Here is a 56701-nt window from a genome sequence, read left to right as displayed (position 1 = left end):
GAATAAAGGTAACTTGACGATCCGGCTGCGTGGTTGTAAGTACGTGGAGCATACTCACCATAGGGGTGAGCCCAACCCCGCCGCTGATAAGCGTAATGGGTCGCGTATCGGCTGGATCAAATGTAAAGTCACCTGCAGGTGCGGAAAGCCAGACAACATCACCCTCTTGAACCTGGTTGTGCAAATAGACGGAAACCTTGCCCGCAGGCATGGTAGGGTTGGGGTCTTCGCGTTTAACCGTGATCCGATAGAACGGCTTTCCAGGTGCATGTGAGAGGCTATATTGCCGAATATGCGTGTGCTCTTCACCTGGTATTTGAATACGAATGCTGACATATTGTCCAGGTTCAAATGCAGCTATAGGGCCCTTATCCTGCGGAGTCAGGTAGAAGGACGTAATGACGTCGCTTTCTCTTTTTTTGCTTGCGATAATGAACGGTCTGAAATCAGTCCATCCCCCAGGCTGCTGAGCCGAATTCGTATACATGTCTGCTTCAACGCCTATGAAAGCACTCGCAATGACCCCGTAAGCTTCAGCCCAAGCTCCAAGAATCTCATCCGTCGTCGCATCACCTAACACATCTTTGATCGCTCCTAGCAAATTTTCGCCTACGATGGGATATTGCTCTGCTTTGACGCCTAGGCTGCGATGTTTATGCGCAATCTGTTTGACCGCGGGCAGGATGGCTTCTAACCGATCAATATGTACAGCAGCTGCGTATACGGCGTTGGCAAGTGCTGATTGCTGACGGCCTTGTTTTTGATTGGCATGATTAAATAGATTTAACAGCTCTGGGTGAGTCGTGAAGAGCCTCTCGTAGAAGCGTTTGGTTATGGCTACACCATGAACTTCGAGTACAGGCACGGTGGATTTAATCACTCGAATGGTTTGTTCGCTTAGCATGTGGGATCATCTCATTTCGGGTAGAATGGCTTGATGTCCTCAGTATAGCGAACAAAAGGTGGGGAACTCTGTGATTACAATCACAGGAAATGGTAACAAAGTGTGTCTATGGGCAGGTGGACGGTTACGCTGTATACTGGATATATCATCCAAAAGAGGAGGCGGCCTATGCCCGATTGGTCGTATCATACGTTATTTAAACCGCTGCTTTTCCGGTTTAGTGCGCGGAAGGCAAGAGATCTCACGCTGCATGCGATAGGCGGGCTAAGCCGCATTCCTGGCGGTACCTTCGTGATCCGGACGATGGGTCACATGGAAATGTCGCCTCAACTTGCGAGCGAGCTTGCAGGCGTGCCGATTGCCTGCCCTGTAGGGCTTAGCGGCGGGCTTGATCCGCAAGGCACTGCACACAAGGCCCTCGCCCAGTTCGGGCTCGGCTTCATCGAGCTCGGACCCGTGACGGTCCGAGCTGTTAGTAGCGCCGCGCCCATTGAGCGCGTCTCTGTGGAGGAAGCCATCGTCTACCCCGATGGCTATGTCAACGACGGCGCGGACGCGATCGCAGCGCGCCTGCGCAAGGGCACGGGGCATCGCCTGCCGCACTTCGTGCGGCTGCGGTCGATGCCGGGCAGCTCGCCGCGCGAAGCGCTTGAAGAGCAGCGTGAGCTGCTCGCCAAGCTGGCGCCGTACGCGGCGGGGCTCGTGCTTGATGGCCTTGCCGAAGGCTGGCCATCCGACAAGGCCTTGGCGTACCTCGCGGAGGTACGCCAGCTTGCACAAGCGGCAGCCCCGGGCAAGCCGGTGCTGCTGTATGTGCCGCAGCAAGTCCCCGAGGGGGAGCTGCGGGACATCGTGGACACCGCGCGAAGCTTCAGCGGTGTCGTCCTCGGCGACGCGCAGCGAGAGCCGGGCACTCGTCGCGAGCGCGTAGGCGGCGGCGATGCTTTGCTCAGCGCGGAGCTGAGCAAGGTCCGGCTGCTGCGCGAGTCGCTGGGCGAGCGTAGTGCGATTGTGGCGGCTGGCGGCGTGCATCAGCCGGAGGATGCGCTCGCGCTGCTGGCAGCTGGAGCAAATAGCGTCATGCTGCACAGCGGGCTCGTCTACGCGGGGCCAGGGTTGCCCAAGCGAATCAATGAAGCGGTTCTTTATCATCGCATGACATCTCCTGTGACCTCCGCTGTCGTAGTACCTTCCGACCCTTCGATCACTCCTCAACAAGGGGAGATCCCAGCCTTCCTGCCTTCACTAGCCTCTCCGCCCACCCCATCCTTTTGGGCGAATTGGGGGTGGATGAGCCTGCTGGGGTTAGGTATGATGATTGGCGGTGTTCTGGCATGGTTGATCGCAGCAACGACGGTGCTTCTGCCATATGATGAAGAGTTTTTGGGCAGATCCCGCAGTGAAATTATTCGTTTCAATACCCACCTTCTTCATTTCATGTCACATGATCGCATCACCTTAGCGGGGACGATGATCTCCATTGGTATTTTCTATTATCAGCTAGCGCATCACGGCTTACGCTACGGGCTGCATTGGGCACGTACCGCAGTCCTATCTTCCTGTGTTGTCGGCTTTAGCAGTTTCTTTCTCTATCTCGGTTACGGATATTTCGATCCGCTTCATGCTGCTGCAGCGGTTGTTCTGCTGCCTATGCTGCTGCTTACGTTGCGTGGTTTGAGGGATCATCCGTCTCGCAAGCCGCCAGGTCTTCGAAATGATCGGGTTTGGCTAAGAGCCCAGTGGGGGCAATGCTGCTTCGTGGTACTTGGCTTCGGCTTAGGGATCGGGGGACTCACCATATCAATCGTCGGGATCACGAACGTATTCGTCCCGAGTGATTTGGCCTATTTGGGGCTAACCACTTCACAGCTGTCTGCTTGGAGTGATGCCATCATCCCCCTTATCGCCCATGATCGTGCGGGCTTAGGCGGAGCACTATTTTCACTGGCAGTGGCGATAACCGCTTCGGCGCTTTGGGGTATCAATCAAGGTGAAGGCTGGTTGTGGTGGACATTCCTATGGGGTGGGCTGCCGGGCTTTGTGGCAGGACTGTTCGTTCATGCGCATATTGGTTACACGGATTTTGTGCATTTGCTGCCTGTTTACATAGCCGTCCTTCTTTATATAGCTGGCTTATATTTGACGTATCCGTATTTGACAGTTCGAATAAATCGTGGGTAGGGATAGTCAGCGCGAGGCACGAGGTCACCCTTAAACAGGGTGGCCTCGCTTTGATTTCCGCATCAATATGCGGCACTTGGACACGATACAAGTCAATAGGAATCATTTTGTCATGGGAAATATGCAGACAGGGTACTAATTACATTGAGCCTAGGCTCCTTTTGAGTTATGATGAGAGACGATGTTTTTATTCGATTTTCATTACCAATTTAAGATAAAGTGAGATGACTGATGATGACGAAACCTAAAGATTTAAACTATAGCATGCCAGCAGAGTGGACAGAGCACGAGCGGACTTTCATTTCTTGGCCTGTACAAGCATCCATGGTTTACCCAGAGGATCACGCGGTTGTATCTCAAGGCTACGCAGATTTGGCAAAGGCAATTGCTGAATTCGAGCCTGTTACCGTGATCGTTAACCCTTCCGATGCGGAGCAAGTGAAAGCGATGTTTACGGAGTCAAATGTAGATTTCCTAGAAATCCCGCACAATGACGCATGGTTCCGCGACAATGGTCCGACGTTCGTGTTGAACGCTCAGCAAGAAATCGCAGCTGTAAATTGGAAATTCAATGCATGGGGCGGCAAATACGCGCCTTGGGATCTCGATGATAACGTAGCCCCGCAAATCGCGGAGCACCATGGTGTAAAGCGTTTTGACGCTCCGCTCGTCATGGAGGGCGGTTCCATCCACGTGGATGGGGAGGGTACTCTTTTGACTACCGAAGAATGTTTACTGAACACGAACCGCAACCCAGATCTAAGCCGTGAGGAGATTGAGGAGCATGTCCGCAATTTCGTGAACGTGGAGAAAATTATCTGGCTGAACAAAGGGCTGGACGGGGACGAGACCGATGGTCACGTGGATAACATTGCATGCTTCGCAGCTCCAGGCAAAATCATTCTGCAAGTCTGCAATGATCCTTCGGATGCCAACTATGCAATTACGCAGGAGAATTTAGAGATTCTCCGCAGCGCGACAGATGCTAAAGGCCGTTCATTTGAGATTATCCAAATCGAGCAGCCACCGCTTACGTTCTTTGAAGAGCAGCGCTTGACGCTTAGCTATTTGAACTTTTATTTCGTGAACGGCGGCATTATTTTGCCGGTGTTTGGCGGGACATCCGAGGAGACGGATCGCAAGGCGATTGAGGTGCTCGCAGCGGCATTCCCAGACCGTAAAATCCGTACGATTAACGGCATGTCCATCATTAAAGAAGGCGGCAATGTACACTGTACGACGCAGCAAATGCCAGCCAGCAAGAAAGGATGATTCCATTGAGAAAAGTGACTGTAGCAGCCACACAAATGAGCTGTTCTGACAACATAGAAGAAAACATCGCCAAAGCGGAGAAATTGGTTCGCGAAGCCGCGGCCAAAGGTGCACAAATTATTTTGATTCAAGAGCTGTTCGAGACGCCGTATTTCTGCCAAAAAGAGAAATCCGACTACTACCGCTTCGCAACGGAGTTGGAAACGAACAAAGCGATTAATCATTTCCGTGAAATCGCGAAGGAACTCGCGGTCGTATTGCCGATCAGCTTTTATGAGAAAAAGAACTACGCACGCTACAACTCGCTAGCGGTGATTGATGCCGACGGCACTGTGATGGGGACGTACCGCAAAAGTCACATCCCCGACGGTCCGGGGTATGAGGAGAAGTTTTATTTTAACCCAGGCGATACGGGCTTCAAGGTTTGGAAAACACGCTACGCCAAAATTGGCGTAGGCGTCTGCTGGGATCAATGGTACCCAGAGGCTGCGCGCGTAATGGCATTGATGGGTGCGGAGCTGCTATTCTACCCAACGGCAATCGGCTCAGAACCGCAGGATGGCTCGATCGATTCCAAGGATCACTGGCAAATGTGCATGCGCGGTCACGCGGCTTGTAATTTGATGCCGGTTATCGCATCGAATCGGATTGGTAAAGAAGAAGATGAAGACTCCAGCATTAACTTCTATGGTTCGTCCTTCATTGCAGGGCCGCAGGGCAATCTAGTTCAAGAAGCTGGACGTGGTGAGGAAACGGTTCTCGTTGCCGAGTTTGACCTGGATCAGCTGGAAATCCAGCGGATCGAATGGGGTATTTTCCGCGATCGTCGTCCGGATCTATATAAGAAAATCGCTACTTACGATGGTGAGCAGGTGTTCTAATTGCTGATCCCGTTGTTAAAAGGACTACTGCTTGGCTTTTCGATTGCAGCACCAGTGGGGCCTATCGGGATCTTGTGTATGCGCAGAACCCTGACGTTGGGACGCTTGCATGGCTTTCTGTCAGGGTTGGGCGCAGCTACGGCTGATGCCATCTATGGCTTTATTGCTGGGTTCGGATTGACACTGATTACCAGCTTCCTGTTGGATCAAAAGCTGATCCTGCAGCTAGTCGGCGGTCTGTTCCTCATCTATTTGGGCGTGCAAACCTTTCGCTCCAAGCCTGCAGTAGAGGCAGCAAAGGCAACAGGTGACACGTTGTTCAAATCGTATGCGTCCACCTTGCTGCTCACGATTACGAACCCGATGACCATCATGTCATTCGTTGGTGCCTTCGCGGGACTTGGGCTGGGGGATAGCGCGGATGCAGGCTTCGCGCCAGCGATTGCTCTCGTAATTGGCGTCTTCACAGGCTCCGCGCTGTGGTGGTTGCTGTTGAGTTTGCTGGTTGGATTGCTGCGAGATCGGATCAAAGGCACGGCGTTCCTCTGGATCAATCGCATCTCAGGTGCGATGTTAACGGTGTTTGGATTGTTTGCAGTGATGGGGCTACTCTTTCGGGGGTAGTCTTTTTTTTGTGACCACTCGAACAGAATGAGCCTCAGAAACACCTTTATGATATATTGGGACAATATGGTAAAAGCCGCACACCCAACAATTTTTACAGTTATTCCTTGCTAGTAGTCAGTGGTACATAACTTAGGCCGGGAATCGCGTTAACCAAGGAGGATCATAAATGAGTGTCTTTCAATTTCTCGCCGCTGAGCAGCCGCTACCGGTTCTTGATCTCAGTGGGCTTGTTACTATGAAGGTTAAGGAGATCAAGAAGCTGGATCCACTACCGCAGGGTCCGGTTCCTTGGGACGAACTGGACGATGAGCTCGAGGTACGATATACAGCCAACAAATTTGATATGGATGGGCTGCAAATTGCTGTTTGCAAATACCCGCCTCATGGGCTAGATGCTTATATTAGCAAACCTTATATTTATTGGGTTGGCGGGAACTTCGATGCGAAATGCAGGGAGCAGCTTTACGAGTATCTCAAAGATCAGCTCCCACATGTCAGCCCAGTTGAATTATGGTCGATTCCTTTTGGCCAAGGCATCCAAGAGTTTGAAACGACAGAGATCGAACACACAAAGATCACAGCCTCTGAATTGGTATGGATCGAACAAGGACCATGCAGATGTATGGTACTTATTTGATGGAAAAAGGAGGCCGGCTGCGCGCATGCGGAGTGAACAAGAAATGATGACCTTAATTCTAGATACAGCAAGACATGACGAGCGAATCCGCGCGGTTATGATGAATGGATCGCGCACGAATCCGAATGTGCCACGGGATGATTTTCAGGATTACGATATCGTCTACTTCGTGCAGGAAACGGAATCTTTCCGCGCTGATCTTGGCTGGATCGATCGGTTCGGAGAGCGGCTTATCCTGCAGATGCCAGATGATAATGAAATGTATCCATCGGAGCCTACGGATCGCATCGTATATCTTATGCAATTCCAAGATGGGAATCGAATCGATCTCACAGTAATCCCTATGGCCCAGCGTCAGCAGTTGATGAAGCCTGATAGCTTAAGCGTACTGCTTTTGGATAAAGACGGAACAGTGGGGTCAATTCCTACATCGAGCGACAGAGACTACCATATCCGCAGGCCTTCGGAGAAGCAATTTCAAGGGGCTTGCAATGAGTTCTGGTGGATCTGCTTGAATATAGCCAAGGGACTTTGGCGCGAAGAGTTGACCTATGTCATGTTTATGTACGAGCAAATAAACCGCAATGTTCTCATCCAGATGATCGAGTGGAAAATCGGGATGCGATCTGATTTTACGATGAGTGCGGGCAAATGCGGCAAATACATCTCAAATCACCTGACTACTGCCGAATGGCAAGCGTTTAAAGCGACCTATTCGAATGCGGATTACGATAGCATTTGGAATGCCTTGTTTGTGATGTGTGACCTGTTTGGTGAAACGGCTCAAGAGGTGGCTTCTCAGTTGGAAATTGAATACGTTCACTCGGAAGAACGGAACGTGCGGGCTTATCTGCATGAAGTGCGAAGTCGGGAGAAAAAGAGGTGATAAAATTACTCTTGAGAGTAATGAAAATAAATTAAAGAGTAATTTATATTGCATTTAAGCGTAACTTATATTACTCTTAGAAGTAATGAGGGGTTGAACCTATTGGATGATATTCGATTGAATGTACCTTTGCTTCGTGGGCGTGTTCCTAATTTAACGAGTGCTGCCAGGGCGGTTGGTTTACGTTCTGCGACGGTTTCAAATTTGTGTACGGGCAAAATCCCTGTGGGCCGCGCAGAGGTCCGAACACTTGTCGCATTGGCTTCTTTGGCGAATTGCAGCTTGGATGAACTTATTCTAGTTGGGGAGAGATTCGAGATGATCGAAACCGGAATTAAGACCTTAGATCTATTCGCACCATTAGCCAAAGGAGGCACAACGGGCCTAGTTGCCCGTCCGAAAATGGGTCAGTTAGTCATTCTCGCCGAGCTGTTACATGTGTTGAGAAAGCAAGGCTATGCGACCATTCTTCTAAAGCCTGAAGGGGAGCATCCCGAAATCGAAGATGTAACGGGGGATGTGGACGTCATTTGCGGCAGTGTGGAAGAAGCGTTCCAGCAGATTAGTAAAATTGGTGCTGCGCGTGATGTCATTCTTGCTGCAGACCGTTCGCATGTGCTCAGTAACCAGCTCTATTCCTTGCAGGATCGACTTCAGGATGCAGGTGTGCAATCCTTAACTACGTTGCTCGTGGATTTAAAAGGTGAAGCCGTTGATGAGGAAATGCCATATGGGCCACTGGAAACACTGTGGCAATTTGATGCGGACTTAGCGGCTCGTCACATTTACCCATCGGTAAATCCAGTGCTGTCTACCTCCGAAATTATCGAGGGGTCCTACACAGATGCACTTCACCTATCCGTAGCTCAAAAGGCAAAGAAATTATTACGCCGTTACAAGGAATTGCGCTTCTTGGTGCACGCACATGGTCTGGCAGGACTGCCAGCCTCTGAAGTACAAACCTTCGGGCGCGGCGAACGTCTAGAAGCCTATCTCACGCAGCCTTTGTACGTGGCTGAAGCGATGACAGGCGCAGCTGGTGTGAGTGTTTCCTTGCAGGAAACACTACAGGATGTGCAACGGATTATCGAAGGAGCCGAGGATCAAACCGAAACGAAAGAATTGATGTATATTGGCCGATTAGCCTAGTTGCTAATAGTGAGTAGCTAGGAGCGTGGAAGGCCTGCAGCGATGTTGCTGCGGGTCTTTTTTTGTAATCAACGGAGGCCTTATTTATTTATTAGGAGAAAAAGGAAAAGCCTAGATTTTTGCCGAATTGAAATAGCAAATAAGTTAGAGGAGGCCATCGCTACATGATTAACGACATATTTACAGCAGCTCGCACGGGCGACGCAAATCGAGTAAAGGATATGCTGGATACGGATTTATCGCTTGCGAATGCTGAAAACAGTGATGGGCTTACCCTTTTGGGCTTTGCGGCACATTTCGGTCAGGGAGAAGTGGTCAAGCTGCTTTTGGAAAATGGAGCCGATGTGAATGCCGTATCGCACTCTAAAGTTAGCTACATCCCTTCAAATACGGCACTACACGCAGCTATAGCTGGTGAGCGGAACCTAGAGGTCATTCAATTGCTGCTCGCTCACCGTGCGAAGCCGACGATGATGGATAGTAATGGGCATACGAGTTTACATGTGGCAGCTTTCCATAAGGATAGTACACAGATCATTGGGCTATTGCTCGATAATGGTGCAGAAGTAAATGCGAAGTCGGAAGACGGCGTGTATGCGATTGATCTGGCGAAAGAGCAGGGACATACTGCGGTGATTGACGTGTTGAGGGCGCATGGAGCAGTAGGGTAATATTGGGCGCCAAACGATGATAGTTGGTGAAAAAGGGACATTTCAGCTAGCACCAGCTAGCGGGTTAAAGAATGTCCTTTTTGGCTTGGAACCGGTCCCCTGCTAAACTGCACCTCATCAATTCCGTGCTTTTATGTTAGAATTTGGATATATTATCAATAAACGAAGCAGTAGAAGGAGCAAATTCACGATGAGAAAAATCGTTGCAGGACTCTTCATGACATTAGATGGCGTCATCGATTCGCCAGAGAACTCGCCGAAGAAATGGGGCAACGCAGAAATTATGGAGCGCATCGCGGAAGGTGTGGCGAAAGCGGATGCGGTACTCTTGGGACCGCAAACGTATCAGTTTTTGGCGCAATTTTGGCAGCACCAAAGTAACGATGTGCCGATGGCGAATTTTTTGAATAATTCGCCGAAATATGTGGTTTCCGGGACGCTCGACACACTGGATTGGCAGCCAGCGACACTGCTGAGAGGTAATTTCGTCGAGGAAATTACGAAGCTCAAACAGCAGCCAGGCCTGAACATTCAGGTGCCGGGCAGCCCTACACTAGTGAGATCACTGTTGCGCGAAGGGCTGCTGGATGAACTGAATCTCAACATCTGTCCAGTGGTAGCTGGCTCAGGTACGCGGCTTTTTGATGGGCTCGAGGAGCCTATGAATCTCACGCTGATCGACTCTAAAGGCTACAGTAACGGCGTTCTGGCCGTAACCTACCAAATCAATAGGGCTGGCGAATAAACAGCCTGCTCTTTCCCTTGATCATAGGAATTACCTAAGCATCCGTAAACTGCTTGACGTAGATGAACTGTCGGTGAGTTGGCGGGCAACTTTATTGAAGCGCCTCGAAGGCAAGGAAACAGATATGCGAGAAAGACTGACAGGTGGTACGAGCTAGGTGCCTGAACATTCAGATGGCGCTGTGAATTGAGCCTGCTCTAGCCGTCGTCGTTCTTTGCTCTTTTTGCATAAACACAATATTCAAAAATCCAAACCCTAAGAAACAAACCCATGGAAGACCCTGCCAGCCAAGCACATTCCCTAGATCATACAAATACCCGCCGCCTACGTTTCCGATGATGGCCCCAATGGAGAGGGCAAAGCTGTTAAAGCCAAAATAGCTGGCTATTGGCTCATTTCCGGCATAGTCGGAGACCATGGTATTCATCATTGGCTGTAGAAATACTTGCCCAATCATGAAGGCGATAACCCCCGCATAGATTCCCCACATGGAGCCCATCATGCCGATTGTAAATAAGCCCCCTGCGAGCAGTAGTGTGCCTAGCGACATCACGCCAAAAGGCTGTAGCTTGTTGTTGCCAAATTTGGACAAGGGCACCTGCAGAAGGACCATAACAACGGCGCCACAGCTGTAAATGAGCCCGATATTCGCATCAGAAGCAAGCTGATGGACACGAAACGGAACGGCAATATATAACTGAGTAACAAGGGACCATGAAATCATCGTGAAGATCATAAAACGTCGAAAAGGACGATTGCTCAGCACGGTTTTCATTTGTGACCAGATGCCAGAATAAGCCTTGCGAGATTGTTCACTCTGGATAGCCGGCAAGAAGAAGAGACTAAAGAAAAAGGAAAATGCAAATATAAGGGTAGCGACCAAACTGACGTATTTGAAATGAAACCCCATGAGTAAGGCGCCTAAAACAGGACCTACGACGAAGCCCATATTACTTAGCATTTCACGAATCGAATAGATGGTAATGCGGTTACTCGAAGTAGACAGCGCCGCATAATAGGCATAACTTGCTGGGTTGAACAGAGACCCGCCTAAACCGGAGAAGAAACAAGCAACGATGAAACCTGGGATGCTGTCGACAAAGCCGAACATACCGAAACCGAAGGTACGGATCAACAAGCCGATAAGAATCGTACGCTTATACCCGAGCTTGTCAGCCAACGTGCCGCAAAGAACGGAAAGTCCTTGCTGACTGAAGCTGCGAATCGCTGAGATGATCCCAACCATGCTGACTGTCAGCAGAATGTCGTTCAATAAATAGGAAGCAAGCAGGGGAATCATCATATAGAATCCGACGGCCATACTGAACGTATTCATGAACATGACCCAGAAGGGCAGCCGAATGGACTTAAGTTTATTTAAAATTGAATTCATAAGTAGGCCTCGTTTCATGCTGGAAGATGTTAATTTCAACACCATACAGGACGAGCAGCCATTTGTATAGGGACATTCTTTGGATGGACTTGGGTATATTTTGCGTTGGGGCTCTATACATGGAAAAGGGTTGTTTCCCAAGTAGATGAATCTACCTGAGAACAACCCTTTGTGGTATTGCTTTCTTGTGGTAATTTGGTGTGGGTTAGGCGCGAACCTGACTTTCAAATTTGCCTTTATGAGCACCGTTGCAATAGGGTTTATTAGACGAGAGTCCGCAACGACACAGGTGAATCTGTTCTTTCGTTTCCATGGGTTTTCCTTCGCCATCCAGTAACGTAACGCCACTTACGAGCAGGGGACCATTATCAAGAATTTTAATTTCTGCCACAACCACACGCCTCCATTTTTTACCATATTAGAAAGAATGAGTTTTTGGTTCCCGCAATCATCTTTCTATTTGGCATTGTTGCCCGATGCGATTAACTATAATCAATTTGAGCATAACAATAAGAGATATGTGGAAAGCGAGACTTCATGCGTGAGATAGGTGTAAAATAGTAGGCATATACATGGTAAATGTGATGAATGGAGTGATCGCCAAATGAATGCGTCCAAATATGAAAAATATTTCTCTATTGATGGCTTCTGGTCCAAGCTCAAAAAAGGTGCCAAAAAAGCCGGCAGTAAAGTGATCTATAGCGGGTTGCTGCTTTTTTACGCGTTGGAAAGTCCGAAGACGCCGCTCCGTGCGAAGGTGCAAATCTATGGTGCGTTGGGGTATCTCATCTTGCCGATAGATCTAATGCCAGATTTACTGCCGATTGTTGGTTATGTGGATGATCTTAGTGCGCTGGGCTTTGCCTTGGCGGCCGTGTCGAAGAGCATTGATGACGAGGTCAGACGGAAAGCGAAGAACAAGCTGAGAGATTTTCTCGGGGCTGATGTTGTCAGCAGCAAGGATATTATCGATATTGATGGTCACGTGGTGGAGGAGCAGGGGAAAGCGAAGGACGAGGACGGGCAAGTGGAAAAATGATGGGTGGACGCGAGCCGCTTAAACAAAAAAGACACCTCGATGGGTGTCTTTTCGCATGTTCGAGCGCTTATTGATCAGCGCCGTGGGATTTAAACCTTTTGTAACCAGCCAAATGTGTCTGGCAGCTTTCCGCTTTGAATACCTGTGATCGTTGTGTACAGCCGTTCCACCAATTCACCTGTGTTCCCTTGGTTAATCACCATCGGTGTACCGTTCCACAACAGGCTGCCGATTGGCGAGACAACCGCAGCGGTACCGGTTCCGAAGGCCTCCTCCAGCGTCCCATCTTCATGGGCCTGCACGATGTCATCGATTGAAATTTTCTGCTCTGACACCGGAATACCCCATTCTTTGAGCAGGTGGATAATGCTTCCACGCGTGATACCCTCCAGAATGCTGCCGCTAAGGCTAGGCGTGACAACTTCTCCGTTGATTTTGAAAAAGACGTTCATACTGCCGACTTCTTCTAAATATTTCTTCTCTATGGCATCCAACCAGAGAACCTGCGCGCAGTTATGCTCTTTGGCTAGCGTCTGCGCTTTTAGACTGCCCGCGTAATTACCGGCTGCTTTGGCAACGCCAGTTCCACCTTGAACAGATCGCGCATAATGGCTCTCGACAAGGATGTTAACCGGTTGCAGTCCTTCTTCATAGTAAGCATCAACCGGCGACATAATGATAAGGAAGGAATAATGCGTAGCTGGACGCACACCTAATGCAGCTTCCGTGGCAATGATGAAAGGACGGATGTACAAGGATGAACCTTTCTTCTTCGGCACCCATGCGGCATCGACACGAACCAGCTCTTGAATGGCACGAACAACGAATGCCTCATCCATTTGCGGGATGCTCAGTCGCTCACTGGAGCGGTTCAAGCGCTTCGCATTTTGATCAGGTCGGAACAACACAATCTCATCGCTCTCGGTGCGGAAGGCCTTCATCCCCTCGAAAACCGCTTGCCCATAGTGGAAAACCATCGCTGCGGGATCATGCGAGATCGGACCATAAGGAACGATGCGTGGATCGTGCCAGCCGAGGCCTTCTTCATAATCCATCATAAACATATGACTCGTAAAATGCTTCCCAAACCCGAGATTCTCCTCTAAATTGGGTATGGTTTTGAAGCTAGGATTAGGTTCAATGCGAATGGTTCCGTACATGTCATAGGCCACCTTTCATGTGGAGAGTTCCGTAAATCTATTACCCTTAACTATAGAAAAATCGCAATCATTGATCAATTGCTATTTATCAATTACTATCATAGTTATTAGCTATGATCGGAGGGTGTCAGATGGATTATCGGTTGTTGGTGTACTTTTTGGCGGTGTGTGAGGAACTGCACTTCACCAAAGCAGCAGAAAAGCTGGGAATCAGCCAGCCGACACTCAGTCAACAGATCCGATTGTTGGAGGATCGGGTGGGATCACCTCTTTTTCAACGCATCGGCAAAAAGATCTATGTAACGGAAGCGGGTGAGATTTTGCGCAAGCATAGTCGAAACATTTTTCACGAGTTGGAGCAAGCGCAAATGGCGATGAATGAGCTCCAAGGGATGCAGCGCGGACGATTGCGGATCGGTTGTTCCGGGAATCATTTGCTGACGGCGACGATCATGACGTTTCATGCGAAATATCCCAAAATCGAGCTTTCCGTGATGGAGCTGGCCACCGAGGAGACCAAAGAGAAGCTGCTGAGCAATGAGTTGGATGTCGGTGTTGTATTTTTGCCGGAGGAGGACGAGCAGCTGAGGTGTATGCCTTTGTACCAAGAGAAGCTTCAGCTTGTGGTTTCGGCTCAGCATCCCTTCGCTCAAGATCAAGTGAAGGAAATACGATTGGCAGAGCTCACAGAGATTCCGATTGCGATGCTGCAGCAAAAGTTCTACGTTCGCCAAATGATGGATGATTGCTGCGCGCAAATTGGCCTTGCTTGGAAGCCGATTGTGGAGCTGTCCACATTGGAGTCTCTCCTGCAAATGGCGAAGAATCATGTGTGCGGGGCCATTGTGCCTGGGTCCTACGTGGAAGGCATGGGCGTTCAGATGCGTGAGCAGAAGCTGTGCGCGATCCCGATTATCGATCCCGTTCCACAGAAGGAAGTGGGGATCGTGTATCGGAAGGATATGTTTTTGTGTAAAACGATGGATACATTCGTGAAGCAGGTTATTCAGGAATTTGCATAGTGTTAAGGGAAGAGTGAGGGATATGGGTATGGTGCAAAAAAGTATATATGTATTCGCCTGTCATGAGAATGAGCAGGCGTTGTGTGAGCTGGAGCTGCGCACGTTGTTGGGCGCAGAGGCCGTTATTGGTGCGCGCTACGCCGTCAGCGCGCGTAAGGTAGAGCCGAGTCGCAGCCCGTTCCTGAAGTTGCGGATGGATGTTGCTTATGAGGCCGACAGCCTGCCTGCGCTGGCCTCGCAGTTGGAGACGTTGACCGTGCGCGGCGCAACGTTCAAGGTCGTGTTCGCGGAGACGGACACGGCGGTCAGCTATGACCGCCAGCGAAACGTCGAGCGCGAACTAGGTCTGGGGCTGCGCGGCAAGGCCGAGATGCGCAGGCCGGAGCAATGGTTCGCCGTGACGGAGCTGGGAGGCCGGTGGTTGTTCGGCGACTGCAGCTACGGCGAAGCCGTGTGGCTTCAGCATCAGCAGAAGCCGCAGAACTACTCCACCGCCCTAGGTACGCGCCTCGCGCGGGCGGTGGTGAACATTGCCGTGCCCGAGGTGGCGGGCACGCGGGTCATTGACCCGTGCTGCGGCATCGGCACGGTGCTGGTGGAGGCGATGTCGATGGGCATCGACATCGTGGGGTATGATCTGAACCCGCTAGCCGTGCGCGGCGCGCGGGTGAATCTGGACCACTTCGGCATGCCGGATGTGGCCCAGGTTGCAGACATGCGGACGCTCGTTCCGCATCCTACAGCCTCGCAAGGCAGTCCACAGCCCATCTACGATGCGCTGATCCTGGACATGCCGTACAATCTTTGCTCTGTGCTGCCAGAAGCAGAGAAGCTGGAAATGCTGCAAACCGCCCGCCAATTGGCGCGGCGCGCGGTTATTGTCACGACAGAGCAGATTGACCCACTTTTGACCAAAGCGGGTTTTCATATCGATTCACGCTGTACCGTGAACAAAGGCAATTTCAGCCGACACATTATCGTCTGTGTCTAGCCATTTTTAATACATCATTTTCCCAAGCGGGCCGTCCTCTGCAATGATGTCCTGGAGTGCGTAACCGGAAATCGGGAAGTAAAGGAACCCATACACATAAGCGGCTAGCTCATAGACCTGAAAATAGACAACGAGTGATTTATCCGCGATATAGAAATCTTGATCAGGGCGAATGCCTTTGAACTCGACTAACAAAGGAATCTCGCGCCGTTTGATTTCGGCGGCAATCATGTCACTTAGCACAGTGACATAATCGCTGCCAGGCTTAAATAACTCGCTCAGCGAATAGCTTTTACCGGTTTCGGTGCTGAAGGTCAACGAATGTTGGATCGTGTTTCCATGAGCTCCGCCTGAGAAGGCATAATTGATCAATGACAAACTAAGTACGCGACGTTCATTCGTTTTGAGTTCGTAATAAGCGGTGACGTCTGTCATCGGGTTGTGCGGATAACCCTGATAATGAAGCTGCTTATTCACGGCATCCACAATCGTTGTGTTGATGGTGTGCTGCACCATGGGAGGGTTCAGGTGGATTACAGCGGGGTACATCAAATTTAATTTGTCGCGCAGCACCTGAAAGGTTTGTATACTAACCGGTTGGTGTTCCAAATCTAAATCATTCATGTGTAATCATCCCTACGTTTTTGCTACACCATATTCGCAAGCTGGGCGTTTGGTTAATGATTCAGCACGATTTAACATAGTGTACAAAAAAAAGAGCTCTCCCTTCGCGTTTAAATACGAGAGGAAAGCTCTTTTTTAGTCATTATTCTGCTTAACTGAAGCGGATTATTCCTATGAGGAGGTTTCCTCGTTCTCGCTGTCATTCGTTGTTGCACTTTGCAGCTGAGAAGATAATGCCTCTACCTGTTGCTTCGATTGGCTGTCTTCGGCATTCGCCTCAGCAGCATTAATCGCATGGCTCACTACGTCGTCGTTACTGCCATTCGTTGACATGGTACAATCACCTCCTTTAAGTTTTCGCCAGAAAACTGGCATCGTAAGCATAAGCTTAGATTCAACTAACTAAGTATCCCTCGGCTCGTCGAAAACTATGCAGGGTATGGAAAATTACTTAAGAATAGTTTATTTATAGGAATTTCCTATCATGAGCGCATGAAATATATATTTCACAAATAAAGTGATGGAGAACATAATAGAAGAAAATGGAATTGGAGTGATTATGAATGGGGAAATCATTCGAAGCCATGCTACCGGAGCACGAGGCGTTTATCGCCAAGCAGCATATTTTTTTCGTTGGATCGGCACCGTTATCTGCGGAAGGACATGTCAATATTTCACCAAAGGGGCATGATGTACTGCGGATTTTATCGGCAAATGCAGTGGCTTATTTGGATCTCACGGGGAGTGGAAATGAGACCAGCGCGCATCTAGCGGAAAATGGCCGCATCACGATTATGTTCATGGCCATCGAAGGGCCGCCTCAAATTATAAGGCTGTATGGCAAAGGCCGCGTTGTCCTGCCTGGGTCAGTTGAGTGGGATCGACTGGCACCCAAGTTCGAGCTGCTGCCAGGTGCGCGACAAATCATAGTCGTAGATATCCATGAGGTGAAGTCGTCCTGCGGCTTTAGCGTTCCTTTTTACACCTATGAGGGTGAGCGGAATACGCTGCAGAATTGGGCGACCAAGCAAGGTGAGGAAGGACTTCTCAACTACTGGCAAGCGAAAAATATGACGAGTATGGACGGACTCCCGACGCCTATCGGTCAGAAGTTATCCACAGATAATGTGTGAGATGACTGCGAATACATGTCCAACAGTTTTACCGTGGGATGCATAATTACATCCAAGTCGGAGGAAACTACTACCAAAAAGGAAGTCCAGTATATGGAATTGACGCAATGGATCAGCGAGAGATTACAAGATCGCGTAGATATTGTGCCTGCGAGATTAGCAGAAGATTAGGCAAAATACTTCCTTAATTCCGCCGGGGCCTCTCGGCTTGTGCGTGTTATGCTGTCCATCGTTACACTCGTGACGAGCGCATCAGCACACAGTTCACCCTGCTGGTTGCGGATCTCTTGTTGCAGCACATAGCTGGAACGGCCCATTCGCTCAGGTCGGCAGCTGACGGTTAGATGTTCCCCTTGCTTGCACTCTTTGCGATAATTAATGTTGATATTAACCGTCACGGTTTGAATACCAAGCTCACCGAAAGTTTCGTAGGATAGCGCACACGCTTCATACCATTCTTCACGCCCCCATTCGAGGTACTCCAAATATTTCGCATTATTCACATGCCCATTCACATCAATCTCCGTGGAGCGGACGATGATCGCTAGCTTTGTTTCCATAAGTGAATCTCCTCCAATTTCTATTATTATAGCTCGTCCTTTGGCAAGATAACCAGTTGCAGCTCATAACTCGCCAATAATGGGGAAAACTATCCCATGCATGTTTATGCTTACCAACGAGTGAGTTATTCGTAGGTAAATGAAGTAAAGATGAAGTAGTTTGGACTGACCATGGAGGGCATGTATGACGCAAGAATATCGGATAGAACGTGATACCATGGGGGAAATCAGAGTGCCTGTGGATAAGTTATGGGGGGCTCAGACCCAACGCAGCTTCGAAAATTTCAAAATCGGCACCGAACGGATGCCGACAAGATTAATAAGTGCTTTCGCACTGCTCAAGAAAGCAGCCGCTCACGTCAACCGCGACCTTGGCGACTTGCCGCCTGAGAAAGCGGAGGCGATCTCGCAAGCGGCCGATGAAATCGTGCAGGGCCGCTGGAACGACGAGTTCCCGCTTGTCGTCTGGCAGACGGGCAGCGGGACGCAGTCGAACATGAACGTCAACGAGGTGATCGCTCGCCGAGGCAGCGAACTGCTAGGGGATGGCGCTCAGCGCATCCATCCCAACGATGATGTGAATCGTTCGCAAAGCTCGAACGATACGTTCCCGACCGCGATGCACGTGGCCGGTGTCATCGCGGTGGAGCAAGAGCTTCTGCCTGCGCTTGAGCTGCTGCAGGCGACGCTGTACACCAAGATGTCGGCCTTCGCCGACATCGTTAAGATCGGCCGCACCCACCTGCAGGATGCTACCCCGCTTACGCTGGGGCAGGAGATCAGCGGGTGGTGGGCGATGCTGGACATGACGGCGCGCATGGTGCGCAGCGCCGTGGATACGATGCGCGAGCTCGCGATCGGCGGCACCGCCGTCGGTACAGGGCTCAACGCGCATCCCGAATTCGGCGCCCGCGTCGCCGAATCACTGGCTCGCGAGACGGGCACGCGCTTCGTCTCGGCCGAGAACAAATATCATGCGCTGACCAGCCATGATCAGATTGTTTACGCCCACGGCGCGCTCAAGGCGCTGGCGGCGAACTTAATGAAGATAGCCAACGATGTTCGCTGGCTATCCAGCGGTCCCCGCTGCGGAATCGGTGAAATCACGATTCCAGAGAACGAGCCCGGCAGCTCGATCATGCCGGGCAAGGTCAACCCCACGCAGAGCGAAGCGATGACGATGGTCGTATGCCAGGTAATGGGCAACGATGCGTCCATCGGCTTCGCCGCCAGCCAAGGCAATTTCGAGCTGAACGTGTTCAAGCCCGTTATCATCCACAATTTCCTGCAGTCCGTACGGCTGCTGGCCGATAGCATGCGCTCGTTTGGCGGCCATTGCCTCGCAGGCATGGAGCCGAATCGCGCGGTGATTCAGCGCAATTTGGAGCAATCGCTCATGTTGGTTACTTCCCTCAACCCGCATATCGGGTATGAGAAGGCAGCCAGCATTGCGAAGCAAGCCCATAAGGAAGGGCTAACGCTGAAGGAGTCAGCTGTGCGCAGCGGCTACTTAACAGCTGAGCAATTCGACAGCTACGTCCGGCCGGAAGAGATGGTCCATCCGAAGGCCGATTAGATTTGGCGTACAGCAAAAAAGCTCTCAACAACTCCTAGTGGAGTCGGTGAGAGCTTTTTCTAGCCTTGATACTCACAAACGATCACGTATTCATCGCCTGCTGCTTGTGTTCGATAAGGTGGGGAGCATCTTTAAATCCTTGACCATGGATGAATTGCAAATCGGACATGCGGGACTATCGGCGAAAGAAAAGTTATCTCTCATCCAGCAAGAGCACTGATCGGTGCTGCAGGTCCAGATGCTGGTTTGTTCTTCCGGTACTGGTTCCAATGATTTTTTTGAAAAATACAATCGAACTCCTCCTTGTCATAATTGACTCTGACGCGCAAGCAGTTAAAGCAATATGTGATGAAGGACTACAGCTTGACTACATTTTCAGCTTGCGGTCCGCGGTTACCTTGAACAACTTCAAATTGCACACGTTGGCCTTCATCCAAGCTTTTGAAACCTTCCCCTGTAATGGCGCTGAAATGAACGAATACGTCATTACCGCCTTCCATTTCGATAAAACCAAATCCTTTTTCTGCGTTAAACCATTTAACCGTACCAGTTTCCATGTGTTCATAAACCTCCAACAATAATTTGTGCCTGCGCTTCTCATCGGCGGAATCAACTCGTTCCGAAGAGGTTGCAAATCATTAACGCAGCTTTGATAATATATCCATTATTAGGGAAGCTTATTCCACTTTTCAGAAAAAACATCAAAGTTATTTTCAGGCGGCTCCTACCAACGCTCCATACAGCAATGACCAAATACAAAAGCTCGCTCCACTTGGCCCTGAGGACCTTGAGGAGCGAGCTTTTGCTTCTTAAGCAAGTAGAAGAATGACCAAAAGTTCAAAGAGCACGAGCGTTATAATCTGGTTATATTGCGCTGGTGTATAGATCGGTCTGTTATGACCCTGATGGTGTCCATGATGAGGGTCGACATGAAGATACACGTGATGACCATCTGCATTAATCAGAACACCTTCATGTGTATGCCCATCGATCGTAGTGATACGGACCTTACGGCCCAAATGCGGATGGATTGCATGCATGAGTCCATCTCTTTTTTGTTTCATCATGTGCTGCCAATTGGGTTCTGCTTGGTACAAAACATGGTGTCCATGATGACCTTGCGGCCCATGGGGTTGCATAGGGTTTGTATACATAAACGGTCACTCCTTCTCGTACGACTGCGCCTCCGCAGCAGGCTTTTTGCCTAGGTTCAATACTAGACTATTCAGCCGTTCGAAAAGGGTGATTGCCCATGCGCTTCTTTTACGCTTTAGTCTCGGTGGATGGTGACGACACGCGTGTCATCATTGAAGGAGACGATACAGCCAAGCTGTTCAGCGATGAAGCGAATAGGTACGAAAGTAGAATTGTTAGAAAGTGTCGCTGCGCTTTCTAGCTCAGGAGCATCAACGCCGTTTACTGTGGCAAGCTTACTGTCCAGCGTTAGCAAAATCGTCCGACCCGTGATGAAGTCTGTAATCGTAACTTGGCGAAGCTCGCCGTTCCAACCTACTTCAGCACCAAGTTGCTCGGAGACGAAGCGTACAGGAACCATCGTTTTGCCATTCGCATCAATAAATGGTTGTGGCGCATCTTCCGTAGCTCCAGATCCATCGGTAGCCATATTGACATCTTTTTTCGTTACTTTCAAATCGTCTTTAAGCATTTTGTACAACGTAGATTGCTTTTCTTGGTTAGCTAGCAGCTTAAAGACCGCTGTAGCATCTAAACTTAATTGTAGTGCACCAGATGTGTTAATCGTGCTAGCCGTTACAGGTTTATTTAAATTCCAAGTTTCATTTACAAAGGAAATCTTCACCGCTGAAGCACCAATCTTCGAGTCTGTGAGCGGGAGGTTCAACGCTAGGCTTTGCTTGCGAACTTGTTTATCTCCATCGATGTAGACATCTGCCTGAAGGGAAGCGTTAGGATCGAACACGCCAGTTGTTTTGGTTAAGGAGTCGGATAAACCCGCTAAAAGATTGTGAATAGGGTCGTACACCACGCTAAGAGCAAGTTCTTTGTTGGTCATAATTTGCAGCGTAAGACTCGTATCTCCTGCATTAATTTGTTCTTTGATTACGGGCTCAAGTGCATCATATAACTGACTTAGCACGTCTTTAAAGCCTTTTTCGTCGGCAAGAACATTAGCGAGCAGCTTTTGCAGCAGGGCAGCCAATTCAGTGCCGCTAAGCTCGATGTGAGCTTTTTGCAAGGAAAGCGGCGCGCCGTTTACTGTATCCGTTACAGGTGAAATGGTAAGAGAATCTGGATCAGGGGTATTTCCTAAAATAAGTCCGATAAGACCAGGTTTAATCTCAAGAAGTTTATTGCCGAATTGTTCTTGAATGGCCTTAGGTAATATTTTAAAGAAAGAAATATTTGCGCCGCCTAGAAGATCAATAACAATCGGCTTTTTCGCGCCTTCAATGCTTAGGTTTATCTTTGTTCCTTCCGTGGCAATGTTGAAAGGAATCTTACCTTTACTGTAAATAATTGTGCCGTCTACAGATGCATGTTGGTTATCTTGCGTTTTGACAGCAAGCTCAACTTTGACATTTTGCAGGGCAGCAAGCGCTGCTTTTTCTTCTGCTGTCAGCTTAGAAGTATCGCCAGGAACGAGATCAAGCTGCAGTGTACCTTTTGACTCGGACGACTTCACAAGTGCGCCTTTTTGGACGGCTTCCGCCAGTTCCAAGCCTGGTATTGATTGACAACCCGTTAGCGTCAACATCATGATTACCATTGCTGCCGAAATTAACCAAGTCCATTTTTTTGAGTGCATGGGATAATCTACTCCTTAGTTTTAATAGATTTAACGATAAGCCATCGAAAGATTATACGCAAGAAGTATCGGAAGGATGCGCTGTGCAGTGAATTTCCCTTGAGGTTTGTTGGTGAGAATTAACGCGTACGATCCCATTTCTCAAGTTCCGTTTGAATGTCTGTCCGGAATGGAAGCCGCTGATGTAACTGCCGAAGTTCTTGCTTCGCTTCTACGTGATGTCCTTGGGCATAGGTGATTTGGCAACGAAGCAACAAAGCATGAACATCTTGCGGGTTTGCAGATAATGCGTAATTGATCTCGCTAGCAGCACGATTCAGATTGGAAGCTTGGTTTGTTTCAAGGTAGTCCTTTAATAAGAAATAGGCCATGCTAGTATGTTGCGCAGCTGCAACCACAGATAGCGAGGCACTGCGTTCAAGCAACTCAATGGTTTGCTGAACATTCTTTTCACCATGAGGTGCTTGCTCGGCTTGCTTGAATAAGGATTCAGAAGCCCCAAGGCGGAAGGAGAGAACAGATGCAAGGAGCAATGCGACGCTCAAAAGGATTCGGCCTGGCCATCTCGTAGGATGACCTTTTGAGGGCGCAGGTTCATTGTTGGGCCAAGAGGCCATGATTCCTAAAAGCAGCCAAAGGCCAAGGAGCACCGGATAGTTAAACGTAAAATCTACGGTACTATGAACCAATAGACAGCCGAAACCTGTTAGGCAGCTGACGGTCCAGATTTTCGCAGATCCAGTAGATCTTCTGTAGATCGATACGCCACTCCAAATAACTAGTCCGACCAAGGTTGAAAATAAACTGAGGCCAATAATGCCAGTTTCAATCCACGTTTCTAGCCAGTGATTATGTAAGTAACGGACTGTGTAGGCTGCGGTTTGATACTGGTACTGCAAAATGTTCCAAGCGCCCCCGCCGTATCCGAACAGTGGAGCATCCATAATCATATGCCAAGCATCCTGATAGTAACCCAGACGAGTTGTCCATTCAGCGGCGTGCGTGTTAATTTGCAGCAACCGATGTGAAGCGATGGAATGATTGGATGAAAGAAGTACGCTTGAAAGCACGAGACAAACAGAAATGGCAGCTGTGGCTAAAGTGTTAGTTCGTATTTTATGGATCAAAAAAGTAGAAAGCTTCTTCCTATTCTCTTTGCCAAAAGCTACATATTGAAAAGGTACAGCCATAATGAAAAGAACGAATACAGTACGAGAACCGGTGAGTAAGATACCTAACGCTAATAGGGCACATAGCCAGATGTACTGAAGCCTGGTTTCTAACGCAGCCAACATCAAGCACATCACGAAAGCCGTCAGTAGCGCGATTCCCCACGCATTCGCATAGTCCAAAGTTCCCTCGAAGCGCCCATCTCGAAATTGATTAAAGATTACACCGCAAATAACTAGCCCAGAACATAGATAGACGAATGCCTTGACTAAAGCCAATCTGTGTACCAGACTCAGTTGAAACCCGAGGACTGCTAGTGGCAAAAGAAGGATCATCCGAAAAGCAGTTGTTATCGCCTCTTGTTGATTAATGGCATAAATAGCAGCTACGAAGTAGTAGCAGACAAAGGCTACTAGGGCGTAGAAGGTAGGATGAGTGGGGATTTTTCCACGACTTAAAATAATTACCGCTACAGTGACGTAAAGTCCTCCACTCACGGTCAAATATTGGTGCTTAAACAACAAGCCCTGCATGAAGAAAGACAATGTGAAAAATAGGATAAGCACGATAAGGGAAACGAGCGAAATCCAATTCCGTGTGGTTGTTGGTAAAGCTTGTTTTTGTATGTGTTTTACAGGGCGCACAGTAGGTATATTCACTCCATTGCAAAATTTAGCGGAATTTGATGCTATGTTCCTACTATTTATTATAATACATTGGTTGTTAGTATTGTTGGATTTTCCATTTCCCCTTATAATTAGTAGGTACTTATAAGATGTGGCTTTATAGAACAAGGGGGAACTTTTATTTTGCAATCACAACGAAACATAACTAAAAGGCTTACACAAAGGATCTCGGCAGCAGTTGTATGTTTATTTTTGTTGAACATCTTTATCCCGATCGTGGCGTCGGCAGCAAGTTTGTTTTATTTACAGTATGATTCAGTGTCAGGTAAAGTTTACGGATATATTTACTCGGACAAGCCATCGTTATCGGTGAGTGTAAACGATGCGACGTATGGGACGAAGAAAGTTGTTACTGATTTACCATTTGAGAATATAATTGATAATTCTTATTATTATAGTTTGGATGGTGAAGGGAATAGTTGGCTAGGCCTCAAACCTGTTACAACTGCTGTTTATGAAGGTAGCACACCTGTATACTCAACCAAGAATAATGTTAGTGGAGTTGTGTATACTTACGAAAATGAGTTTAAGTTGAACGCTCCGACGGGACTGTCAGGCATATATCGAAAAGGAAATTGGCTGGTTTCCTGGGATGTCTCTCCCCAGCCCCTACAATCAAATAGGTACGCCATTTATGTCAATAATCAGAAATGGTCAGAAATCTATGGAAACCACTTCGAGTTTCCGTACACAATCGGTGGTTTAACTAATAATGTACAAGTTCGGGCTATTGATGTCGTTGGGAATGAGTCTGAACCGAGCGAAACGCTGCAATTAACGCCTTCCTCGGAGTATAATGGATTTAAGTATAGGGGGGTCATTCAATTACATGGACTCGCTCAAAAAGGCACGATAGTAACAGTCAAAGATGTGACAGGAGCAAGTGTTTATACACTTTCGTATGATAACACAGACCTTAGTGGAAACACATCAGTAGGACACTATCTGCTCTCAAATGATGTTTATGGGTATGGGAATAGGGTTGACTATGCTCTGGGGTATTACTTCGATCTCCCATTGAACAACTATACAATAACGATTACGACGCCTGACAATCGAAGCTATACTACAAACTCATATGTGTCTAGCACGACAGCATTTGACGATTATAATGGAAAATATTTTGATATGTATCAATATAGTAGCATTCAGGCAGGAATTTTTGCCGAAACGCCGAGTTTACTGTTCGATAAGAAAGATCAAGGACACTGGATGCAACCCTCCGAAGATATTGCACGCTTTACACCTTCAAGAGGACAGGCAAAGTTCCTTTCAATCGAATTCCCATACGATCCATGGAGAAACGGAGAGTTCACACCCAATAATTCAACAACCATCTATAATGATGTCACTGCCGCATCAGATTTCCGATTAATTAAAGTGTCTGATCAAAGTGAGGTTGTAATTAAGGGTGTGACCCGATTCGCTGCGTGGAAACCAAGTGAAGTGGTTTTAAATCTAGATACCGCGTTAGAGGCTAATCAGTCCTATGTACTTCAAATGTCATCTACAAGTGGTGGCAATGAGATTCAGTTACCTAAATGGTCTGGTAGCAAATTTACTGCAGCAATTACTTCTTTACTTGAAGATTATAGTAGTTACTATGATGTTTTTGTGGATACTTATAGTGCTGAACGGCTAGTTAGTGTTAAAGAATCATCGAGTGTTGATGCCAATGCAGCCGCTGCAGTAACAGCCAAAATTACAGCTCTGCCGGCAGTTAAGGACGTAGTATTAGCAAATGAAGCAGCTGTAAACGCGGCTAAAGCAGCGTTCGATCTACTGACACCTGCTCAGAAGACCCTGATAAGTACAGCAGATCAAACCAAATTAACAGATGCCCTAGCGAAGATAGCGGCATTGAAAACTCCTCCACCGATGTTTTTCTTTCCTATGAATAACTCGCCTCAGGCTTCAGACGAGGGAGTTAACGTGGATACAAGCAAGTTCACGACGAAGGAAAAAGACTCCGACGGTAAAGAGGTTTCCCGCGTGAAGCTGGATGCGGACGTCATCACAAAAGCGATCGATGTCATTAAAGAGAACGATAACGATCATCAAATCATCACATTGGATGCGACAGGCACAGAAGCTGGGACCAAAATCGAAATTCCCGCAGCGTCTTTGCTCGAAGCGATGAAATCCAATGAAAATATCTTGCTCGCTATTCAATCGGACGCAGGTGCCTATCAGGTGCCAGTTAGCATTTTCAAAGACATTGCAAAGCAATTAAACAAGGATCTCAAAGATGTGACTGTGACGATTTCCGTGACGAAGGCTTCGGAGAAATCCTACGAAGTGCTTCAACAAGCGAATCCAGGCATGAAAACGCTACTGGCCAATCCGATCGAGTTTACCATTACAGCAGAATCGGGTTCTACGAAGGTAGAAATCAATGATTTCTCAGGCACATATGTGGAGCGGACAATTGTTGTTCCATCAACAGTAGACGGTGACAAAACAACAGTCGTTTCATTTGACCCGGTAACAGGTAAGATGACATTCATTCCTGCTATTGTGTCACATGTGAATGGCAAGACGGAGATCACGATTAAATCACCGCATAATAGCATGTACACACTTGTTGAAGTAAACAAAACGTTTAAAGATATTAGCACACACTGGGCAAAAGCTGACATCGAATTGCTGGCGTCCAAGTTCATTGTTCAGGGATTGGACGAAACGAACTTCGCACCTGAGCAACACGTAACTCGTGCACAATTTGCTTCCATGCTCGTTTCTGCGCTAGCCTTACAATCAGATGCGAGTTCCTCCACTTTTGTAGATGTGAAGAAGGATGATTGGTTTGCAGGCGCAGTAGGTACTGCTGCCAAGCTAGGACTTGTTGAAGGCAACAGCGCGGGAGAATTCACTCCGAATGCGGACATTACCAGAGAACAAATGGCTGTGATGATATCGCGTGCTCTGAAGCTTGCGGGTAAAGAGGCACAGTCATTGTCGCAAGAGAAGCTTTCCAGCTTCACAGATAGCGGTACAATGAGTGAATGGGCTAAATCAGCCATAGCTCAATCCCTTGCAGCTAACATTGTAAATGGTTTGACGGAGCAATCGTTTGGACCTCAAGAAAGTGCAACCAGAGCCCAAGCGACGGTTATGCTCAAACGATTCTTGCAATATGTAGATTTCATTAATTAAAGCTCTCATCGGAGATCCTCCTACTTGTGTAGGGGGATTTTTTTGTACAAGTTTGAAACGAAACCTTTTATTCCCAATTTCGTCTATATTTATGTGGGAGGTAAAGCCGATGATGACGTTGTTTATTGTTTGTTTTTTTGTAGGCCTCGTACTGACGTTGCTCATCACACTCTTCGGTGTGGATAGCTTCGAGCTGCATGGGGATGCTGGCGGTGCACATGGGCATGGTGGACCCTCGATGTTCAACATGTCTTCGCTGCTTGCGGGTTTGACCGTGTTCGGCGGCATGGGGTACATCCTTAACAAGGTTGGTATGACGAGTGGTTTACTCATTCTAGTCCTTGCCATTACTGCTGGTTTTGTGATGGCGTGGCTCTTCTTCCTTTTGTATGCCAAGGTCATTTATAAGCATGATGACAGCATGAAGGAGAGCGATTTTGAGCTTAGCGGTCAGTTAGGCAAGCTGACAGTTCCGATTATCGGGAAAAACATGGGTGAAATGGTGTATGTGCTCAAAGGAACCACGCGCTCCATCAGTGTTCGTTCCGAGAACGGTGAGTCCCTAGCGAAAGGGACGAAGGTTGTTATTTTGAACATAAGCAAAGGTGTTGCTACGGTGACGGAATTTAGTGAATTTGAATGATGGGGAGGTAAGGCAGATATGATGTATTCCGTACTTATTATGGTAGTTGCAATTGTAGTTGTTGTTTTCATCTTACTAGCTTCAATTGTTAAAGCGTATAAGAAAGTGCCGCCGAATGAAGCAATGATCGTGTATGGTTTAGGTGGCAAAAGGGTCGTGCAAGGCGGCGGGACGTTCGTGATCCCCGGCTTTCAGAGCTACAAAACAATCTCCATGATGCTCACGAGCTTTGATGTGAAGCCCGACCAGCCGATGTTCTCGCTGCAAGGTATTCGTCTCAAAATCGAAGCTGTCGCTCAAATCAAAATCCAAAGTGATCCCATCGCGATTGCAACCGCTTCTGAGCAGTTCCTCGATCACTCAATGGCGGAGCGGGAGGCGATGATTTTACATTCCGTAGAAGGACATTTACGGGGGTTAGTCGGGCAATTGACGGTAGAATCGATTCTCAAGAACCCGGATGAACTCAACAGCAAGATGAGGGAAACGTGTTCAGAGGATTTGGATAAAATGGGGCTCAACCTCATTTCCTTCGTGCTGAAGCGGGTAGCGGACGATCAGGGCTACATCGAGAACTTGGGTGTACCTGAGGTGGAGCGGATTCGCAAAAGCGCGAGCATTGCCAAAGCGGAAGTCGAGCGAGATATTCAAATTCGGCAGGCGGATACGGAGAAGGAATCGGCCATTCGCAAGGCGGAAGCGCACCAATTGACGATTGAAGCGGAGAGCGCCGCGTCGGCGAAGGAGGCCCAGTACCGCAAGGAGCTCAGCATGAAGGAAGCCGAGTTCAAGCAGGAGACGACGAGTCGTCAGGCGGAAGCGGATTTGGCCTATGAATTGAAGCAAAAGCAAATTCAACAGTTGCTCGTGACGGAACAGGTACGTATCCGTCAGATGGAAGCGGAGGCGAACAAAACCGTTCGCCAGATCGAGGTCGAGCTGAAGCAGAAGGAGCTCGAGGCCTCTGTCATTAAGCCAGCCGAGGCGGAGAAGCTGGCGGCTATTATGCGCGCTGAGGTGAGCAAGCAGCGGCAAATTCTTGAAGCCGAGGCGGACGCGGAATCGACGAGAAAGCGCGGCGAAGCCACGGCGGAAGCGGAGCTCGCCAAAGGGAAGGCGAACGCGGAGGTTGTGCGCCTAGCGGGGCTTGCGGAAGCAGAGGCGCTGGAGAAAAAAGCCGAAGCTTATAAGCAGTACACGCAGGCGGCGGTTACGGTGGAAATTCTCCGCATCCTGCCGGAGCTAGCGGAGAAAATTGCGGCGCCGCTGAGCAATGTGGATAAAATCACCGTGATCTCTCAGGACGGTTCGACGTCAGGAGTGAATCGCATAACCGGCGATATCGCCAAAATGATCGCCCAGGTGCCGGAGATCACCCAGACGCTCACGGGCAAAAGCGTGACCGACTTGGCACGCGCGTTCTTAGGGACGGACGCCGACCCGACGTTGAAGCGGGAAGGGTAAGGATGGGGGGCGGGCGCACACGCACCCAACAATCAAGGTCATACTCTCAATTGTAGAGTATGGCCTATTTCTTTGGATCAAAATGGTAGAATACCTGCCCAAAATCATAGAGATAGCAAGCGGAATTTATCAGATTACGCTACAATGGAGGTGTGCGAGTCTATTTCGCAGTGAGGCTAGTTTTTAATAGAGGCGGGTGTTCTATGCTCATATATAGGAAATTTCTACGTGATCTTTTACGAAATTATATGCTGGGTTCGGGTATTGCTGTTCTAGTTGTAGGTGGTGTCATTATTTCGACAACACTCTCGATTTCGAATGTTGAACTGTATCGTGTTTTTATCATCATGATTTCCTCGTTATGTGTGATGATGCTTGCCGAGTTTCTGGTGTTTCGGAGGCACATGAGACCTATTCGTGAAATGATGGGTCAAGAGACGCCGTCGCTGGCGACAATTCGAGCGGCGTACTTACAGACACATCGATTTCCTGCCTTGTCAGTGATGCGGATCATGGGGCCGCACTTTTTGGGGTTATCTATTCCTGCTATGACCATGGCAAGCATAGGGATTGCGTGGGGTTGGTTGACATTGCCTGCTTTTTATATCGGGCTAGCGGGCATAGGTGCCATACTGGTAGCCAGTATGCATGCGTTGCTTGAGTTTTTTACGACGGCGCAAGCCATTCGGCCCATGCTGATACATATACGCGAGTTAGGGCAGCGAATTTATGGCGAAGACGTCTCGTTGGATGGACGCGTGATCGTGTCGATTGGGCGGAAGTTTCAGCTGAGTGCGTTTCTCATCGGCACGATGCCGCTATTTCTTTTTAGCTTAGCAACGCAAATTCGGTTGAGCACAAGTGTGGATTCCTCCCAGCTGATCGCTGATTATTGGAAGTGGGCGGCGATTATTCTTTTGCTGGGCGTCGGCTTCTCCTCCTTAGGTGCACACATGCTGGCCAGTGATATTCAACAGCCGATCGAAGATTTACATCGCGTGATGAAGCAAGTTCAATCCGGTGATCTCAAAGTAAGGGCCTCTGACTTATACTCGGATGAGTTCTCGCGGTTGTTTGCGGGCTTTAACCATATGGTGAAGGGCCTCGATGCCCGTGAAAAAACGAACAATCAGCTCCTGCAGAGCTATTACGCTACACTTGCAGCAGCTCTCGATGCTCGAGATGCGTATACGGCAGGGCATTCAACTCGCGTTGCCGAGTACTCTTTGCTGATTGGACGAGCGGTGAGCCTGAGCGAGCAGGAGCTCGATTGGTTGAACAAGACAGCGCTGCTGCACGATATCGGCAAAATCGGCGTGCGCGATGCAGTTCTCTTGAAGGATGGCCGATTAACGGAAGAGGAATTCGAGCAAATCAAGCGTCACCCTGATCTGGGTGAGTCGATTCTGAAGCAGATTGAGCCTGCTGAGGCGATGGCTCCCTTGCTTCCGGGCGTGCGCTCACATCATGAGCGCTATGATGGTGCCGGATATCCGGATGGCCTGAAGGGCCAGGATATCCCGGTTTTCGGTCGCATCATTGCGGTAGCCGATGCGTTCGATGCGATGACGTCCGATCGTCCATATCGGAAGGGAATGCCTTCCCGGAAGGCGATGGCCATTCTCGAGGAGGGGAAGGGGACCCAGTGGGATCCCCGCTTTGTTCAGGGCTTTATGGATGCGTACAAAGCGTAGTTGCAGGAGTGGTAGGATAGACTTTTTAGCGGGGGAGTAGGGCTACTTCTCGCCAGCCCAATCACCCTCAGTTATAATAGGAGCAAAGGAGGTTGGTCATATGGATACATTGCGTTTCCCGATCGGATTGTTTGAGCACGAAGGTGAGATCTCGGAGTCACAGCTCCATCAGTGGATGACTGACATTGAGCTTACGCCAAGCAGACTGCGTGAGGCTGTCGCTGGGCTCTCGGACGAGCAGTTAGACACGCCGTATCGCCCTGGAGGGTGGACTCTGCGTCAGGTGGTGCATCACGTCGCAGACAGCCATATGAACAGCTACACACGGTTCAAATTAGCACTGACAGAAGACGAGCCGACGATTCGGCCGTATTACGAGGATCGCTGGGCTGAGCTTAGCGACGGGAAGTCCGCGCCAGTCGAGCTGTCGCTTGCGCTGCTAGACGCTTTGCACAGCCGCTGGATGATCCTTCTTCGCGATATGCAGCATGAGCAGTTTGCGCGCGCTTTCGTCCATCCAGAGTCGGGGAATACGATTCGACTGGATTGGAATGTTGGCAACTATGCTTGGCACGGTAATCATCATAGTGCTCATATCACGAGTTTGCGTGATCGCAATGGCTGGTAATCACCAGCGTAGCTGCAATCGCAATAAAACCCGCTACGTCCAAGAGACATAGCGGGTTTTTGCATCATGCTGTTGTGTATTTATGTTTCAGCGAGTGGCAGCACTCTCTTTGGCTGCCGCCGTCGAGGGGCTCCTTCTCACCATCCCAGTCTCAACCGACAAATAGCGACCGACTTTCTCAATCCATTCCTGGACATAGTGATCGGTGGCCCATTGCGCCATGACAAGCTGTTCGCCAGGCTGCAAATCCAAGGTAAGCTGAGGTATACTGCCAGGTGCCTGCCCGTAGGAGTAGAATTTGAGCTTATCCCCCTCGAAAATGACAAGCATATCGTCCATCGGCGAGGTTAACACATCCGTGGCTTGCGGCCACGAGGACTTGATATTGCTCCATGAGCAGCAGATGTCGTCGTGATTGACGACTTTATCCGGCAGCTCGCGTGGGAAATCGCGAAGCACGTAAGAATCAGGTCGTGATGAACCAGCTTTCGTTGTTTCTGCAACTAAGCCAACCCACTGGCCTGGCTTACGCTGCACCGTCCAGCTTTGCCCAGAAACCTCACTAAACGCATTATCTCCGACGCTCGACATCGAGGCAAGCTCATTGCTCATGCTTGCACCAAAGACATCCATAATGGACACATGGTTCTTGTCCACTGGCTTTTTGTTGAACTGCATGGTACGCGCTTCCTTCAATTGCGGTAGCGTGCGCGTCCAGATACGATCGGCACGGTAGGGCGCATTCCCATTCCGAGCTTCCTCAGTCTCGGCAACAGAGACATATTGGTTGCCTGCAAACAACAGTGTTTCAACGCGATTAAACTCTTGATCCGCGAAGCGTTCAGACTTAGCAGGCTGATCAGCCAAATGAGCAGATAAATAGTGGGACTCACCGGTACGAGTTGTATGTGTGAGGGAGTCGATTTTCCAGAAATTTTGCTTATACGGCATCAAAATCCCCGTGCCTTCAGAGGTTTTCTGCAATTGCCCGCGAACGGGTGCTATGAGCATCGTCCGATAGGTGCTGTAACGAAGCGGCGGCAGAACGCTTCCTGGATCGCTTGTGGAAGGCTCGTGCTCCGTCCGTAGTCCAATTAGCAACGCTGTGTTGATGGGAGCAGGAGGGGGAGTGGAGACCGTTACTTCCGCCGTCATCAGCTTCCCTTCGAGAGCAGCAGCCTCGCTTTGCGTATGCAGGGTGTGCCATGGGAAAAGAAGGACGACAGCCAAGACAGTACCCAAACCAGCGACGCAGAGAAGAGGCTTTACCTTGGACTTGTTTCGCTCCTTGTGTCGAATCTTTTCCTCAATGTCATGCTGAAGCTTGGAGGTGAACCCCTTCTGCTGAAGGGGCCCATCTTCCAATTGCTTCTGGAGGTCATCTGGTTCAGGAGTTTTCAAGCGCTTCACGCTCCTTCAGACTAAGAACCTTAAGTCTGGCGTGGTGAAGCCTGGATTTAACCGTTCCTTCCGAGATGGCCAGAATAGCTGCCATTTCCTTGGTGGTCATCTGATAATGCGCGTGAAGAATTAAAATTTCTCTATATTTTGCGGATAAAGACATGACCTTTTGCCAAATCTCACTTGCATATAAATTTTCGACTGCTTCTGTTTCTGCAGAGCTTGAGGTCCCACCCGATTGGACGAAGCCTACAAGGGTCACCTTGCGCCAAAATGCTTTGCGCATATAATCATAAGCAGTGTTGCGGGTTATTGTAAGCAACCAAGTTTTTACCGCAGCTTCACCACGGAAAGTCGTCAGATTGCGATATACTTTTAAGAAAGCATCCTGGGCAATATCGTCGGCTGCATCTTTATTGCGACAAATGCTAAATGCATAATTCCACACATCATTTCCGTAGGCTTCCATTAAATTGCGAAGGATCACCTTCTGATCTGTTGTTTCTGCGATGTACTTCAAATAATCAAATACATGGACACCGGTCGTTTCCAATTCTCTCACCTCTCCTATATAGACGCATGAATTCGTGAAAAGTTCACTTTCCCCAAATAATAACATTACTCACACCATTCGTAAGCCGCCGCCCCTTTATGCCTCATCTGAACGTATTCATTCTTCCGCCTGATCATGCCTTAATCCGTATGAAGGAATTCCTAGTAAGCTAGGTCGTAATTGGCAGGAGATAGTGCCTAGACAAGAGAAAAAGTAGGAGTTGACAACGAAGCGCTTTAGCACGCAATATGAAGGAAGGACTAGATCCTTCGGAGAGGAAGAGCAGCATGAATTTCGTTGAGCATATAGCAGATCATTTGCGATCCGGACAAATAAGTAATTATCCGCAGCCGATTGCCCTGAACTTAGGTTTAGTGTACACCGTGAAGCTAGAAGACAAGAAGACGAATTTAATTTGGCTTCCTTTTGAATATACAGGTTTAGCTTACATCGATATGGGCCTGCGGGTGAATGTTTACCCCTACTATCGCGGTACGATTATTGAGGAAATTGAACTTTCCCGAGGAACAGATCTCTACAAGCCCCAAACGGAAGAAGCATTCACCAAGGCCCTTTTTACGAAGGGGTACGAGCTGCACCAACTGCTGCAAGAAGAACAGTACAGTCATTTACAAGGGAGTGCACCCGATTACCTAGCTAAAATGATGTACATCGTCGACTGGATGCGTTATTACAACTCGGCCAAGGCGGTAACAGGCGCGAAAAGAAAAGGTTAATCATCGTTCGAGATAACGGATCTTGCTTTCTACCTAGTAGAGGGCAGGGTCTTTTTGCCATTTCATACGGCTATAGTCCCAGTAATGGTGGGCATATCCTGCCTGGGTGAATGGGCTTTTTAGCATGTTCTCAAAGACTAGTAGAAGGCTTATTCTAGAGAATGGTGGAAGTAAGTGCCGAAAATTTGGATAGAAGCGGAGAAAATACGATGAAACGATGGACGAAATGGCTGACGATTGCAACAATCGGTTGCCTATTAACGATAGGTAGCCTGCAAGGTAGAAGTGAAGCAGCGGGATTCAAGGATATTGGAGGACATTGGGCGGAGCAGACGATCGTTCAAATGGTACAGCAGGGTTTACTGGATGGATTTCCAGATGGGACCTTTCGACCTGATGAGACTGTCACCGCAGACCAATTTGTGAAAATTGTGCTGTTAGCCTTCACAGATAAGTTCCCGAATGGCGAACGGAAGTGGAAAACAAGCTTTTTGCAAACGTTGAGTGCGAGTAATCAAAATATGTTGCAGCAGGATTACCGGGACTTCACGTTTAGGCCGAACACCGTCGGTTACTGGGCGAAGCCCTACTTGGATTTGGCGAGCGATCTTCATTTTATTAGTAAGGGACAATTCGTTGATTATAAAGCTTCCTTGAAGCGGGAAGATGTTGCTGAGATTTTGTACTATTTGTTGAAGGAGACCGAATATCTGGAGGATGAAACGTACAGTCTTCAGGCCGCATCCCAATTCGGCGATCTGCAGAGCGCAACGAGCAGACAGCAGAAGTTTATCGGTGAGTCGATGACCAAAGGGATCATGGAAGGGTATCCGAACGGTTACTTTGGTGTAGGACAATATGTGACACGTGCCGAAGCACTGCAAATCATTACACGACTGCAAACGAAATCGAAGCGGCTTATCGTGAAGAACGATAACGATGCATTCATCAAAGTGGTGCCTACCAAGGATGGCAGCTATAAGAAGCTCGTTTTCCCAGATGAGCGTATGCTGCAAGCGTACGAAGTGATGGAAGAGGCAGGCAAGCTGCGCGGGACGAATTACGATTTGGAAGAGACGACGCTGCGTCTATTTCGAAATGCGGAAGCCAAAGCGCAAACTTTGAGCGGGGCAACGGCAGGAGCGCGCAACAGCAACGAGGCTTCCCTATGGTTGGATCCACAGTTTGCTACCTATGGGGTAACGGTGCAACTGGAGGATGGGGTGCTTGCCCGCAATACGGAAAGCATTCGTAAGTTCACGGATTTCCTATTTGGGTATGACGCAGACATTTTCAATCGTCAATTTACGGATGCGTGCGGGCGTGCAGCTGCGAAAGGTGTTCTTGAAACAACAACGACGCAAATCGGTAACTTCTCGGTGGAAACACGATTGGAGTCGGATGGGAAGACGATCGTTTTCTCTATCATTTATTCTTAATAGGTTTGGACAAGCTGTACATACAAGTTTATTTAAATATCCATTAATTGCGAAACATCTAGCTAACATGTACGTACAAGTGTATAATGGTGATATCATACGTACATTTATCGGAAGGTGTTGAGCTCAGATGCTAGATAAATTGAGACAACAAGTATTGGAAGCAAATTTGGATCTGCCCAAATATCGTCTTGTCACCTTTACATGGGGAAATGTCAGCGGAATCGATCGAGAACAGGGGCTTGTCGTGATTAAGCCTAGCGGCGTACCTTATGAGGATTTGAAAGCAGAAGACCTCGTCGTGGTTGATCTGCAGGGTAACCTTGTGGAAGGCCAAATGAAGCCATCCTCGGATACGCCAACGCATCTTGCGCTGTATCGCGCTTTCCCGTTTATTGGCGGTATCGTTCACACGCATTCGCTTTGGGCAACAAGCTGGGCGCAAGCGGGTCGAGGCATTCCGGCGTTGGGTACGACGCATGCGGATTACTTCTATGGCGAAGTGCCGTGCACACGTCTGATGACAGAGGCTGAGATTCAAGGAGCCTACGAGTTAGAGACAGGCAATGTTATTATTGAGACTTTCCGCGAGTTGGATCCAGCGATGGTTCCGAGCGTGCTTGTGAACTGCCATGCGCCATTTAGCTGGGGCATGGACGCACACAATGCGGTTCATAACGCAGTGGTTTTAGAAGAGGTTGCGAAGATCGCGTATCGTACGTACAATTTGAACCCATCGATTCAGCCTATGGACCAAACATTGCTGGATCGTCATTTCCTAAGGAAACACGGAGCAAACGCTTATTACGGGCAAAAATAAGATTTATCGAGGGCAGTCGGCTGAATCAGCCGATTGTCCTTTTTTTTGCCGATACCCCCTGCTGCGTTTGCTCCATCACACCCTTTTGGCGTGATGCCATTCATTTGGTATGATGAAAGATAGACTAGGTAGAAGAGGATGATGACAGATGTTTACGAAATCGAACTATAGTGGAACGAGAGAAGAACAATATACCTTGCTGATTGGGCAAGCCCACGCTTTGATACATGATGAACCGAACCGCATTGCGAATCTGGCGAATGCGTCTGCATTGCTTGGGCAATTTCTAGAGGACGTGAACTGGGTAGGGTTCTACTTGGTGGATGAGCAGCTTGAGCGGAAGGAGCTCGTGTTGGGACCTTTTCAAGGATTGCCGGCTTGCGTGAGAATCCCTTTCGGTAAAGGGGTTTGCGGTACGTCTGCTGAGCGTAGGGAAACTGTGCTTGTTCCCGATGTCCACGCATTTCCGGGGCATATCGCCTGCGATGCAGCTTCGCAATCGGAGATCGTAATCCCGATTGTTGCGGGTGGCGAGCTCGTCGGCGTACTGGACATCGACAGTCCGAGCCTCAGTCGATTCGACGACATTGATCAGCGCTATCTGGAGCTGTTTGTGCAAAAGCTCGCCGCTGCGATGTAGCTGGGTCGCTCCTCAATCAAAGAACCGCCAACTGCTAAAAGCAGCTGGCGGTTCTTTTGGCTCATTATGAAGGGTAAGCGTCGGTGCTAATAATAGCGGATAAGAGATTACGCATCGATCGCGTTCCGACTTTATCCATAATTTTCTCGATGTGTACTTTCACTGATTTCTCACAAGGTTCTCTTGGACAGTGGACATGCTTAAACGACCTCAATATTTCATAAATGACTAGCCTATCCTTTATTGTAACAGAATTAGCCGATCTTAGGCGTAGAATAGCGTGTCGAATCTCCAACTTTTTAACGCAATCATATGGCTAATCCTTGCTCTGAATAACCAGTAGTATGCCTGACGACAATTCGATGAGACCCTTCGGCTCAAGGAGAATATTGCTGATTCCAAGCGACATCCCAATTTCAAGTTTCGCTTGCTGAAGGGGGTATTGGAAGCCATGCAGCGTGATCCCCGTGACCTCCAAGCTAAGAGGCAGCAGCGAAATATGTGTGTACGGACCCTTTCGTACGCTTGTGGATTGATCGATCACCATGATGAGATTGTTGGCATCCATAATCGCACATGGAATCCCTTGGGCCATGCCTTTGCGGAGCAAATGCACATTGGCCAGCGAGTGGTCGAACCGCGTACCTAGTGCCCCGACGAGTAGAATTTGGCTTGGGTTTTGATCCAACGCCCAGTTAAAAGCCATCTCCGTATCCGTTAAATCCTTGTAGATAGGATCACAATCAATGAACTGTTTGCTAGAAGCTCGAATAAGGGCGAGCTCGTCAGCAGTCACGGAGTCGAAATCCCCCATTGAAATATGGGGTTTATAACCGTTTTGAATGAGAAAAAGCGCCCCACGATCTGAACCTACAAGGATGTCTTCCGACCGAATCTCCTCTAAAGCCCAATCACCCAGTGTGCCGCCTGTGATTATTAGTATGCGTGTCATATCCGTATCCCCCAGGGCAAATTAACCAGTATCTTCCCCTTAGTATAGCACAGATGAAATAAACGGTTACGCTGACCTGTCAGGACCTTACTTTCGAGCAAAAAACCGAGAAGCCATTGGGGCTGCTCGGTTTGTCTGTGCATCAAGCTAGAGAAACATGCTCGGCTGCTTAGGTTCGTGCATCTACGCGCTTGCGCATAGGGTTAAGCTCCGATTGATCGTGATCAATCTCCGCCTCATCGGCAAAGCCTTGCAGCTCATACGTGCTGCGTCCTAGAACAAGATCGGCTGGAAACTCATCACCTCGTTTAAGCGTAACCTCTTGCCCAGCCTCATTCGCATAAATACCGTCGGTTTCAACCGTATCGCCTGTCATGGGATCCATTGTTTTGTCTTTAGACATTCACTGTGCCTCCTTTCCTGTTGCTTATCCTTACCATTTCCAACGTCGCAGGAAATTATGAGGAGAATCATGTAGAATGAGAAGGTCATCAGAGATTGTACGCAAAGGGGAATGAAAGGCATGGCTTTATGGGGGACGATCGTGAATGCAGTGGCCATTATTATCGGAGGATTACTCGGCATACTGCTGCCCCGCATCTCAGAAAGTATAAAAAACACAGTCATGCAGGGCCTAGGGCTCGCCATAACTGTGCTTGGTATTACAATGGCACTCAAATCAGATCAAATTGTGATCGTCATCATGAGTATTGTGGTTGGCGGTATTCTCGGAGAGTTGATGCGGATCGAAGCCAATCTAACGAAGCTAGGCGACTGGCTTCAGACCAAGATGAGCAAGCAACCGACGTCTCATCCAGCAGCACCAGCCAGCATATCGGAAGGCTTCGTCACTTGTACACTCATCTATTGCATCGGCGCCATGGCGATATTAGGTCCATTGGATGGCGGGCTGCGGCATAATCACGATATTTTATACACCAAGTCGCTGCTCGACGGGTTCTTATCCATCATCTTCGCTTCTACCTTGGGGATTGGCGTTGTCTTCTCGGCAGTATCCGTTTTTGTGATGCAAGGAACGATCGCATTGTTAGCTACAGTGATTGCCATGGCGTTCAGCCAAGCGTCGTTGGACGCGATGATTGTCCAAATCACCGCTGTAGGCGGCGTCCTAGTTATCGGCGTAGGTATCAATATTTTGCAAATCAAAAAAATGAACGTGGCGAATATGCTGCCAGCACTTGTCATTGCCGCGGCCGCGGTGCCGCTTCAGCAACTCATAACCGATTGGCTCCATCGCTAAATTTAAATAGCGGATCCGTTAAATTTATATCCAACGCCTCTTACCGTAATGATGTAGCGAGGCTCTGCTGGATTAACTTCTATTTTTTTGCGTAAATTGCTGATATGTACAATGAGTGTGCGTGGGTCGCCCATGCTGTCCAAGCTCCAGATGAGCTCAAACAAGTGCTCGATTTTATACACGCGATTTGGCGTTTTGGCCATGAGGGACAGTAAATCAAATTCCTTGGCTGAAAGGGAGATCGTTTGTCCATTCGCTCGTACGATGTGGCTAACGAGATCGATTTCTAGTCCTGGGAATTTGACCAATTGCGGATCATCCTGATGCTGCTCGCGAATCGAGTTCCGGCGAAGGAGAGCTTTGACCCTAGCCACAAGCTGACTTGGACTGAATGGCTTCGTCATGTAATCATCGCCACCCATGCTGAGACCAAGAATGATGTCAATATCCTCGCTTTTACACGAGATGAACAGGATCGGTGTATTGCTCGTTTTGCGAAGCTGTCGACACACCTCTATACCATCAAGTCCTGGCAGCAAAATATCCAGAATAATAAGATCAGGTCGTTGTTCTCTCACAATTCCAAACACATCATGTCCGTTATTAGCACTGATTACTTTGTAGCCTTCACGAGCCAAGTAGAGCTGAATTAATTGGACAATTTCTTGCTCGTCATCAACGACTAAAATTGTTTCTCCCGCCATGATTGAAAAATCCCCCTCAGTAATGAAACAACTCCTAAAGTAAGAAGGGTGTTCCCACTTCAACTTGTACAGACATTACCTACATTATAGAACGATTCTCCTAATAATTTCTATCCTTTTATTGCCATAGAGCGAAGTTCTAGCATGTTTAGTAGGGTTGTTTAGGTACAAAGTAGGTCGGTGAAATTTCCGTGCGTCTTGATATGCGACAGTAATCACCATTTTTCGACGATTCGTTGATTTAAACTTAAGAATGATTTTATATAAACTTTATGTAATCGTGCTAAGCTACCAAAGTCTCTAGTAAAGCATAAGAGGGGGCGGCAGAAGTTATGCTTAATGATACGGATTCAGATTTTATCAAATATTCAAAGTTGCCTATGACGTCCCTAGCACGTCAAATCATCGAGCAGGCATGGGATTTGTATTGCCAGTTAGATATGCAAGGTAATTTAATTTTCGCTTCTAACCGGTTTCATGAGATTCTAGGGTATGTACCTGAACATGCTGGGCAGATCATGGAGGCGATTGATTCGGAGTTTCGCGCAGATGTATATCAATTGTTCGTCCATACCTTACAAACAAAAACAAGCAGTAAATTGGAGTTTCGAGCGAAAGGTACCCATGAGACTCACCTATGGTTGGAGTGCACAGCGATCCCTCTTTGTAATGACAAGGGTGAGCTTATCGAGATTGCCTTCGCACTTCAGGACAGTACAATGCGCAAAAGTCAGGAGAGTCGCCTCGTTGCTATGGCTTTCCATGACCCGCTGACAGGCTTGGCGAATCGCCGACTGTTTAAAGAACATTTGCATCAACTGCTGCAGCAGGCCAAACGATCGGATCGTGCTTTTGCTCTCTTGTATGTAGATATCGATGATTTCAAAATCGTCAATGATACGATGGGACACGATATCGGGGATGCTTTTTTGCAGGAATTTGTCGCCCGGATTCAGGGCTGTCTACGAGAAAGTGATATGTTCGCCAGAATGGGTGGGGATGAATTTACGATATTATTACCGGGTGTGGATTGCAGGAAGCATGTCGAAAGTATTGCTCAGCGCATCATGGCGTGTGTCGAGCAGGCGTGGGATGTACAGGGGCAAGCTTTTCGATCAACCGTCAGCATGGGCATTACGATGTATCAGTCTGATCAAACGGATGCAACCCAAATGATGAAGGAAGTTGATATCGCTTTGTACCAGGTGAAGGACCAGGGGAGAAATCACTATCAATTTTATAATCATGGGCTATCTGTATAGCCACAGACACACGATGAGACAAACCGTTGCGCAAGGGTTAATTCCTTGGCCGGCGACGATTAACGTACGCGCGCTCGGCTTAAAGAGCATGACGCGGGAGCAGATGAGTGTGCTGCTCTCCCGCGACTTAAAGCTGACCACGCCGGCTAGCGGGGTGGCTAAGCCGCGCCCAGCCGCTGCTCACAAAGTGAGCCGGCAGAAGGAAGAGCCCGCCCCTGCAGACTGCAGAGGGACGGGCTCTTCCTTCATTGTGCAGCAGGTGGTGATTGCTGCTGCTGGGTGACATATACAATGTGTGGCGGCTTGTTTTCTGCTACTGATGAAGATGATGGCTTGGGCGGGATATTACCAATGACGTCTTCGGTCCCTGTATAGACGAACGTCTTCTGTCCTTTGGGTCCTGGTTTATCGGTCACGAATTGACGGATATTTTTGATTCGTGTTTCGGATTTGCTGACGCGGTTGCTGCCAATCTGAAAGAGGGAGGAGTCCACAACACCAAGAATGCGAATGTTTCGAACTGTAATATAACTCCCTAAGTTATCCACACACATTGTGAGAGGTTCAGATGGCTGAGGGATTGGAAAGGGACGCTGGTAAAAGGGGTACGCCGCAAAGCTGCCCTCATTCCCATAATAGATAGGCACTTCGCGTTGAACGGCAAAGACTCTATTCAGCAGGGCCGTGTAGACATTATCCCCCACATGCATCGTACTTGCGGAGCCTATGCTATTCATATAGATGTTGCCAACGATTGATAGGCGTGCCATTGGTTATCCCTCCGCAGGAAGTGGAACGAATGGCGCGATGATAACAGATTCGGGAGGCGTATCAAACATCGAAGATAAAGAGATGACCTCCGTATCGCCGATTAGGAAGATGGAAGCACTGGATACCCCGACAATACGGACATCGCCTACACAGATTTGTTTATTTTCCACATGTAAATTAAACATCGCTGAACCTTCTTTCCTCGAAATGTTAAACGCGCCAGCCCAAGACGACCATTTATTTGGGTAGACTGGATATGTAAGTCTCAATCGCAGTGAGGATGTCATTCTTCGTTTTGTCCATAATGTTATTGGTCACAGCCTCCAACGGTTCTTTGAACCCTACGCCGCGATATTGATTCACATAATGCTGAATACGCGTATCCAGCTGCTTACGAATATCATCAATGATCAAATCCTTGTAATCCTCGTCAAGGGGATGCTGATATTTATGTTCAAGGTTGTTGATATCGGCCTGCACGCCATACTGTAAATACTGTTCAATGCCGCTGGCAACATCCGCTTGTATGTCTTTTCCTTGCCTTGCGGCTGTTCCGCGTCCCGCCTCTGGAGCCGTGCCAATTCCCGCATTGGGTCCTGTCCCTTGATATTGTCCGCCTTGGTAAAAAGGATTCATGTCCCCTGCACCCATGCCGCCACCTTTATCCTCTTTGTTCAAGGAGTTACCGTTCACACTGAAATCCTCAATCTGATCTATTGCGCTGGGGCTAATACCGATCGTGAGCGTCCCATCGAGCTTTTCAACCTTAAGTTGATCGAAGTTATATTCAATTTTATCAATGTGAATTCGCTTCTCTTCCTTCAAAATCTTCAGATCCGTCTGCAGCTTGCTTACGGTTTGTTCTAGCTTATCAATGCGTTGTTTCTGCATCTCGATATGAGCGTTAATCTGCTGGGCCCATTGCTGCCACGTGATCGCGTTATTCATTTGGAAAAGCACCTCCTTCCAAGTTTCGATAGAATCACGTTGCTGGCGGCAAAGGAACAAGTGCTACGGGATTTACCTCACTCGTTCCAAGCTCGGGAGCAGGCTCTACGAAACCGCCTGTATTGTACAGATTAGACAACGAACGAATCGATCCAGCGGTGCCAATCTGGAGGACGGATGAGTTGGCGACAGAGTTTACTTTTAACTGTTGAATCATAATGGTTTGATGGATGGTCCAGTTCATTTTCCGTGGAACACCTCACTCTTGTCTGACCTTGGTCAGAGGATATTGCCGCTTGCATTCGCTTCAACAAAGTCAGAATCGTTGGTAACCGTCGTGCTGTAGGTATTATAAACACGCGGGAAATCCCCTGTGTTAAATGAACCTGCTCCGGCAAATGTCTTAGAGGAGCTGGTCGGTGAGATGATGAAGGAATCGCCGAAATGAACGACAGAGCTGGAACCTACACTAATAATTTTCACATTCCCGACGATAGCTGGCATAATCCGATCCCCCTTGCGTTATCACACCTACAGTATATGAGGTATCCGCCTAGAGGTGCTCTGAATTTTCGGGAGGGTGTCACATTGGGAAGTAGGCACATATACTGTTAGCAAAATGAGGTGATGGGCTTGAGCGGATTTAATCGCCATCCTTGGCTGAAGTGGGAACAGGTTGAGAAGTTTCTTGGACAAAAGCTGCCGTTCGCCGAAAAAGGGCAGACCTTTCTAGATAATATGACGTGGGCTGAAGGATATGTACAGGACATGCTGAAAAAAGCGATGCCAGGTATGGATGCCAGCATTTCATCCACTGGATCCATCGGCACAGAAATTTTTGAGACGCATGAGCATGTCATTATCAAGGTGAAAATTGCCAAAGAAGAAAATCCAAGAGCGCTCCAAGTGTTCGTAAAATCAAATCAAATTAAGCTGACGGGATTTGCAAATGGTAAAAATCGTATTGTGAAGGTTCCAACGCTCATATTGCCAAGATCAGCAAATGTAACTTATAAGCAGCGACTGTTGGAGATCAAGGTTCGTAAGCGCGGTTTGAAGGAGAACTACCATGAGGCGTACATTCGCTACTAGGCTATTTCACGCAAAAAGAGTCCGAACAGATGGATCATTTCCATCTGTTCGGACTCTCAATAAACTGCCTATATGTCCGATTACAACACGCGACGTGCTGTCATATAACGGGATGACCAAGTGCCGCTATTAAGATCGGTAATACGTACGTCGCCGGCGCCGGAGGTTTGAAGGATTTTGTTATTGCCCATATAGATGGCAACATGGTGAATGACGCCTTGCTTACCAGGGATCGAGAAGACATGATTTACCACGGTACGCTGGAATTCGTGCTATACCAAGAGGAATGTCCAATTCTGAGAGAATGATGAGAATCCCCTTATAATGTTCTTATTGACAGGATTGTGGAAGCGTTACAATGGCTGTGGAGCCTAGTCCTATACTGCTTTGGAGCTCAATTGTACCCTGATGCTTCTGCACAATATGCTTGGCAATAGCGAGTCCAAGTCCTGCTCCTCCTTGTTTACGGTTCCTAGCTTTATCAGATCGATAAAAGCGGTCAAAGATGTGGGGCAGGTCCTCTTCGGCGATGCCAATGCCTTGATCCATGACTCTGATGGTCACCCGCGTATCGTTCAAACTGATGCGGATGTCGACGATCTGTTGGCTATATTTCAATGCGTTGTCTATTAAAATAATAAGCAGCTGTCTAATCTGATAGGGATCACCCGACATCGGCAGTTCTTTCATATCGAGCTCTGTTTGGACACGAATCTCGCGTGAAGATGTGACGCGGAGCGAGGCCGCGGTTTGTCGGGCAAGCGGAAGAAGGTCAAAGCTCGTATTCTGCTCGCAGTTTTCACGGTTGGTATCCGTGAGGGATAGCAGATTCTGTGTGAGCAGCTTGAGCTGGGCCGACTCAGAAACAATGGCTTCCAGTGCCTCTTCCCGCAATTGATCATTGCTGGAAGCCCATCTCCGCAGTAAGCTGGCGTAGCTTTCAATAATCGTGAGCGGCGTTCTAAGCTCATGGGACGCATCGGCAAGGAATTGCTCCTGTTTACGAAACATGTCCTGCAGCCTATCGATCATGCGGTTGAAGGTGGCGGCAAGTATCATTAATTCATCATTAGCCTGCTTAGCTGGCATTGTAATGTGACGGAATGAACCGCTTTTCTCAATGGTTTGCATGGTTGCGATGAATCGTTGAAGTGGGCGAAACAGCACATTCGTATAGAAATAACCCCCGATCAGAGCCGAAATGAGCGCACCAATGGAAGTCAAAACAAGAATCGAAATCAACATGTCGGAGTACATACCGAGTCTTCTCAGATTTCTGCCTATCTCTAAGAGAGCGACTTGTTCACCATTCTTGTATACAGGTGTCCGAACGAATAGCAGAATGCCATCGGCATCGGTTATTAAGGCTTCAGACGCTTCAGTCGCATAGATAGCTGGATAACTGACAAGACTCGTATCTGAATAAATCTGATGTGCAACCTTCGAGTCCGGCGTAATATACCGCAGCATTTCTTGCGGGATAAGAAGCTCATCCATTTGCATATTGTCTTTCCAATACTCCGGATGATTGGGCAGGTCCTTGATCAGCAAAGCACTGGCTTTATCTTTCAATAGATCAATTTCGCCCTTCGTCGTGACGCGAATAAACATGTAATACACGAAGGTAAAGCTAGAGAAAAGAATCACCATTAATCCAATGGTTACCCATAGCGTTATTTTCAGTCTTAGGCTCATTCGGATTCCTTCCCATCAGAAGGTGGGGAACCACCTTCTGATGATGTTTCTTGAGCTTCCGACTTCATGAAATAGCCAATGCCGCGCATCGTCTGAATGAGCTTGGTGGTGAAGGGCTTGTCCACCTTTTGACGTAAGTAACGGATATACACATCGACAATATTGGTATCCCCGATAAAATCATAGCCCCACACCTCCGTGATGATCTGCTCCCGTGACATCACCTCATTCTGATGCTGAATCAGGAAACGCAGCAAATCAAACTCCGTTGGCGTCAGCTCGATAGCCATGCCCTCACGCGTGACGGCGCGGCTCTTCAAATCCATGCTGAGCTCATCGATTTTCAGCAAATGATCCTGTTCGGGCGCTTGCTCTTGAAGGCTCTTCTGCCGGAGTAGGCTGCGAATGCGAGCTAGCAGCTCTACCGTTGCAAATGGCTTCGTGACATAGTCGTTGGCGCCTAGATCCAGTCCGCTGACACGATCTGGAATGGCATCCCGTGCGGTTAGCAGGATGACAGGCAGGGCGGCATTTACCTGCCTAATGCGCCGGAGCACTTCAAGTCCGTTGAGCTCTGGGAGCATGACATCAAGAAGGACGAGATCCCATACCGGTTCGCTTGTGGCAGCTTGCAGTCCGGATCTTCCATCCCCACAAATAAGCACCTCATAGCCTTCATGCTCAAGCTCCAACTGCAGCACGCGAGAGATACGTTCTTCATCTTCAATCAGCAATATGCGACGCATAGCAGATCCTATTCACTCCCATCGTCACTGCTATAAGAAGGGCGCTGGTGTGCTAGGGAGTAGGAATGCTCCCATAAGCTCACTGAGATCCCGCAGAATTCTTCCGGCTCCGTAAATAAATGCCCAAATATAAAAGGTGGTTAAAAAGTGACCGAGATATCTCCCGAAGGTTATAGACAGAATGTTTGCCATGTCGAGAGTACTTGAATCACGCAGAACCCCCCCTGACGTGCTGATGCTCTTACTATCTTCAAATTTGGGAAAAAATATCCTTCGATGCCTTACAATACCTGAACACCAACTAGCTGTGGTTAGTTAAAATGTCCATTAGCCTAGTCCACCTTACCCAGTTTCGACATAAACTGAATGCATAGACGAGTGAAGGAGTAGAACCTATGAGCATATCTCCGAAAAAGAAGGTGCGTATCAAAGTCAAACATAAGGTAGCGATTTTACTCCAAGATCACGATGCTACCGCAAAAGTCTATGTGGAGATTCAAGGAGAGTTGAAGTCACGAGAAGTTATGATGGAAGCCATAAGCCGCTTACAAGATGGATTGATTTATGCCGATGAGAGATGTACGGTATTAATTGAGAATGATTATATCGAGGTTCATCCAAAAAGGAATGTAAATCGCAGAGATGGAGAGGATTTCATCTTCTTGATTGATCGGGCCTACGCAGAAAATTATGTTGTTTCGGCAAAAATTATCAAGTAGCGGGTACTCATGTGGCGTTAAAAAAACCCTAGTCGTCCTGTCAGAAGGCGAACCTTCTGAGCTGGCGAATAGGGGTTTTTAAGATTGAATTGATTATTTTTTGCTTGCTGCCGGGGAAATTTCTACGGAAGTCAGACGATCGTAGAAATCAACGAAATTATTTCTTTCAGCAGAATCAAGCAAAGCCATGGCTGTGCGAGGGTGCTCGTCCAAGGCACCAACGATCATGTAAGGAATGAGGTAGCCCCAATCCCATTTCTCACGCATCTTGATCATATGCTTCTCAATGATTCCAAGAACAGGACGAACATCATAGCGAGCTCCTTTGAGGTGGCTGAGCAACAATTCAGTTGTACAGTTACCAGCTGCGCGACCCATTCCGTAAACGGAGGAATCCAAGAAAGTAACGCCTTTGGAAGCACCAGTTAGCGTGTTAGCGAAAGCAAGCTGCATGTTGTTGTGCATATGCAAGCCAAGTTCCTTCTCAGGAAGCAAGCGTTGGAACTTGGAAACTAGGTAATCAATGTCTTTGGATTGCATGCTGCCGTAGGAGTCCACAACGTAAACAACGTCTACTGGGCTTTTGTTGATTTCTTCAAAGGCTTCTGTCAATTCGTTCTCCATTACGTGGGAAAGCGCCATGATGTTTAGGGACGTTTCGTAACCCATGTCATGGAATTTCTGTACAAGCTCAAGACCTTTATCTACATCCTTGATATAACAAGCAACACGGATCAAATCAAGTAAGCTGTCTTCACGAGGCAAAATGTCGTTCTCATCCACACGTCCGATATCAACAAGAGCGGATAGCTTCGTATCTGTTTTTTTGGTGATAACATCACGCAAGAAGGACTCATTAAGGAATCTCCAAGGCCCTGATGCTCCGCCTTTTAGTAGCTTTTCTGAGTTTTTATAACCAATTTCCATATATTCTACGCCGGCTGCGCTTAAGCCGCGATACATGTCTTGGACAAACTCCACACTAAAATCCCAATCGTTAATCAAACCGCCGTCTCGAATCGTACAATCCAAAATCTTGTGCTGATGATGCTTTACCATACTCGCAAATACCCCTTTCGACAGCTCTTGTCGCCTTCTGATTTTGCTATATTATCACTTATGAATAGGTGGCTTGTCAATGCAAAGGCTAGGTAACCATGCAACTTTCTTAGGTAGGATGTGGTAATATGGAAGGATAGAAGTGATCATGCGAGGAGGTTGAAGGGAATGAATCGAAACGAATGGACATTAGCAAGGGAAGTTGCCGTCAAGGCAGCTGTGAAGGCTGGTCTACTAGCCAAGCAACGTTTCGGTGGCCAATTCATCCTTCAGCACAAGGATGAGCGCGGTGATTTGGTGACAGAGGTGGATGTGCAGGCGGATCGTCTCATCGTGGATGACATCCTGAGTGTATTTCCAACTCATCGTATTTATAGTGAAGAAGCAGGTGAAGGTGGCGCAGCGAGTGATTGGGTGTGGCATGTTGATCCTTTAGATGGAACGAACAATTTCGCTTTGGGCATCCCCTTGTACGGCGTTTCGATTTCTTTGAGCTACCAAGGGCGCATTGTGCTAGGCGTCGTTCATGATTCGGCCATGGAACTCACGTATGTGGCTGTTCAAGATGAGGGGGCGTGGCAAGGTGATAGGAAGCTTGCGGCGAAGCCTTCCGGCGCTCTGGCGAAGTCCACGATTTCATGGATTCAAGGACATGCTGTAACGAAAGACGATCAGCGGGCGTTAGCGCTCCGGCATCATCTGGAGTATTCGGTCAAAAGAGTGATGCGTTTATGGGCCCCTACCCTGGTGTGGGCGATGTTGGCAAGAGGCGATCTGCACGGCGTTGTCTTGTACAACTCCGAAGGAGAAGATTTATATGCTGGCTTGCTGCTTGCGCAGGAGGCTGGTGTGAAGGTGACGGATTTCATGGGCAATCCCGTTGCGCTGCTCGGAGGCGCAGCAATTACAGATGAAGCGGGAGCGGACAAGGCGAACTATTTAGTAGCAGCTGTGCCGGAATATCATGCGGAGCTGCTCCAATTCGTTCAAGAAGCACGCAAGAAGGAATAGCGTTTCGAATAGGATAGGGACAATTGGTCAAACCTAAAGGCAGACTTTCCATTTAAGCCTATGCTTACGATGCCAGTTTTTCTGGCGAAAAACTTTAGGAAGAAAGGATGCTGTTAGATGAAGGACTTTGTTCCTATCTTTTTTGAGTTTGATCAAACGCGGGATGCTTTGCTTGCGCTAGATACCTTAGAAGAACTCGGCTATAAGCCGGAGCTGCTGGAAGGGGAGCGCGCGATGCTGCACATCCATCTAGATGCGCAGGAGATCACCTCGGCCATCGAAATTGCCCAGTCGCACGGCGGGCGGCTCGTGGATCAGCCGCAGATGCAGTCCGAGCAGGCCACCCTCGCGATGGCCTATGACCTGGAGGGATCCATTCGCATTCCGGCACACACCGTGAATGAGGATTGGTCCGACAGCTATGCGGCTTCAGCTGTGGTGGCGGATCGGGACGCGGTGCCGAGTGATGATGAGGCGGCTTTCGATCCTTCGGCCGATGACTATAATCATTTTAGCGCCGGTATTCGGATTTAATCGACGTTGGAAAAGGGGCCATCTCCGTATGCGGAGTGGGGCCCTTTTTCATTTTTATTTTGAGCGTAGAGGCATAGCATGTAACCTTTGGCCCCCCGCATACGTTTGGTGTAATAAGGAAGACAATTGAAGAAGGAGTGGTTTTCATGGGAAGTAGGAGGAAGATCGCCATTGCTGTGATTATGGTCAGTTTGGTCAGCACGCTAGCAGGATGCAGCGCGAAACAGACCGATAGTGGGGTCACGAGTACCAGCGGCTCAACGGCGCAACCAACCCCGAGTGTCACTTCGTCGCCTTCCCCTGAGCCAACGTCGGTTGGGTCGCCCGCACCAACAACCATGCCATCAACACCGCTACCGTCGACAACGTCACCGAAACCGCAGGCAACAGCTAGCTCGAAGCCTACGCCAGCTGCAACGCCCCCAAGCTTTGCTGCCGCGGCGGATGCCAAGAAAGTAATCGAAGCAAGGGCCCAAGAAGTGATAACCGTGCTGAAAGAGAAAAATATAACGAAACTCGCAAGCCTTGTGCATCCGCAGAGAGGTGTACAGTTCTCTCCGTATTCCTATATCCACACAGCGACAGACGTTCAAGTTCAAGGCAGCAATCTTGCAACGCTTTGGGCTAGCCCAAGTCTCACGCACTGGGGTACTTTCGATGGGTCAGGCGACCCGATTGACCTTACTTTCCCGAATTACTGGGCCAAATTTGTATATAACGCTAACTTTGCCGCTGCACCACAGATTAGCTATAACACGATGATAGGCAAAGGGAACATGATCAACAATGTATTCAGTGTATACCCCGCGACTTCGTATATAACCGTTGAATATCATTTCCCTGGTTTTGATCCGCAGTATCAAGGGATGGATTGGACTAGTTTACGACTTGTTTTTGCGTATTCAGGCTCACAGTGGTATCTAGTAGCCATCGTGCATGACCAACACACGATTTAGGCAATTTACTTCGTGTGTTTTATGAGAAAAGGCCTAAAACCGAATCAACCCTTGTATAAAAAAGGGAATAGTTCGGTTTTTTGTCATTTTATAAAAATTAACCATTGACATGTAGTGTGAGATGTCATATTCTTATCACAATTAAACCAAGTAATTTAGTAGGGATAAGGAGATGATGAATGTGGAAAACAACCTAGTGTCCGCTTTTCAAACGAACTGGGTAAGCTTAGTTGTATCAATCGTAATTATTGGTTTCCTCGTTTTTCTAGGTAAAAAGAAAGTCAGCTTTGGTAACCGTGTATTTATCGCATTAGGTCTTGGTCTAGTAGCGGGGGTCATTTTCAATCAGGCAGGTCTGCAATTTAAAAGTGTGAGTACAATCGGAACGATTTACGTCAATTTGATCAAAATGCTCGTTATGCCTCTTGTTTTCATTCTCGTTATTAACAGCATTTCGTCGTTGTCCAGTATGGCTCAGCTTCGTAAACTAGGCTTCAAAACGATTGGTTGGTTCCTAGCTACAACGGGGATCGCAGCTTTGATCGGTCTTCTAGTCGCATTAGCGATTGATCCAGGTAATGGGATCGCGCAAGCGGTTCCGAAGGATTTTAAAGCCAAAGAAATTCCGACCTTCTCTCAAGTTATTCTGGATCTGGTGCCATCCAATCCAATTAGCGACATGGCGGCTGGTAAAGTAGTACCGGTTCTGATCTTCGCGATTTTCGTAGCTGTAGCGATCGTATCCGTAGGTTCCAAAAAGCCAGAGGCTGTAGCAACTGTGAAGGCATTCTTTGCTTCCGCTACGGCTGTTATGCACCAAGTTGTGAAGTATGTGATTCGTTTGACACCTTATGGGGTGTACGCGTTGATCGCGGCAATGGCAGCTAAATACGGTTGGGAAACATTGGAGCCGTTAGCTAAAATTATTTTGACTTCCTATGTGGCATTAATTATCCACTTCGTGTTGGTTTTCGGTGGACTTGTGTTGCTTGTAGCGAAAGTTAACCCGATCAAATTTTTCAAAAAGGCATATCCGACGATTGCAGTTGCCTTTACAACACGCAGCAGCTATGCAACATTGCCTGTTAACTTGGAGGTAATTACGAAACGTCTACGCGTATCACCGCGTATTGCCAGCTTCGTGGCACCGCTTGGGGCAACGATGAATTTCAACGGCTGTGGCGGTGTTTGGCCGGCGGTAGTGGCGATTTTCGTAGCTAAGGTGTATAACCTTCCATTAGGTATCTCTGAATATGCTTTGTTGATTCTAGTGAGCGTTATTTCCTCCATTGGGGTAGCTGGTGTACCAGGTCCTGCATCGATCTCCACGACCGTTGTATTGACTGCGCTTGGCTTGCCGATTGAAGGTATGGGTCTTGTGATTGGCGTTGAAGCGTTGATCGACATGGGTCGTACAGCTGTAAACGCAACAGGAACCACAGTTACAGCCTTGCTTGTAGCAGAATCCGAAGGTGAATTCGACCGCGCTGCGTTCGATCGTGACGAGGAAGATGAATTGGAATTGGCGACTGCTTAATAGCAGAACGTGAAAATAGAGAAAAGACGAACGGCACCAAGGGGGTGTTCGTTCGTCTTTTTGTTATTAAGATAAAGACATTGCAGCGTTTTTGCCTGCAGTATAACCTGAAGAAAAAGCAGCTGTAATGTTGTACCCGCCAGTATAGCCATGAATATCAAGGACTTCGCCACAAAAGTATAATCCATTCATAAGTTTGGATTGCATTGTTTTAGGATCGATCTCTTTTAGATTAACACCGCCGCCTGTCACGAAGGCTTCTTCAATTGAGAGTGTGCCTGATATTTTAATTGGAAAAGCTTTAATTAATTTGCTTAATGTCATCCAATTTTGTTTCGGAATATTATCATGTGTAAGTTGTTCATCAAGTTCAGCCTTCTGTAAAAGCAAAGGGATGACCCGTTCATTCAGATAGCCTTTGAGAACGTTTTTAATGGCCTTCTTAGGCTCATTTTTAGTTAATGCGAGGGTGTCATCATAAACCTCATTAAGGCTTTTATTTGGCTGGAAATCAACAGTAAGGATAGCTTCTTTTAGTCCACTCTTCGCTAGTTCTTTTACAACGAATTGACTACATCGTAATGCGATGGGTCCAGAAATGCCAAAGTGTGTGAATAGCATGTCACCACGATGAGAAATGATTGGCTTATCTTTACTATTCCATACCGTCAATGTTACATCTCTAAGTGAAAGTCCCTGTAATTCACGACTTTTGATAAAAGTATCAGTAGAGGTTAAAGGGACCTCTGTAGGGAAAAGCTCAGTAATGGAATGACCTGCATCTTTGGCCCATAGATAACCGTCTCCAGTTGAACCGGTATGTGGGACAGATTTGCCGCCAGAAGCTACAATCACATTCTTGCTACGGATGGTTTCTCCAGATTTTAAACGTACCCCAGAGACTGAGCCATTATTAAAATTAATGTTATCTACAGGACTATTAATTCTTATATCTACACCTTGTTTACGAACTTGATTTACAAGCGCGTCTACAACCGTTTTAGCTTTATCGCTTACAGGGAACATGCGACCGTTGTCTTCTTCTTTAAGACGAATGCCGAGGTTTTCAAAAAAATCAATGATATCCTTGTTACTAAAATTATTGAATGCACTATGTAGAAAGCGACCATTGCCAGGGATATGTTTGATTAATTCATCGGTTTCTTTATTATTTGTTACATTACATCTACCACCACCAGAAATCCCAAGTTTACGCCCCAATTTGTCTCCCTTATCTAGGAGAAGAACTTTAGCCCCACTTAAGCTGGCAGCTATACTTGCCATTAAACCTGCAGATCCTCCACCAACCACGATTACATCATATGCCATACAAAACTCCTTGACCCATTTTTGCAAATTGTATCATTAATTTGAGCTAAACCCAAATAGGATGCGTAATCACGACTATTTAAATAAAAATTATCAAGATGATTATTCGCATCATATGCGGCTTTTTTTACTTTGCTATCGTTGTTTATATTCCGATAAATTGATTCCCGTTGTATTTTTAAATATTCGGCTAAAATAATTAGGATCAGAGTAGCCAACTATAGCACCAATTTCCTTGAAACTCAGCTCCGGTGACGTCGCAATCAGTCTTTTCGCTTCTTCAATTCGAAGATTGATTAGATATTGCAAGGGAGTGGTATTCTTATATTTTTTATATACTTTTATGAGGTATGTGGAGTTAAAATGAAACCTCTCCGAAATCTCATCTAGGGTAATTGGGGAGGAGTAATTTGTTTTTAAATATGCTTCCATTCGATTAGTAAGTTCGAGCCCACCCTCTTTTTCTTTATCTACATTCACGAAGAGTAATGCATCCAAGATTGGCCAAATACCTTCCAAGATGCCCATCATATCTGTGGTATGAGTAATTTTTGATAACATTTCGTATTCCAAATGAACAAACTCTGCATCGGACATGAGAGTTGAGTGATGAAGAAAAAGTTGAAAAAAGTGCTGGAGGGTTCTTTCTACCCAACGCTGTGGGCGCCGATCTGCCTGCCATTGCTGGAAAAGTTCAGAGACTTCTTTATATATTTGTGACTTGTTGCTGGTTACAATCAGCTGCATGAGTCTTTGCTGGATAAGTGCATCCACGCGAGAAGGTAAACCTTGAGCTTCCTTACCCGGGCTTAGGACGGCAGAATGCCCGATAACGAGTTGTTTTTCTACTTCGGTAATTAACTGCTGACTCTGTTCCCACAATTGATCAGCCTGTAGGGAGTCGACACAAAAACTTATTGTAACGTGAAAAGGAGAAATTTGCATTTTGAGGGCGCTTAGTAAATTGTCCGCATGTTTATGTGCTTCTAATTTCATGTCTTGTTGTGTCTGCAAGACAATAAACTTCCCGAATACTTGTTTAGGTTCTATTACCCACCAGGAACCAAATTCTTTTAATTGATCTGCGAGAACACCACTACGCTCAATTCCCCCCCATAATTGCTCGAAATGTTCGGTAGCTTCTTGTGAGAACTGATTCCCCGGAAGATGTCCGGCATGAATGTAATACAAATGGAAAAGCTGATTTTGAAGTGAAAATGCGATGTCTGATCGAGAAGTTGGTTTAAGGAGTGTCGCTCGAATCTGTTCTCTCATTGTTTGCGAATGCCTAGTATCCAACTGAATGCAAATCCGCTGCAGCGTTTCTTCGACATCTTTTGCATCAATTGGTTTTAACAAATAATCTTTAGCACCGTACTGCATAGCTCCTTTTGCATACTCAAAATCGTTATATCCACTGACAATGACAATCGCGATGTGAGGGAATTCCTGGGCAACATGCTGAATCAGCTGCAAGCCGTCCATTTTAGGCATTCGAATATCGGTACAGAGAACATCCGGACGTAGCACTCGAATTGCTTCCAGCGCCTCTATGCCATTGTAAGCGGATGCGACAACATGGAAACGGTCCGAATTATCTTGTATTTTCGAGACGACATTTTTTAAAATCCTAGGTTCGTCTTCGGCCACAACCACGCGGTATGTAGACGCACTGCTGACTTCTATCACGCGGATACACCGTCCCTTTGTATGAGTTTCTGATTCTTCATGTCTATTGGACCCCCGATTGAAACGCAAGCCCCACCATCAGTAAGGTTGCATGCCGTAAATTCAGCCTGACTACCATACAACAAGTGAAGTCTTTCACTTATATTTTTTAGACCCATTCTATCCGTTCGGTTAGGATCTTTGGGGGCATTAAGGGCCTCAAAAGCTTCTGATGTGAATCCGCCGCCATTATCTAGAATGCGTATACGCCATCGATCACCATCTATCTCTCCAATTAATTGAATTTTCCAAGGGGGATCCACGTTAATGGCGTATTTTATACAATTTTCTATAATTGGCTGTACCACTAATTTGGGAACGTTTTCATTAAATATAGCAGGATCAATCTGAACTTGAAATTGGATCATGTCTTCATAACGGTTTTGCATCAACGTCATATAGCTTTCCGCGTAGTTAACTTCATCAGCCAAACTGACTTGATTGTCTTTATCTGATAAAATGTAGCGCAACATTCGAGATAAGTGACGGCACATTTGCACAATATCATGCTGATCTTTTTCTTCCGCCATAATGCTGATAATGGTAATGGTGTTATATAGGAAATGAGGATTCATTTGAGATTGAAGGGCTAGCATCCGCGCCTGCATCTCTTTAGAACGTGAGATGAAAGTTTCTTCAATCGAACTTTGCAGACGAGCACACATCTTCTTGAAAGCGATATTTAGACTCTCGAGTTCATTCACACCGACACTTGACTCTATTTGGGATGCCGGCTCAAGCGTATCAATGCTTAGCGCACGGATGGATTTATGCATCTGTTTGATGGGAGATGTAAGACCACGGGCGGCAAAATAAGAAACAATAAGCGTAATCAGCAGCAATCCCACTACCGCTGCGAAAATCGTATTTCGGAATACCTTTACGGGGTGAAGCAATAAGGTTTCAGATTGCGCTGTAACAACCGTCCATTTCGAGTATCCGGAACGAAAATAGGCAAGTATTTCACTTTCATTGCTAACGGAGTTTTTAAACGATAGTACCTCAGATTCGCTCGGCCTTACTTGAACTGTATCCCAGTATAGCTCAGCTTGATCTTTCGATCGTGCATCAGCGGGGTAAATGACACTTCCCTGCTCATTATAAATGTAAACGGACTTCTTGGAGAAGGA

At 47.7% G+C, this 56701-nt stretch carries 61 protein-coding genes and 1 pseudogene (2 of these 62 only partly in view); 32 read left to right on the top strand and 30 right to left on the bottom strand.

The features are described 5' to 3' along the window. Window positions 1–904: the 5' portion of an NO-inducible flavohemoprotein gene (gene hmpA, locus AC58PQ_RS15010; protein ID WP_497242741.1), read on the bottom strand. It extends 314 nt beyond the left edge of the window; 904 of the gene's 1218 nt are visible here — the first part of the coding sequence; the start codon lies at window positions 902–904; the stop codon falls past the left edge of the window. Between the two features lie 108 nt (window positions 905–1012). Between hmpA and AC58PQ_RS15005 the strand changes: the two genes are divergently transcribed. The 10 genes from AC58PQ_RS15005 (at window position 1013) to AC58PQ_RS14960 (ending at window position 10110) form a co-directional block, all read left to right on the top strand. Continuing rightward, complete coding sequence (locus AC58PQ_RS15005; RefSeq protein WP_497242739.1) at window positions 1013–3085, top strand: dihydroorotate dehydrogenase; 2073 nt, start codon at window positions 1013–1015, stop codon at window positions 3083–3085. 231 nt (window positions 3086–3316) lie between these two features. Beyond that, window positions 3317–4357 carry an agmatine deiminase family protein gene (locus AC58PQ_RS15000; protein ID WP_497242737.1) on the top strand — a complete coding sequence of 347 codons (1041 nt, stop codon included), beginning with the start codon at window positions 3317–3319 and terminating at the stop codon, window positions 4355–4357. Window positions 4358–4362: 5 nt separating this feature from the next. After that, entirely contained in the window at window positions 4363–5238 is an 876-nt protein-coding gene (gene aguB, locus AC58PQ_RS14995; RefSeq protein ID WP_497242735.1) for an N-carbamoylputrescine amidase, read from the top strand. Between the two features lie 3 nt (window positions 5239–5241). Further along, complete coding sequence (locus AC58PQ_RS14990) at window positions 5242–5862, top strand: LysE family translocator (RefSeq protein WP_497242784.1); 621 nt, start codon at window positions 5242–5244, stop codon at window positions 5860–5862. Window positions 5863–6031: 169 nt separating this feature from the next. Then, window positions 6032–6502: a hypothetical protein gene (locus tag AC58PQ_RS14985; RefSeq protein ID WP_497242733.1), complete on the top strand. Its 471-nt coding sequence runs from the start codon at window positions 6032–6034 to the stop codon at window positions 6500–6502. Window positions 6503–6527: 25 nt separating this feature from the next. Further along, window positions 6528–7388 carry an aminoglycoside 6-adenylyltransferase gene (locus tag AC58PQ_RS14980; protein ID WP_497242731.1) on the top strand — a complete coding sequence of 287 codons (861 nt, stop codon included), beginning with the start codon at window positions 6528–6530 and terminating at the stop codon, window positions 7386–7388. Between the two features lie 102 nt (window positions 7389–7490). Further along, window positions 7491–8537, top strand: a complete 1047-nt coding sequence (locus tag AC58PQ_RS14975; RefSeq protein ID WP_497242729.1) for a P-loop NTPase family protein — start codon at window positions 7491–7493, stop codon at window positions 8535–8537. A 164-nt stretch (window positions 8538–8701) separates the two neighbouring features. Then, window positions 8702–9208 carry an ankyrin repeat domain-containing protein gene (locus tag AC58PQ_RS14970; RefSeq protein WP_497242727.1) on the top strand — a complete coding sequence of 169 codons (507 nt, stop codon included), beginning with the start codon at window positions 8702–8704 and terminating at the stop codon, window positions 9206–9208. Window positions 9209–9398: 190 nt separating this feature from the next. Further along, entirely contained in the window at window positions 9399–9953 is a 555-nt protein-coding gene (locus AC58PQ_RS14965; RefSeq protein ID WP_497242725.1) for a dihydrofolate reductase family protein, read from the top strand. Continuing rightward, window positions 9937–10110 carry a 3-alpha domain-containing protein gene (locus AC58PQ_RS14960; protein WP_497242781.1) on the top strand — a complete coding sequence of 58 codons (174 nt, stop codon included), beginning with the start codon at window positions 9937–9939 and terminating at the stop codon, window positions 10108–10110. Before AC58PQ_RS14965 ends, AC58PQ_RS14960 begins: the two co-directional genes overlap by 17 nt. 12 nt (window positions 10111–10122) lie before the next feature. Here the strand turns inward: AC58PQ_RS14960 and AC58PQ_RS14955 are convergent, their stop codons facing one another. Further along, window positions 10123–11346, bottom strand: a complete 1224-nt coding sequence (locus AC58PQ_RS14955; protein ID WP_497242723.1) for an MFS transporter — start codon at window positions 11344–11346, stop codon at window positions 10123–10125. 205 nt (window positions 11347–11551) lie between these two features. Next, window positions 11552–11737 (bottom strand): CDGSH iron-sulfur domain-containing protein, encoded by a 186-nt coding sequence (locus AC58PQ_RS14950; RefSeq protein ID WP_477589074.1) that lies wholly within the window; start codon window positions 11735–11737, stop codon window positions 11552–11554. A 213-nt stretch (window positions 11738–11950) separates the two neighbouring features. Here AC58PQ_RS14950 and AC58PQ_RS14945 point away from each other — a divergent pair, with 213 nt between their 5' ends. Next, on the top strand, window positions 11951–12385 hold the full coding sequence (locus AC58PQ_RS14945) for a YkvA family protein (RefSeq protein WP_497242721.1): 435 nt from the start codon (window positions 11951–11953) through the stop codon (window positions 12383–12385). Between the two features lie 89 nt (window positions 12386–12474). Here the strand turns inward: AC58PQ_RS14945 and AC58PQ_RS14940 are convergent, their stop codons facing one another. Next, a complete protein-coding gene (locus AC58PQ_RS14940) occupies window positions 12475–13545 on the bottom strand; it encodes a branched-chain amino acid aminotransferase (protein ID WP_497242719.1) in 1071 nt (356 codons plus the stop codon). A 131-nt stretch (window positions 13546–13676) separates the two neighbouring features. Between AC58PQ_RS14940 and AC58PQ_RS14935 the strand changes: the two genes are divergently transcribed. Then, window positions 13677–14567 carry a LysR family transcriptional regulator gene (locus AC58PQ_RS14935; RefSeq protein ID WP_497242717.1) on the top strand — a complete coding sequence of 297 codons (891 nt, stop codon included), beginning with the start codon at window positions 13677–13679 and terminating at the stop codon, window positions 14565–14567. A gap of 22 nt (window positions 14568–14589) precedes the next feature. Next, entirely contained in the window at window positions 14590–15558 is a 969-nt protein-coding gene (locus AC58PQ_RS14930) for a TRM11 family SAM-dependent methyltransferase (protein WP_497242715.1), read from the top strand. A gap of 6 nt (window positions 15559–15564) precedes the next feature. Here AC58PQ_RS14930 and AC58PQ_RS14925 read toward each other — a convergent pair whose 3' ends face one another. Beyond that, window positions 15565–16182: a DUF3298 and DUF4163 domain-containing protein gene (locus AC58PQ_RS14925; RefSeq protein ID WP_497242713.1), complete on the bottom strand. Its 618-nt coding sequence runs from the start codon at window positions 16180–16182 to the stop codon at window positions 15565–15567. Between the two features lie 171 nt (window positions 16183–16353). Beyond that, on the bottom strand, window positions 16354–16515 hold the full coding sequence (locus AC58PQ_RS14920; protein WP_497242711.1) for a hypothetical protein: 162 nt from the start codon (window positions 16513–16515) through the stop codon (window positions 16354–16356). A gap of 230 nt (window positions 16516–16745) precedes the next feature. Here AC58PQ_RS14920 and AC58PQ_RS14915 point away from each other — a divergent pair, with 230 nt between their 5' ends. Next, complete coding sequence (locus tag AC58PQ_RS14915; RefSeq protein ID WP_497242709.1) at window positions 16746–17315, top strand: pyridoxamine 5'-phosphate oxidase family protein; 570 nt, start codon at window positions 16746–16748, stop codon at window positions 17313–17315. 167 nt (window positions 17316–17482) lie between these two features. Here the strand turns inward: AC58PQ_RS14915 and AC58PQ_RS14910 are convergent, their stop codons facing one another. Then, window positions 17483–17875, bottom strand: coding sequence for an acyl-CoA thioesterase (locus AC58PQ_RS14910; RefSeq protein ID WP_497242707.1), 393 nt, complete (start codon window positions 17873–17875; stop codon window positions 17483–17485). A gap of 184 nt (window positions 17876–18059) precedes the next feature. On the opposite strand from AC58PQ_RS14910, the gene fumC reads away from it, so the two are divergent. After that, on the top strand, window positions 18060–19451 hold the full coding sequence (gene fumC / locus AC58PQ_RS14905) for a class II fumarate hydratase (RefSeq protein WP_497242705.1): 1392 nt from the start codon (window positions 18060–18062) through the stop codon (window positions 19449–19451). A gap of 90 nt (window positions 19452–19541) precedes the next feature. On the opposite strand, the gene AC58PQ_RS14900 is transcribed toward fumC, so the two are convergent. The 5 genes from AC58PQ_RS14900 to AC58PQ_RS14880 all read right to left on the bottom strand — a co-directional run bounded on the left by AC58PQ_RS14900 (window position 19542) and on the right by AC58PQ_RS14880 (window position 24050). Beyond that, entirely contained in the window at window positions 19542–19742 is a 201-nt protein-coding gene (locus tag AC58PQ_RS14900) for a cold-shock protein (RefSeq protein WP_081787428.1), read from the bottom strand. 65 nt (window positions 19743–19807) lie between these two features. Continuing rightward, entirely contained in the window at window positions 19808–20008 is a 201-nt protein-coding gene (locus AC58PQ_RS14895) for a cold-shock protein (RefSeq protein ID WP_028555458.1), read from the bottom strand. A gap of 252 nt (window positions 20009–20260) precedes the next feature. Further along, window positions 20261–20605: a hypothetical protein gene (locus AC58PQ_RS14890; RefSeq protein ID WP_497242703.1), complete on the bottom strand. Its 345-nt coding sequence runs from the start codon at window positions 20603–20605 to the stop codon at window positions 20261–20263. 116 nt (window positions 20606–20721) lie between these two features. Next, a complete protein-coding gene (locus AC58PQ_RS14885) occupies window positions 20722–22236 on the bottom strand; it encodes a copper amine oxidase N-terminal domain-containing protein (RefSeq protein ID WP_497242701.1) in 1515 nt (504 codons plus the stop codon). A 119-nt stretch (window positions 22237–22355) separates the two neighbouring features. After that, a complete protein-coding gene (locus tag AC58PQ_RS14880; protein WP_497242699.1) occupies window positions 22356–24050 on the bottom strand; it encodes an O-antigen ligase family protein in 1695 nt (564 codons plus the stop codon). A 165-nt stretch (window positions 24051–24215) separates the two neighbouring features. On the opposite strand from AC58PQ_RS14880, the gene AC58PQ_RS14875 reads away from it, so the two are divergent. The 5 genes from AC58PQ_RS14875 to AC58PQ_RS14855 all read left to right on the top strand — a co-directional run bounded on the left by AC58PQ_RS14875 (window position 24216) and on the right by AC58PQ_RS14855 (window position 31677). After that, complete coding sequence (locus tag AC58PQ_RS14875; protein WP_497242697.1) at window positions 24216–27248, top strand: S-layer homology domain-containing protein; 3033 nt, start codon at window positions 24216–24218, stop codon at window positions 27246–27248. A 109-nt stretch (window positions 27249–27357) separates the two neighbouring features. After that, window positions 27358–27891: an NfeD family membrane protein gene (locus AC58PQ_RS14870; RefSeq protein ID WP_497242695.1), complete on the top strand. Its 534-nt coding sequence runs from the start codon at window positions 27358–27360 to the stop codon at window positions 27889–27891. Window positions 27892–27909: 18 nt separating this feature from the next. Further along, window positions 27910–29355 (top strand): flotillin family protein, encoded by a 1446-nt coding sequence (locus tag AC58PQ_RS14865; RefSeq protein WP_497242693.1) that lies wholly within the window; start codon window positions 27910–27912, stop codon window positions 29353–29355. A gap of 203 nt (window positions 29356–29558) precedes the next feature. Then, window positions 29559–31049, top strand: coding sequence for an HD domain-containing phosphohydrolase (locus AC58PQ_RS14860; protein ID WP_497242691.1), 1491 nt, complete (start codon window positions 29559–29561; stop codon window positions 31047–31049). A gap of 100 nt (window positions 31050–31149) precedes the next feature. Next, entirely contained in the window at window positions 31150–31677 is a 528-nt protein-coding gene (locus AC58PQ_RS14855) for a YfiT family bacillithiol transferase (RefSeq protein WP_497242689.1), read from the top strand. 87 nt (window positions 31678–31764) lie between these two features. Here the strand turns inward: AC58PQ_RS14855 and AC58PQ_RS14850 are convergent, their stop codons facing one another. After that, window positions 31765–33078 (bottom strand): hypothetical protein, encoded by a 1314-nt coding sequence (locus AC58PQ_RS14850; RefSeq protein WP_497242687.1) that lies wholly within the window; start codon window positions 33076–33078, stop codon window positions 31765–31767. Next, entirely contained in the window at window positions 33065–33631 is a 567-nt protein-coding gene (locus tag AC58PQ_RS14845) for an RNA polymerase sigma factor (protein WP_497242685.1), read from the bottom strand. The genes AC58PQ_RS14850 and AC58PQ_RS14845 overlap by 14 nt, the downstream gene beginning before the upstream one ends. Window positions 33632–33918: 287 nt before the next feature. Here AC58PQ_RS14845 and AC58PQ_RS14840 point away from each other — a divergent pair, with 287 nt between their 5' ends. The 4 genes from AC58PQ_RS14840 to AC58PQ_RS14825 all read left to right on the top strand — a co-directional run bounded on the left by AC58PQ_RS14840 (window position 33919) and on the right by AC58PQ_RS14825 (window position 37267). After that, entirely contained in the window at window positions 33919–34368 is a 450-nt protein-coding gene (locus AC58PQ_RS14840; RefSeq protein WP_497242683.1) for a hypothetical protein, read from the top strand. A 209-nt stretch (window positions 34369–34577) separates the two neighbouring features. Continuing rightward, on the top strand, window positions 34578–35807 hold the full coding sequence (locus tag AC58PQ_RS14835) for an S-layer homology domain-containing protein (RefSeq protein WP_497242681.1): 1230 nt from the start codon (window positions 34578–34580) through the stop codon (window positions 35805–35807). 130 nt (window positions 35808–35937) lie between these two features. Continuing rightward, window positions 35938–36627 (top strand): L-ribulose-5-phosphate 4-epimerase, encoded by a 690-nt coding sequence (gene araD / locus AC58PQ_RS14830; protein ID WP_497242679.1) that lies wholly within the window; start codon window positions 35938–35940, stop codon window positions 36625–36627. A 148-nt stretch (window positions 36628–36775) separates the two neighbouring features. Continuing rightward, window positions 36776–37267, top strand: coding sequence for a GAF domain-containing protein (locus AC58PQ_RS14825; RefSeq protein ID WP_497242678.1), 492 nt, complete (start codon window positions 36776–36778; stop codon window positions 37265–37267). Window positions 37268–37583: 316 nt separating this feature from the next. On the opposite strand, the gene AC58PQ_RS14820 is transcribed toward AC58PQ_RS14825, so the two are convergent. Both AC58PQ_RS14820 and AC58PQ_RS14815 read right to left on the bottom strand, forming a co-directional pair. Further along, window positions 37584–38219: a thiamine diphosphokinase gene (locus tag AC58PQ_RS14820; RefSeq protein WP_497242677.1), complete on the bottom strand. Its 636-nt coding sequence runs from the start codon at window positions 38217–38219 to the stop codon at window positions 37584–37586. A 169-nt stretch (window positions 38220–38388) separates the two neighbouring features. Beyond that, window positions 38389–38622 (bottom strand): hypothetical protein, encoded by a 234-nt coding sequence (locus AC58PQ_RS14815; protein ID WP_477589110.1) that lies wholly within the window; start codon window positions 38620–38622, stop codon window positions 38389–38391. Between the two features lie 120 nt (window positions 38623–38742). On the opposite strand from AC58PQ_RS14815, the gene AC58PQ_RS14810 reads away from it, so the two are divergent. Next, window positions 38743–39480: a DUF554 domain-containing protein gene (locus AC58PQ_RS14810; protein WP_497242676.1), complete on the top strand. Its 738-nt coding sequence runs from the start codon at window positions 38743–38745 to the stop codon at window positions 39478–39480. 2 nt (window positions 39481–39482) lie between these two features. Here the strand turns inward: AC58PQ_RS14810 and AC58PQ_RS14805 are convergent, their stop codons facing one another. Further along, window positions 39483–40184 carry a response regulator gene (locus AC58PQ_RS14805; protein WP_497242675.1) on the bottom strand — a complete coding sequence of 234 codons (702 nt, stop codon included), beginning with the start codon at window positions 40182–40184 and terminating at the stop codon, window positions 39483–39485. A gap of 332 nt (window positions 40185–40516) precedes the next feature. On the opposite strand from AC58PQ_RS14805, the gene AC58PQ_RS14800 reads away from it, so the two are divergent. Beyond that, a complete protein-coding gene (locus AC58PQ_RS14800; RefSeq protein WP_497242674.1) occupies window positions 40517–41446 on the top strand; it encodes a diguanylate cyclase domain-containing protein in 930 nt (309 codons plus the stop codon). Window positions 41447–41691: 245 nt separating this feature from the next. On the opposite strand, the gene AC58PQ_RS14795 is transcribed toward AC58PQ_RS14800, so the two are convergent. From AC58PQ_RS14795 to AC58PQ_RS14775, 5 genes are read right to left on the bottom strand one after another with little or no spacing between them, the layout of a single operon-like run. Continuing rightward, window positions 41692–42216 carry a spore germination protein GerPE gene (locus AC58PQ_RS14795; RefSeq protein ID WP_497242673.1) on the bottom strand — a complete coding sequence of 175 codons (525 nt, stop codon included), beginning with the start codon at window positions 42214–42216 and terminating at the stop codon, window positions 41692–41694. A gap of 3 nt (window positions 42217–42219) precedes the next feature. Continuing rightward, on the bottom strand, window positions 42220–42402 hold the full coding sequence (locus AC58PQ_RS14790) for a spore germination protein GerPD (RefSeq protein WP_497242672.1): 183 nt from the start codon (window positions 42400–42402) through the stop codon (window positions 42220–42222). Between the two features lie 52 nt (window positions 42403–42454). Further along, on the bottom strand, window positions 42455–43165 hold the full coding sequence (gene gerPC, locus AC58PQ_RS14785) for a spore germination protein GerPC (protein ID WP_497242671.1): 711 nt from the start codon (window positions 43163–43165) through the stop codon (window positions 42455–42457). A 34-nt stretch (window positions 43166–43199) separates the two neighbouring features. Continuing rightward, a complete protein-coding gene (locus tag AC58PQ_RS14780) occupies window positions 43200–43409 on the bottom strand; it encodes a spore germination protein GerPB (protein ID WP_310501772.1) in 210 nt (69 codons plus the stop codon). A 35-nt stretch (window positions 43410–43444) separates the two neighbouring features. Beyond that, window positions 43445–43669: a spore germination protein gene (locus AC58PQ_RS14775; protein WP_497242670.1), complete on the bottom strand. Its 225-nt coding sequence runs from the start codon at window positions 43667–43669 to the stop codon at window positions 43445–43447. A gap of 129 nt (window positions 43670–43798) precedes the next feature. Here AC58PQ_RS14775 and AC58PQ_RS14770 point away from each other — a divergent pair, with 129 nt between their 5' ends. Continuing rightward, window positions 43799–44257, top strand: coding sequence for a hypothetical protein (locus tag AC58PQ_RS14770; RefSeq protein WP_497242669.1), 459 nt, complete (start codon window positions 43799–43801; stop codon window positions 44255–44257). Between the two features lie 80 nt (window positions 44258–44337). Here AC58PQ_RS14770 and AC58PQ_RS14765 read toward each other — a convergent pair. From AC58PQ_RS14765 to AC58PQ_RS14750, 4 genes and pseudogenes are all read right to left on the bottom strand, one after another. Continuing rightward, window positions 44338–44469 (bottom strand): annotated as a pseudogene (locus AC58PQ_RS14765) (NlpC/P60 family protein); the annotation flags it as partial. Window positions 44470–44587: 118 nt separating this feature from the next. After that, window positions 44588–45952, bottom strand: a complete 1365-nt coding sequence (locus AC58PQ_RS14760) for a sensor histidine kinase (protein ID WP_497242668.1) — start codon at window positions 45950–45952, stop codon at window positions 44588–44590. Continuing rightward, on the bottom strand, window positions 45949–46698 hold the full coding sequence (locus AC58PQ_RS14755) for a response regulator transcription factor (protein ID WP_497242667.1): 750 nt from the start codon (window positions 46696–46698) through the stop codon (window positions 45949–45951). Before AC58PQ_RS14755 ends, AC58PQ_RS14760 begins: the two co-directional genes overlap by 4 nt. 30 nt (window positions 46699–46728) lie before the next feature. Further along, window positions 46729–46890, bottom strand: a complete 162-nt coding sequence (locus AC58PQ_RS14750; RefSeq protein WP_497242666.1) for a GerAB/ArcD/ProY family transporter — start codon at window positions 46888–46890, stop codon at window positions 46729–46731. A 203-nt stretch (window positions 46891–47093) separates the two neighbouring features. Between AC58PQ_RS14750 and AC58PQ_RS14745 the strand changes: the two genes are divergently transcribed. Then, complete coding sequence (locus AC58PQ_RS14745; RefSeq protein ID WP_497242665.1) at window positions 47094–47417, top strand: hypothetical protein; 324 nt, start codon at window positions 47094–47096, stop codon at window positions 47415–47417. 93 nt (window positions 47418–47510) lie between these two features. On the opposite strand, the gene AC58PQ_RS14740 is transcribed toward AC58PQ_RS14745, so the two are convergent. After that, complete coding sequence (locus AC58PQ_RS14740; protein WP_497242664.1) at window positions 47511–48476, bottom strand: aldolase catalytic domain-containing protein; 966 nt, start codon at window positions 48474–48476, stop codon at window positions 47511–47513. Window positions 48477–48644: 168 nt separating this feature from the next. Between AC58PQ_RS14740 and AC58PQ_RS14735 the strand changes: the two genes are divergently transcribed. The 4 genes from AC58PQ_RS14735 to AC58PQ_RS14720 all read left to right on the top strand — a co-directional run bounded on the left by AC58PQ_RS14735 (window position 48645) and on the right by AC58PQ_RS14720 (window position 52514). After that, window positions 48645–49487: an inositol monophosphatase family protein gene (locus AC58PQ_RS14735; RefSeq protein WP_497242663.1), complete on the top strand. Its 843-nt coding sequence runs from the start codon at window positions 48645–48647 to the stop codon at window positions 49485–49487. Between the two features lie 117 nt (window positions 49488–49604). Continuing rightward, window positions 49605–50021, top strand: a complete 417-nt coding sequence (locus AC58PQ_RS14730; RefSeq protein ID WP_497242662.1) for a BRCT domain-containing protein — start codon at window positions 49605–49607, stop codon at window positions 50019–50021. 146 nt (window positions 50022–50167) lie between these two features. Beyond that, entirely contained in the window at window positions 50168–50977 is an 810-nt protein-coding gene (locus AC58PQ_RS14725) for a hypothetical protein (RefSeq protein ID WP_497242661.1), read from the top strand. Between the two features lie 181 nt (window positions 50978–51158). Continuing rightward, window positions 51159–52514: a dicarboxylate/amino acid:cation symporter gene (locus AC58PQ_RS14720; RefSeq protein ID WP_497242660.1), complete on the top strand. Its 1356-nt coding sequence runs from the start codon at window positions 51159–51161 to the stop codon at window positions 52512–52514. 66 nt (window positions 52515–52580) lie between these two features. Here the strand turns inward: AC58PQ_RS14720 and AC58PQ_RS14715 are convergent, their stop codons facing one another. The 3 genes from AC58PQ_RS14715 to AC58PQ_RS14705 all read right to left on the bottom strand — a co-directional run. Continuing rightward, window positions 52581–53843: a BaiN/RdsA family NAD(P)/FAD-dependent oxidoreductase gene (locus AC58PQ_RS14715; protein ID WP_497242659.1), complete on the bottom strand. Its 1263-nt coding sequence runs from the start codon at window positions 53841–53843 to the stop codon at window positions 52581–52583. A 135-nt stretch (window positions 53844–53978) separates the two neighbouring features. Continuing rightward, window positions 53979–55532, bottom strand: a complete 1554-nt coding sequence (locus tag AC58PQ_RS14710; RefSeq protein ID WP_497242658.1) for a response regulator — start codon at window positions 55530–55532, stop codon at window positions 53979–53981. Next, window positions 55529–56701, bottom strand: partial view of a cache domain-containing sensor histidine kinase gene (locus tag AC58PQ_RS14705; protein WP_497242657.1) — the 3' portion only. The gene runs 657 nt beyond the window's last position; the window shows 1173 of its 1830 coding nt (coding positions 658–1830); the start codon falls outside the window, past its right edge; the stop codon is at window positions 55529–55531. The genes AC58PQ_RS14710 and AC58PQ_RS14705 overlap by 4 nt, the downstream gene beginning before the upstream one ends.

It is taken from the genome of Paenibacillus sp. J22P143 (assembly GCF_059692035.1).
This window is presented reverse-complemented; position numbering and strand designations above follow the sequence as displayed.

Excerpts from the sequence above, each read along its gene's own strand:
- AC58PQ_RS15005 (WP_497242739.1), top strand. The coding sequence starts at position 1,013 with ATGGGCAGGTGGACGGTTACGCTGTATACTGGATATATCATCCAAAAG.
- AC58PQ_RS15000 (WP_497242737.1), top strand. The coding sequence starts at position 3,317 with ATGATGACGAAACCTAAAGATTTAAACTATAGCATGCCAGCAGAGTGG.
- AC58PQ_RS14985 (WP_497242733.1), top strand. The coding sequence starts at position 6,032 with ATGAGTGTCTTTCAATTTCTCGCCGCTGAGCAGCCGCTACCGGTTCTT.
- AC58PQ_RS14980 (WP_497242731.1), top strand. The coding sequence starts at position 6,528 with ATGCGGAGTGAACAAGAAATGATGACCTTAATTCTAGATACAGCAAGA.
- AC58PQ_RS14970 (WP_497242727.1), top strand. The coding sequence starts at position 8,702 with ATGATTAACGACATATTTACAGCAGCTCGCACGGGCGACGCAAATCGA.
- AC58PQ_RS14965 (WP_497242725.1), top strand. The coding sequence starts at position 9,399 with ATGAGAAAAATCGTTGCAGGACTCTTCATGACATTAGATGGCGTCATC.
- AC58PQ_RS14955 (WP_497242723.1), bottom strand. The coding sequence starts at position 11,346 with ATGAATTCAATTTTAAATAAACTTAAGTCCATTCGGCTGCCCTTCTGG.
- AC58PQ_RS14945 (WP_497242721.1), top strand. The coding sequence starts at position 11,951 with ATGAATGCGTCCAAATATGAAAAATATTTCTCTATTGATGGCTTCTGG.
- AC58PQ_RS14940 (WP_497242719.1), bottom strand. The coding sequence starts at position 13,545 with ATGTACGGAACCATTCGCATTGAACCTAATCCTAGCTTCAAAACCATA.
- AC58PQ_RS14935 (WP_497242717.1), top strand. The coding sequence starts at position 13,677 with ATGGATTATCGGTTGTTGGTGTACTTTTTGGCGGTGTGTGAGGAACTG.
- AC58PQ_RS14930 (WP_497242715.1), top strand. The coding sequence starts at position 14,590 with ATGGGTATGGTGCAAAAAAGTATATATGTATTCGCCTGTCATGAGAAT.
- AC58PQ_RS14925 (WP_497242713.1), bottom strand. The coding sequence starts at position 16,182 with ATGAATGATTTAGATTTGGAACACCAACCGGTTAGTATACAAACCTTT.
- AC58PQ_RS14920 (WP_497242711.1), bottom strand. The coding sequence starts at position 16,515 with ATGTCAACGAATGGCAGTAACGACGACGTAGTGAGCCATGCGATTAAT.
- AC58PQ_RS14915 (WP_497242709.1), top strand. The coding sequence starts at position 16,746 with ATGGGGAAATCATTCGAAGCCATGCTACCGGAGCACGAGGCGTTTATC.
- AC58PQ_RS14910 (WP_497242707.1), bottom strand. The coding sequence starts at position 17,875 with ATGGAAACAAAGCTAGCGATCATCGTCCGCTCCACGGAGATTGATGTG.
- fumC (WP_497242705.1), top strand. The coding sequence starts at position 18,060 with ATGACGCAAGAATATCGGATAGAACGTGATACCATGGGGGAAATCAGA.
- AC58PQ_RS14895 (WP_028555458.1), bottom strand. The coding sequence starts at position 20,008 with ATGGAAACTGGTACGGTTAAATGGTTTAACGCAGAAAAAGGATTTGGT.
- AC58PQ_RS14890 (WP_497242703.1), bottom strand. The coding sequence starts at position 20,605 with ATGTATACAAACCCTATGCAACCCCATGGGCCGCAAGGTCATCATGGA.
- AC58PQ_RS14885 (WP_497242701.1), bottom strand. The coding sequence starts at position 22,236 with ATGCACTCAAAAAAATGGACTTGGTTAATTTCGGCAGCAATGGTAATC.
- AC58PQ_RS14870 (WP_497242695.1), top strand. The coding sequence starts at position 27,358 with ATGATGACGTTGTTTATTGTTTGTTTTTTTGTAGGCCTCGTACTGACG.
- AC58PQ_RS14865 (WP_497242693.1), top strand. The coding sequence starts at position 27,910 with ATGATGTATTCCGTACTTATTATGGTAGTTGCAATTGTAGTTGTTGTT.
- AC58PQ_RS14860 (WP_497242691.1), top strand. The coding sequence starts at position 29,559 with ATGCTCATATATAGGAAATTTCTACGTGATCTTTTACGAAATTATATG.
- AC58PQ_RS14855 (WP_497242689.1), top strand. The coding sequence starts at position 31,150 with ATGGATACATTGCGTTTCCCGATCGGATTGTTTGAGCACGAAGGTGAG.
- AC58PQ_RS14840 (WP_497242683.1), top strand. The coding sequence starts at position 33,919 with ATGAATTTCGTTGAGCATATAGCAGATCATTTGCGATCCGGACAAATA.
- AC58PQ_RS14835 (WP_497242681.1), top strand. The coding sequence starts at position 34,578 with ATGAAACGATGGACGAAATGGCTGACGATTGCAACAATCGGTTGCCTA.
- araD (WP_497242679.1), top strand. The coding sequence starts at position 35,938 with ATGCTAGATAAATTGAGACAACAAGTATTGGAAGCAAATTTGGATCTG.
- AC58PQ_RS14825 (WP_497242678.1), top strand. The coding sequence starts at position 36,776 with ATGTTTACGAAATCGAACTATAGTGGAACGAGAGAAGAACAATATACC.
- AC58PQ_RS14820 (WP_497242677.1), bottom strand. The coding sequence starts at position 38,219 with ATGACACGCATACTAATAATCACAGGCGGCACACTGGGTGATTGGGCT.
- AC58PQ_RS14815 (WP_477589110.1), bottom strand. The coding sequence starts at position 38,622 with ATGTCTAAAGACAAAACAATGGATCCCATGACAGGCGATACGGTTGAA.
- AC58PQ_RS14810 (WP_497242676.1), top strand. The coding sequence starts at position 38,743 with ATGGCTTTATGGGGGACGATCGTGAATGCAGTGGCCATTATTATCGGA.
- AC58PQ_RS14805 (WP_497242675.1), bottom strand. The coding sequence starts at position 40,184 with ATGGCGGGAGAAACAATTTTAGTCGTTGATGACGAGCAAGAAATTGTC.
- AC58PQ_RS14800 (WP_497242674.1), top strand. The coding sequence starts at position 40,517 with ATGCTTAATGATACGGATTCAGATTTTATCAAATATTCAAAGTTGCCT.
- AC58PQ_RS14795 (WP_497242673.1), bottom strand. The coding sequence starts at position 42,216 with ATGGCACGCCTATCAATCGTTGGCAACATCTATATGAATAGCATAGGC.
- AC58PQ_RS14790 (WP_497242672.1), bottom strand. The coding sequence starts at position 42,402 with ATGTTTAATTTACATGTGGAAAATAAACAAATCTGTGTAGGCGATGTC.
- gerPC (WP_497242671.1), bottom strand. The coding sequence starts at position 43,165 with ATGAATAACGCGATCACGTGGCAGCAATGGGCCCAGCAGATTAACGCT.
- AC58PQ_RS14780 (WP_310501772.1), bottom strand. The coding sequence starts at position 43,409 with ATGAACTGGACCATCCATCAAACCATTATGATTCAACAGTTAAAAGTA.
- AC58PQ_RS14775 (WP_497242670.1), bottom strand. The coding sequence starts at position 43,669 with ATGCCAGCTATCGTCGGGAATGTGAAAATTATTAGTGTAGGTTCCAGC.
- AC58PQ_RS14760 (WP_497242668.1), bottom strand. The coding sequence starts at position 45,952 with ATGAGCCTAAGACTGAAAATAACGCTATGGGTAACCATTGGATTAATG.
- AC58PQ_RS14755 (WP_497242667.1), bottom strand. The coding sequence starts at position 46,698 with ATGCGTCGCATATTGCTGATTGAAGATGAAGAACGTATCTCTCGCGTG.
- AC58PQ_RS14750 (WP_497242666.1), bottom strand. The coding sequence starts at position 46,890 with ATGGCAAACATTCTGTCTATAACCTTCGGGAGATATCTCGGTCACTTT.
- AC58PQ_RS14745 (WP_497242665.1), top strand. The coding sequence starts at position 47,094 with ATGAGCATATCTCCGAAAAAGAAGGTGCGTATCAAAGTCAAACATAAG.
- AC58PQ_RS14740 (WP_497242664.1), bottom strand. The coding sequence starts at position 48,476 with ATGGTAAAGCATCATCAGCACAAGATTTTGGATTGTACGATTCGAGAC.
- AC58PQ_RS14735 (WP_497242663.1), top strand. The coding sequence starts at position 48,645 with ATGAATCGAAACGAATGGACATTAGCAAGGGAAGTTGCCGTCAAGGCA.
- AC58PQ_RS14730 (WP_497242662.1), top strand. The coding sequence starts at position 49,605 with ATGAAGGACTTTGTTCCTATCTTTTTTGAGTTTGATCAAACGCGGGAT.
- AC58PQ_RS14725 (WP_497242661.1), top strand. The coding sequence starts at position 50,168 with ATGGGAAGTAGGAGGAAGATCGCCATTGCTGTGATTATGGTCAGTTTG.
- AC58PQ_RS14715 (WP_497242659.1), bottom strand. The coding sequence starts at position 53,843 with ATGGCATATGATGTAATCGTGGTTGGTGGAGGATCTGCAGGTTTAATG.